Raw genomic sequence first — 54737 nt, forward strand, 5'->3', positions numbered from 1 at the left:
CCAGCCGTGGCCAGTCCCGCCATTCCAAATTTCAGAAAATCACGTCTTCCGGATGTGTCGTTCACGGCGACCTCCTTTCGTGTTGTGTTCCCCTATGCACAGGAAATTCACGCATCGTCGATTTTCACAGCGATTGTCTCTTACAAGAGACGTATGTATCCTGTACAAGACAGATACTAGCATCAGGAATCGACAATGCAAGACGGCAATGCCCCAGCAGTTTCAGCCGACGAGAAGATTTCGGGCTCCCGCGAAAAAGGCCTCAACCGGGTGCTCGAGATCCTGGAATTTCTGCACACGACGCAGCGCGCGATCGGCATTGGCGATCTTGCCAAGGGGGTGAACGCACCCCGCTCGACGACCTACACGCTTGTGCGGTCGCTGGTGGATGCCGGCCTGCTGGAAATGGCCGGCGACGGCAATCGCTTCTATTTCGGCAAGAAGCTCTATCTCTACGGAATGGATTATGTGCGGGGCAACGACCTCTTGAGGCGCGGGCGCCAGGAGGTCGACAATCTGTCGCGCGAAACGGGCGAGACCTCGGAACTGTGTATGCTGCAGAGTGGCCGCTATACGATCGTCCATTCAAGCCCGGGCACCAGGCCGTTCCGCATCAGCTCCGCCACCGGCCTGCAGATACCGCTGCCCTGGACCGCTTCGGGACGGCTGCTGCTGGCGGGCTTCCAACAGGCCCAGATCGAAGACATGGTGTCCGAAGACGATCTCGTCCTGCCGGACGGCCGCAGACTGCTTCTCAACGACTTCATCGCCGACATAGCGAAGGCCGAAGCCACAGGCTATTGCGTCACCTCGGGCCTTGTCGATGCCTATACGAAATGCCTCGCCGCGCCCGTCTTTTCAGGACCTGGCAAGGTCGAGGCGACGATGTGCCTGGTGGTTCCCATCGACACGTCCGAGGAGCGGACCGGCAGTCTCATCGGTCTGCTGCGCGACCGCGCCGCCAGGCTTTCGATCGCCGGATAGGCGCAAGCGATCGGGATCGACCCCGGCTCGCCGTCTCACGCAATGATGTCGGGGATGATCTTGTCTTCCAGCGCCATCAGCCGGTCCTTGAGGAACAGCTTCTTCTTTTTCATGCGCTGGATCTGCAGCGGGTCGCAGTTCGTGGCGATCATTGCGTTGATCGCCGCATCGAAATCGGCGTGTTCCTGCTTCAGCCGGGAAAATTCGAGGCGAATATCGGCCTGTTCCTGATCGGACATTCTCTACCGTCTGCACGTCTGCGGCGCCCAAAAACTGGGCCTGATTGGGCGGGACCGGCAACTTCTGCCGCTGGCGCGCAGCCCATATCACATTTCACATTGTCGTGGAATGCTACCACGGATCATTCGACATCGCGGCCGGATGGTGGCACAGTGTCATTGTGCCGTCACAGAAGCGAACCTGCGGTGGACGCGCCGTGACGGTTGCAATCGAGGAAAACCATGAAAGGGAGAACCAATCATGTCTCTTGCTTCCCATCTTGATGAGTTGCAGCGGAAACACGGCGACATCGAACGCGAGATCGATGACGCGATGAACCATCCGTCGGTGGACGACCTCGAAATCGTGAATCTGAAGCGACGCAAGCTGGCACTCAAGGACGAGATTGAAAAACTGAGAGCACAACCGACCACGCATTGATGCCCTCCTGATATAGACGATCACGATCCACGGCCTTTTTGCCGGCGGCAGCTGTCGCCGGTGTGGTGGATTTTGATTTCCAGCGCGGCGATCGCCCAGGCTGGACTTCCGTTCAGGTCAATTGTCGCTTCGGCCGTCGCCGGATCACCGATTGTTTTTGATCCCGGCGGCGAGCCAAATGCGGCCCAGTGGCGACCTGTCGCCATTGACAAGCCATCTTTGCTCCTCCACCTCATGCCCGGACTTTAGCGCATCGGCCCGGGGCGTTTGTGCGTCCTAGCGGACGCATGGCGCTCCAGAGACAAAAGGCTGCCGGGCATGACCGGATATTTTTCCTCTCCCTTCCCCCGCCGCACCTCGGTCGGCGTCTATGTCGGCGGCGTGGTCGTCGGCGGCGGCGCGCCGGTTGTCGTGCAGTCGATGACCAACACCGATACGGCCGATGTCGACCAGACGGTTGCGCAAGTTGCGGCGCTGCACCGCGCCGGCTCCGAGATCGTGCGCATCACCGTCGATCGCGACGAGAGCGCTGCGGCCGTGCCGCGCATCCACGAAAGGCTGGCGCGGCTCGGCGTCGACGTTCCGCTGGTCGGCGATTTCCACTATATCGGCCACAAGCTTTTGGCCGACCATCCGGCCTGCGCCGAGGTGCTGGCCAAATACCGCATCAACCCGGGCAATGTCGGCTTCAAGGACAAGAAGGATCGGCAGTTCGCTGCCATCGTCGAGATGGCGATCAAATATGACAAGCCGGTGCGCATCGGCGTCAACTGGGGTTCGCTCGACCAGGAGCTTTTGACCCGGCTGATGGACGATAACCAGGCCAAGGGCTTTCCGCTGACGGCGCAGGAAGTGACGCGCGAGGCGATCGTGCAGTCGGCGATCCTGTCGGCCGAAATGGCGGAAGAGATCGGCCTTGGCCGTGAAAAAATCATCCTGTCGGCCAAGGTCAGCGGCGTGCAGGACCTGATCGCCGTCTATACCGAACTCGCTACCCGCTCCAACCACGCGCTGCATCTTGGCCTGACCGAGGCCGGTATGGGCTCGAAAGGTATCGTGGCCTCGTCCGCCGCCATGGGCATCCTTCTCCAGCAAGGCATCGGCGACACCATCCGCATCTCGCTGACGCCGGAGCCGAACGGCGACCGTACACGTGAGGTGCAGGTGTCGCAGGAACTGCTGCAGACGATGGGGTTCAGGCAGTTCGTGCCGATCGTCGCCGCTTGCCCCGGCTGCGGACGCACCACCTCCACGGTTTTCCAGGAACTTGCCCAGAACATCCAGGCGGATCTCAGGAAGAACATGCCGGTGTGGCGCGAAAAATATCCCGGCGTCGAGAACCTCAAGGTCGCGGTGATGGGTTGCATCGTCAACGGCCCGGGTGAGTCCAAGCATGCCGATATCGGCATTTCGCTGCCCGGCACCGGCGAGACGCCGACGGCGCCTGTCTTCGTCGACGGCAAGAAGGCAGCGACGCTGCGCGGGCCATCGATCGCGGCGGATTTCGAGAAAATGGTCGCAGACTATATCGAGCAACGGTTTGGTCGCGGCAAGGCTGCGGCCGAGTAGGCGCCATGCAGCGTTTCCTGTGGGTGGCGCTGATCTTGCTGTGCGGAGTGGGCTGGTCGACGCTGGTTCAGGCAGACCCACCGCAATCCGCCAAACAGCGGCTCATCGACAAGGTCTGCACCCTGATCCAGGCCCATGCCGACCAGAACGGCTTGCCCAGGGATTTCTTCGCCCGGCTGATCTGGAAGGAAAGCCGCTTCGATCCCAACGCCGTCAGTCCGGTCGGCGCCGAAGGCATCGCCCAGTTCATGCCGGGCACCGCCAAGATGCGCGGCCTTGCCAACTCCTTCGACATCAACCAGGCGATCCCTGCCTCGGCGAGATATCTCGCCGAGATGAAGGGTGCCTACGGCAATCTCGGCCTGGCGGCTGCCGCCTACAATGCCGGCGAAAGCCGGGTGTCGCGCTGGCTCGGTTCCGGCGGCTTCCTGCCGATGGAGACCGAGAGCTACGTATTCGACATCATGGGCGAGCCGGTCGATAAGTTCACCGATCCGGCCTATGCCGGAAAGGTCGAGCCGCTCGATCAGAAGGCGGATTTTGCAGTCGCTTGCCGCAGGCTGCCGGTGATCATGTCGCAGACCGTGGCGATGGCCTCGATCAACATAAAACCATGGGGCATCCAGGTGGCCGGCAACTTCCGCCGCAGCGCCGCGATCAGTCAGTGGCTGCGGGTGAGGGGCCGCTTCCCGGCCTTGCTCAGCGGCCATGATCCGGTGGTCAGCCGGGTGCGCACGCCAATCGGCCGGCGCGGCATCTACGCGGTCAGGATCGGTGTCGACGACCGCGCCGCCGCCAATGTCATCTGCCAGAAATTGCAAAGCGTCGGCGGAGCGTGCGTGGTGGTGCGCAACCGGTAGTCTGACCCGTGGCGGGCAAGATGTTCTGGCCGAAAAGGGGGCGATGACGTGAAAGCCAGCATCATCCCGCTCAATGGCGTCGGCAGTGCCGGCAAGAGCTCCATCGCAAGGGCGTTGCAACAGATCACTACCGCGCCCTTCCTGCATGTCCAGATGGACACTTTCATCGAGATGCTGCCCGACGCCTTGCAGGACCATGCGGATGGCTTTTCCTATGAGACCATCCGGCAGGACGGCAAGCCTGCGGTCGTGATCAGGACCGGACCGGTGGGAGCGCGGACCCTGCGCGGCATGCGCCACGCCATCGCCGCCATGGCTGGGCAAGGCAACAACCTCATCGTCGACGAGGTGCTTTGCAACGGCGAAATGTCCGAATATCTCGAACTGCTGTCGGCCTTCGACCTCCATGTGGTTGCTGTCCTGGCGCCGCTGGAGGTGCTGGAGGCGCGCGAAGCCCAGCGTGCCGATCGGCTGCCGGGCCTGGCGCGCTGGCAATATGGGCGCGTGCACGAGAACATTCGCTACGACCTCGAAGTCGACACAAGCGTGCTTACTCCGCTGGAGTGCGCCCGTCGCATCCAGCAAAGATTTCAGCTATAGCGCGACCATTCCTTGCCAGGGGCGACAGCCTTGCCACCGACGAACCGCGAGAGCCGTGACATGTTTGACGGATACATCATCTGCGGCACGCCGAGGACCGGAAGCACCTTGCTGTGCAAGCTTCTGGCGTCCACGAAGACGGCTGGCAATCCTCACTCATTTTATCGGCGGCAGGATTTGTCGGAGTGGGCCGAAGAGTGGGGCCTGCCCGGTCGCGACACGATGAGCGAGCTCGACTTCAATGCCGCCTATCTCAAGGCGGCGATCGTCAATGGCAGGGGTGGGACAGGCATTTTCGGTCTTCGTCTGATGCGGGAAAACCTAGATGAGCTTTCAGCGATCCTCGACCAGGTTTTCCCAAGACTTCCATCGGACAGAGCGCGGTTCGAGAAAGCATTCGGCCGTGTTCTCTACATGCATCTCTCGCGTGAGAACAAGCTTGCGCAGGCTGTCTCCCTGGTCAAGGCAGAGCAAACCGGTCTCTGGCATATTGCTCCCGACGGAACCGAGATCGAAAGGGTCGCACCCGCGAAAGAACCGCAATATGATTTCGAGCGGCTCAAACGTGAGGTCACGGAGCTCGAGGCCTATGATGCCGCCTGGAACATCTGGTTCGTAGAACAAGGCATAATCCCGCGGCGGCTTGGCTACGAGCGTCTTGCCGCCAACCCGGCCGCGACATTGCTAGACATCTGCGGAGCCTTGGGCGTTCAAGCGCCGATCGCCGATGACATAAAGCCAGGTGTTGCAAAGCTCGCTGACGAGACGAGCCTTGACTGGATGCGCCGCTATCATCTGGACGCCGCCGCCTGATATGCCGATGGTTGCGGGCTAGGCCGTTTTCGCCACCACCGTCTCGCTGAGCCAGGTGCCGATCTTGGTGCCGAGGCGGTCGGGTGAAACCGGCTTGGGCAGATAGTCGTCCATGCCGGCCTCAATGCACTTGTCGCGATCGCCCTTCAGCGCGTGCGCGGTGACGCCGATGATCGGGATGTGAGTGCCCGACGAGGTCTCCATCGCACGGATGGCGCGGGTCGCTTCGTAGCCGTTCATCTCCGGCATCGAGACGTCCATCAGGATCAGCCTGGGGCGCAGCGCCCGGTACATCTCGACCGCCGTCCGGCCGTTGCCGGCGATGCGATAGCTGAGGCCAAGGCCGTTCAGGATCTGGCCGAAAACCAACTGGTTCACGTCGTTGTCCTCGGCAATGAGGATGTCGATCGGACCGTTCAGCGTAGCCGTCGATTCTGGTGCCGCGGCAACGGGTATCGCCGGGCCGCGGATAACGGTGAAAGCGGGTGGCGCAGCAGGGGGAGCCGGCACGATCGGTTCGCGGACGAACTGGGCCTTGCCGACCTGCGAGCGGGCCCTCTGGATGACCGAGATGACGGTGCCGAGCAGGACAGCGGAACGCGCCGGCTTGGTCAGGTGCGCGGCGATGCCGAAGTCGATGATCATCTTGCCGAAATCGACCTGGTCGACCGAGGTCAGCAGCACCACCGGAATGGAAGCCAGCCGGCTGTCGGACGCAATGGCCCTGGCAACATCGGCGCCGTTCATGCCCGGCATCTGGTAGTCGAGGATGATGCAGTCGACGGCGGCGCCCAGCTGGAAGGCGCGATCGAGGAAGGCCAGGCCCACGGCGCCGCTTTCGGCGGCGGCACAGTCGAAGCTCCAGCTTCTCAGCTGCTCGAGCAGGATCTCGCGGTTGACCGGATTGTCGTCGATGACAAGTACGCGCGCGCCGGTGACGTCGACCGGCACGATTTCGTCGCGCGCCACGGCATGGTGCGCCGGCAGCGGCACCGCGAACCAGAACACCGAGCCGCGCCCGATCTCGCTCTCGACGCCGATCTTGCCCGCCATCAGATCGACGAGGCGCGCGGCGATGGCTAGGCCAAGGCCAGTGCCCTCGTGGCGGCGGGTCGACGACCCGTCGACCTGGGCGAATTTCTCGAAAACGTTCTGCAGTTTTTCGGCCGGTATGCCGATGCCGGTGTCCTCGACGCGGACCTTGAGCTGGACCACGTCGTTGACGATCTCGCCGCCGACATCGATCAGCACGTGACCCTTTTCGGTGAACTTCACCGCATTGCCGAGCAGGTTGGTGACGATCTGCCGGAACCGTCCGGCATCGCCGACGACATAGGCCGGCAGCCGCGGGTCGACACGCACGATCAGTTCGAGGTTCTTCTCGGCGACGCGCGCCGAAACCAGCGTTGCCACGTCCTCGACCGCCTCGGAGAGACGGAAGGGAGCCGGATCGAGGGTCAGCTGGCCGGCATTGATCTTGGAGAAATCGAGGATGTCGTTGATGATGGTGAGCAACGCATTGCCGGATTTGACGATGACGTCGGTGAAGGTTTTTTGGCGCGCGGTCAGGTCGGTCTTGGCCAGCAGCTCGGCCATGCCGAGCACGCCGTTCATCGGCGTGCGGATTTCGTGGCTCATATTGGCCAGGAATTCAGACTTGGCGCGGTCGGCGGCCTCGGCCTTGAACAGGGATTCGGCGGATTCGGCAAAGGCGCGGCGGATGGCCACTTCCATCGGGCGGAAGATCCAGAAGGCGACGATGGCAAGGGCGGCGAACAGGATGCCGCTCGCCCACAGCAGCAGCCTGTCGCTGGAGACATCGGCCAGATGGCGCTCGTCGTCCATCGCGGTGCGGACGCGGACCAGCATGGGTTGGGCGAACAGGTCATTCTGGTTGCGGATTTCGCGATAGCTCCATTCATCGACCTTCTGCGCCATCGACATCAGGTTGAAGTTGCGCACCATATCGCGTGGCGACCAGAACAGGTCGCCGTTGACGGAAGCGGTTTCGAGCTCGTTGATTGTCTTCACCGACAGGCGCGGCTTGATCGCGGCAAGCTGCGCGGTCAGCGTTTCGATCTCGCCGGTCAGGCGCTCCGAATGACCGCGCGCCGATGAGGTGAGGGCATCGCGCGTCTCCGCCCGCCAGGCGGTACCGGTCGTCTCGGCAAAGCTGGTCGCGTTGCGCAGGTCGCGGGTGAAAACGACGAGGTTGCTGCTTAGCGCATCGATGTCATGACGAAAGGAATTGACCCGATCGAGCGCGATCACGATGGCGGCGGAAGCCAGCGCAAAGATCAGCAACCCTGAAATATAGCGGGCCCGGACCGAACGGATGAAGGACGAATATTCCGGCATGCGCAACCCCAACACATACGCATCATTTTAATGACCGGGATTACGCTTCATTTACATTAAAATTTCGTTCGTCGGGCGAACCATGCGCCGGCGCGAAGCTCGAACGGTTGACGGAAACGCTGTCGGCAAGTCGGCTTGATTGTATCCGGCCTGAAACAGACCACCAGCGACCCGGCTTAAGGCTGAAACGAAAGGATCATATCGATGGCCACCAACAACTAAGCGCCAAGAACTCAAGCACCCGGGAAGCGTTCACCACAGCTAGTTTCGCCATCGCGGCCTCGTGCATACCTTGATCGCCAGGGTGCTGCCTGACGCGCAAGACGCTTCATCAACCGGCTGGAGGACGCCAAGACCGAGACACTGCTGATGGACGTCAACCGCAGTAACGAAGTGTAACCGGGTTTCCGCTACCACTACGCTCAAACCGCGTAAGACCGTTGATCGATCGGACCAGGACTTCAACGGCCTTGCCCAATGGAAGTCGCCGCCATGGACATCGCTCCGAACAATCATACGAACAGTCATCTGATGATGACACGGCGCTTTGCGCCTCTCTTCTGGACGCAGTTCCTGTCTGCCTTCAACGACAATTTCCTGAAGAACACGCTGGTGTTCCTTATTCTGTTCACGCTGGCGGCGGACAAGGCGGCATCACTGGTCACCCTGGCCGGTGCCGTCTTCATGGCTCCCTTCCTGCTCTTGTCAGCCCTTGGCGGCGAGATCGCCGACCGCTTCGACAAGGCCCTCATCGCCCGTCGGCTGAAATTCACTGAGATCGCCGCTGCTGGCGTCGCGGTCGTCGGCATCGCGCTGTCGTCGATACCGGTGCTGATGGTGGCGTTGTTGATGTTCGGCATCATCTCGGCGCTGTTCGGACCGATCAAGTACGGCATCTTGCCGGATCACCTCGAGCGCAGGGAATTGCCCGGCGCCAACGCATGGATCGAATCGGCGACCTTCGCCGCCATCCTCGGTGGCACTATCGCCGGCGGCATCGTCTCGGCCGATGGCATAGGCGTCTCGGTCTTCGGGGCGATCATGATGATCCTCGCCGTGAGTTGCTGGATCGTCAGCCGCTACATCCCGTCCACCGGTTCTGCCGCCCCCGACCTCGTCATCGACAAAAACGTCTTTCGCTCGACCTGGCGGCAGGTCAACGGATTGCGTGGCGACAAGCGGATCTGGCGCGCCGGGCTGATGACGTCCTGGTTCTGGCTGATCGGCGCCATCGTTCTTTCGATCCTGCCGACCTTGATCAAGGATTCGCTCGGCGGCAACGAGATCGCCGTGACTGCCTATCTCGCGGTGTTCGCCGTTTCGATCGCCATTGGCTCGGCCATTGCCGCGTGGATGTCGCAGGGACGCATCGTGCTGTTGCCTGCACCGGTCGGCACGGCGCTGCTGGCGCTGTTTGGATTGGACCTGGCCTGGACCATCTGGAGCATGCAGCCTTCGCCCAGGGCGGAGACCCTTGCCCTGTTCTTCGCCGGGCCAAACACGATCCATGTTGCGATCGACCTCGCCGGCATGGCGATTGCCAGCGCCTTCCTCGTGGTGCCGACCTTTGCTGCCGTACAGGCATGGTCGCCCGAAGCGAGTCGTGCCCGCGTCGTCGCCGCCGTGAGCATCGTCAACGCAGGCTTCATGACAGTAGGAGGCATACTCGTCGCCGCGATCCAGTCAGCCGGCGTCTCCACCGGAGCCATCCTGTTCGGCCTTGCTGCGGCCAACGCCATCGCCGCCTGGCTGATGTTGAAATACCTGCCGACCAACGCTTTCCGCGATTTCGTCTCCATCCTGTTCCGTGCCTTCCATCGGCTGGAAGTCGAGGGCATGGAAAACCTCAAGGCCGCCGGCCCGGCACCTATCCTGGCGCTCAACCATGTCAGCTTCCTCGACGGTCCCCTGGCCTTGACCCTGACCGATGAGGAGCCGGTCTTCGCCATCGACCACACCATCGCCCAGGCCTGGTGGATGAAGCCGTTCATGAAGCTCGCCCGCGCGCTGCCGCTCAACCCATCCAAGCCGATGTCGACCCGCACGCTGATCAAGATCGTTCAGGGCGGCGACCCGCTTGTCATCTTCCCGGAAGGCCGCATCACCGTCACCGGCGGCCTTATGAAGGTTTATGACGGCGCCGCCATGGTCGCCGACAAGACCGGTTCGATGGTCGTACCGGTGCGCATCGACGGGCTGGAGAAAAGCTACTTTTCACGGCTGACCTCGCAGCATGTTCGCCGCCGGCTGTTCCCAAAGGTCAAGGTGACCATCCTTGAGCCGGTAAGGCTGGAAGTGCTGCAAGACCTAAAGGGCCGCAAGCGCCGCGCCGCGGCGGGCGCTGCCCTCTATCAGGTAATGTCGGACCTCGTCTTCCGTACCCAGGACATCGACAAGACGGTGCTGGAAAAGATCATACAGACGGCGAACGAACGCGGCATGAGAGAGCTCGCCGTGCAGGATCCGGTCACCGGTTCGCTGAGCTACGGAAAACTGCTCACGGCCGCTGCGGTGCTCGGTGAGAAATTCCAGAACCTCTATGCCGGCCAGCAGACGCTCGGCATCATGCTGCCGAACGCCAACGGCTCCTGCGCGACGCTGCTCGGCGTCATGTCGGCCGGCAAGGTTCCGGCGATGATGAACTTCACCGCCGGTGCGGCCAACATCCTGTCCGCCTGCAAGGCCGCCGAAGTGCGCACCGTGCTCACTTCTCGCGCCTTTGTCGAACAGGCAAAGCTCGGTGCGGTGGTCGAGGAAATCGGCAGCTCGGTCGACATCGTCTGGCTCGACGATTTGCGCGGGTCCGTCGGCCTCAGGGACAAGCTGCTCGGCTTGCTGCGCAAGAGCACGCCACGCGCGCCGCGCAAGCCCGACGATGCCGCGGTGATCCTGTTCACCTCGGGTTCGGAAGGCACGCCGAAGGGCGTCGTGCTCACCCACCGCAACATCCTGGCCAATGCCGCCCAGGCCGCCTCGCGCATCGACTTCCATTCGGGCGACAAGGTGTTCAACGTGTTGCCGATCTTCCATTCGTTCGGCATGACGGCGGGCACGGTGCTGCCGCTGATCTCCGGCGTGCCGGTCTATTTCTACCCCTCGCCGCTGCACTACCGCATCGTGCCGGAACTGATCTACGCCTCGAACGCGACGATCATCTTCGGCACCGACACGTTCCTCGCCGGCTATGCGCGCACCGCGCACCCCTATGACTTCCGCTCGATACGTTATTGCTTTGCTGGCGCGGAGCCGGTCAAGGCAGCGACGCGCATGACCTACATGGAGAAGTTCGGCGTGCGCATCCTCGAGGGTTACGGCGTCACCGAAACAGCACCTGTGATCTCGATCAACACGCCGATGTACAACCGCTCCGGAACCGTCGGCAAAATCATGCCCGGCATGGAATATCGCCTCGATCCGGTACCCGGTGTCGACGATGGCGGACGGCTTTTCGTGCGTGGGCCCAATGTCATGGCCGGCTATCTCAGGGCCGAGAAGCCCGGTGTGCTCGAACCACTCGAAGACGGCTGGCATGACACCGGAGACGTCGTCGCCGTCGACGACGTCGGCTTCATCACCATTCGCGGCCGGGCCAAGCGCTTTGCCAAGATCGGCGGCGAGATGATATCGCTGGCTGCTATCGAGGCGCTGGCTGGCGAATTGTGGAAAGGCTCGCTCTCAGCGGTCGCCACTGTGCCGGATGCGCGCAAGGGCGAAAAGCTGATCCTGATCACCGAGGCCGCCAACGCCACGCGCGCCGAATTCCTGACCTTCGCCAAGGCGAACGGCGCCATCGACCTGATGGTGCCGGCCGAAGTCCGCGCCGTTGCGAAAGTGCCGGTCCTCGGTTCCGGCAAGCTCGACTTCGCCGCTGTGACCAAGATGGTGCGCGGCGAAGAAGAGATGAAGATCAAGGTGGCTGGAAGCGCTTGAACATCGATTGATCTCTCAGACCGCCAGCGAGTAGCCCAGATCGCGCAAGGGCAGTCGGCGCACGCGCTCTCCGGTGGCGGCGAAGATGGCGTTGCCCAGCGCGGGCGCCAGCGCCGGGAAAGCAGGTTCGCCCATGCCGGTCGGTGGATTGTCCGACTGGATGAAGTAGGCATCGATCGTCATTGGTGCGAAAGGCATGCGCAGGATCGGATAAGCATTGTAATTCTGCTCCTGCACGCGGCCGTTTTCGATGTTGATCTTGAGACCCATGGCCGTTGAGAGTGCGTCGGTCGACGCTCCCTGCGCCTGGGCTTCGGAACCTGCCATGTCAATGATGGGGCCGACATCGAGCACCACCACGATGCGCGCGATCTTGATCCGCCTGTCGGCGTCCACACTGATCTCAATCGACTGTGCGACATGGCCGGCGTGGGAATAGCACCAGGCCAGGCCCAAACCGCTCCCATTCGCCAACTTCTTGCCCCACCCGGCCTTCTCGGAGCACATCCTGATCACGTCGGTGGCCCGCTTGGGGCTGAAGTTGACGCTTTTGTCCTTGGGCGCCAGATCAGGCACGTCGCGGTTCACGGCGTCGATAAGGAAATCGACATGATCGCGGCCGGAAGCGAGCGACAGTTCGTGCATGAAGCTCTGGGCAGCGAAGACCTGGGCATTGTCGCCCGGCGCGCGCCACGCTCCGGTGGGAATCTTCAAGGGGAACATTGTCTTGGCGCGGCGCAGATTGGGCGCCTTGATCGAATATCTCAGATTGTCGGTGAGGTTGGCGCCCGTGGCTTCCTTCTTGCCGTCGGCGGTGAAGGTGATGAAATGTTCCTGCCAGGCGTCGAGCCTGCCGCCTCTGTCGATCGCGCCCTTGAACTGATGGTAGCCGGCGGGCCGGTAGAAATCGTGGGCGAAATCGTCTTCGCGGGTCCATTGCAGCTTGACCGGGGCACTGACCTTCTTGGCGATAGCCGCCGCCTCGCAGGCATAGTCATTGACCAGCCGCCGTCCGAAGCCGCCGCCGACGCGGGTCTGGTGCATCACGACTTTCTCCGGCGGAATGTCTGCAGCCTTTGCAATCAGCGGCAAGCCACGATCGGGCTGTTGGGTAGGCACCCACATCTCCATCACCCCGTCATGGTAGTGCGCCGTGGTGTTCATCGGTTCAAGCGGCACATGGGCGGCGAAAGGATACTCGTAATAGGCCTCCACGGTCTTGGCGGCATTGCCCAAGGCCCTGTCCACGTCGCCGACATTGTCGTCGGGCTTTTCCGGGAAATTTGTCGCCAGCTTCCTGGCCTGGGCCGAGAATTGCGACGTGGAGTCTTTCGAGGCCATGCTCAGGTCCCAATCCACCTGAAGCTTGTTCTTGGCCTGGAAAGCGCTCCAGGTGTCCCTGGCGACGATAGCCACGCCCGGCATCACTTCGACCGCCATGCCCGTGCCGTCCACGGCGAAGGCGTCGAGCACGCCGCGTTGCGCCTTGATCTCGTCGATGTTGAAGGATTTGACCTTGCCGCCCGCCGCCGGACATTTGGTGTAGGTCGCATAGACCATGCCGGGGAGTTGAACATCGATGCCGAACAGCGGCTGGCCACTGACGACCTTGGGATCGTCAACACCGCGATAGCGCTTGCCTATCAAGCGATACTCGGCGCGAACCTTCAGCGTCAAGCTCTTGGGATCGGGCACTGGCATTTTCGACGCCGCGGCGGCAAGTGACCCATAGGTTGCGGACCGACCGCTGGCGGCATGGGTCAAGATCGAGTCCCTGGCGGTGATCTGCGACGGGTCCACCTTCCATTGCCCGGCCGCTGCGGCGATGAGCATCGCCTTGGCGCCGGCACCGGCCTGACGCAGCTGGTCCCAGGCATGCGGGATGGATGTCGAACCGCCCGCGCCTTGACTGCCATAGACCTTGGGATTGATGTCCGCCTGCTCCATCACGACGTGGTTCCAATCGGCGTCGAGTTCATCGGCAATGATGACGCCGAAGGAGGTCTTGATGCCCTGGCCGATCTCCGGGCATTTGGAATAAATTGTGATCGTGTTGTCCGGGGCGATACGGATGAAAGCGTTCATCGCCTGGTCCTTGGTGCTTGCCGTATCGACGTTCGCACCATCCGCCGCGAACGCTGCGTCTCCAAGGTGAAAGCCCAGCACCAGCCCCGCTACGCCCGCGCCGGCCAACTTGAAGAAGGTGCGTCGTCCCACTGTCACCGACGCACTGGTCGGCGGGACCGAACGGACCTCGCGTATCAGCGCCGAGAGATAGGCATCGGACTGGGCAAAGTTGGACTGAATGTCAGCCATTGGGTGCTTCCTTAAATTGCTGGGCCGCCTGCTTTCGCAGACCGGCCACATCCTTGCCTGCCAAGTGCGAGCCTTCGGCACCAAACCGGGCGGTGACATAGTTGGCCACGGCCGCGATGTCGTCGTCCGAATAGCCTTCACCAAAGGCTGGCATGAAGATCGTGCCTTCGCCGGTCTGGCGGTTGACGCCATTGATGATCGTCTGCGCCACATTGGTGGCACTAGGGTCGTTTACCGCGCGCACGCCGGTCAGAGTGGCATAGCCGGTGACCGGGCTCACGCCGGTCCAGTCGTGGCAGCTGGCGCAGGCGCCGGCGAAGATCTTTTCACCACGCGAATTGACATCCGCCGCCACACCCTCCTTGTACGACGCCGGCGCCGCGGTCGTGACAGTGCGGGGCAGATCACTCGCATGGGCGGGTATGCTGCGCAGGTACGCCATTAAGGCATGGGTGTCGTCGGGCAACAGATAGCTCAGGCTGTCATCGGTGGCCTCACCCATCGGCCCAGCAGCGCCGCCATGACCGTTGGCATGACCGGTGGAAAGATAGGAATAGAGATCCTGGTCGCTCCAGTCGCCGATGCCTGAAGCCTTGTCGTCGGTGATGTTGTAGGCGCGCCAGCCCGCGGTGAGCGCGCCGGCGAATTTGCCGTGATTGTCCAGCCCATAGGCCAGGTTGCGCGGTGTATGGCATTCGCCGCAATGGCCCAATGCCTCGGCAAGATAGGCGCCTCTGTTCCATTGCGGGCTCTGGCCGGCGTTGGGGCGGAAACGATTGTCGGGATTGAACATGACATCCCAGAGCACCAGCAGGCTGCGCTGGCTGAAGGGCCAGGAAAGCTGGTCTTGCCTTGTTGGGGCCTGTACCGGCGCCAGCGAGAAGAGGTACGCCTTGATGGCCAGCGCGTCGGCGTCGGTCATGTAGGTGTAGGAGCTGTAGGGCATGGCGGGATAGAGCTTTTCGCCATCGGCGCGAATGCCCTTGTGCACAGCGGCCAGGAACTGCGCGTCAGTGTAGTTGCCAATGCCGGTTTGCTTGTCCGGTGTGATGTTGGTGGAATAGATCGTGCCGAACGGCATGTTGAAGGCGAAACCGCCCGAGAAAGGCGCGCCGCCCGGCGCGGTATGGCAGGCCTGGCAGTCCGCGGCATGCGTAAGGTATTCGCCGCGCTTGATCATATCGGCACCGGCGAGCTGGGCCGGTACACCGGTGATATCGGCGCCATGGTAATCCGCCAGCGCCACGGTCGAGCCGCCGGCAAAGGACATCGGATCGCGGCCGAGAAACAGCCAGCCGGTGAAACCAAGCGCTGCGATGACAATGACAGCAAAGACAATGCCGATGATTTTCTGCATGGTCAGGCCGGTTTGGCGGCGGCGTTCTTGATCGCTCGGCGGATGCGGATATAGGTCCCGCAGCGGCAGAGATTGCCCGCCATGGCCGCGTCAATGTCGGAATCGTCGGGTTGCGGGTTGCTGTCCAGCAGCGCCGTGGCCGACATGATCTGGCCGGCCTGGCAATAGCCGCATTGCGGCACTTCGGCTTCCATCCAGGCCTGCTGGACCTTGGCGCCGTTGGGCGAGTTGCCGATCCCTTCAATGGTGACGACGGCGCGGGTGCCGACATCGCCAATGGTCAGTTGGCAGGAACGCACAGGCTTGCCTGCCACATGCACCGTGCAAACCCCGCATTGGGCGATGCCGCAACCATATTTGGTGCCGACCAGATTGAGATGGTCGCGCAGCACCCACAGAAGCGGCATGTCCTCCGGTGTGCGCAATTGTCCGTTGACCGTAAGGGTAACCATATGTCCATACCTGCCTGACCATGAAGCCGTCGCATAAGCGCCTCTTCAAATTGTAGGGGGCCGGAGCTCCGCAGGTAGGATCGGTTGGATCACATTTAAGGGATCGCCGCTGGGCGGCCCGTGCAATCGGCAAACCGAGCGGTTGTTTGCAAAGTTGAAAGCAGTGCCGAGGGTGCCGCCTCCTTGTGCGTCGCGGGTCCCCATTGTCTGGAGGCGGTGGCGACGGATTTCGCAATCCGATCGCGCCGACGTCCTGGCTGGCCAGCGTCAGTTGTTACGGGTCGCCACGAATGTCGCCGCTTCTTTCAGCAGCGCCGCCTGCTCCCCGTAAGGCGCGAGCAATTCATGCGCCTGGTCGACGAGGCCGTGAAGCTGGCTGCGCGCCCAGTCCGCGCCGTGCAGCGCCACCAGCGTCGCCTTGCCGGCGGCTGCATCCTTGCCGGTTGCCTTGCCCATCTGGCTGGCATCGGCGGTCAGGTCGAGCAGGTCGTCGGCAAGCTGGAAAGCAAGGCCGATCGCCGAGCCGAATTCGGCCAGCCGCTCGCGGTCCTCGGCCGGAGCGCCGGCGACCAGTGCCCCCGCCTCGCAGGCGAAGCGGATCAGCGCGCCGGTCTTCATCGCCTGCAGCCGGATGATGCCGGCCTCGTCCGGCGGCGCCTGTTCGGCCTCGAGGTCAAGCTTCTGGCCGCCGACCATGCCGCCTGCTCCGGCCGCGCGGGCCAGCGCCAGCACCAGGGCTGCCCGCCGCTCCGCCGGCAGCATGGTCGCCTCATCGGCAATGATGTCGAAGGCCAGCGTCAGCAGGGCGTCGCCGGCCAGGATGGCTGTCGCCTCGTCGAAGGCCTTGTGCACCGTCGGCTGGCCGCGCCGTAGGTCATCGTCGTCCATGGCGGGCAGATCATCGTGGATCAGCGAATAGCAATGCACGCATTCAAGAGCGGCCGCGACGCGCAGTGCTGCCTCGCCATCGGCGGAAAAAAGGGCGGCGCTTTCCATGACCAGGAAAGGGCGCAGGCGCTTGCCGCCGTTGAGCACGCCGTGGCGCATCGCCGCCATCAGGCGGTCGGGTCGCGTGATCTCGCCCGAAAGCGCGCGGTTGTCGAGCAACCGCCGCAGCAGCACCTCGACGGCGGCTGCCCGTCGGATGAGCGCCATTTCGAACGCCATTTCGTCCTCATTCGTCATGGTCGGGACCGGTAGCCGACACTCAGACGTTGCGCAAGAAGCCAAGCGCCATTATGCCGGAGCAGGGAGAAGTACGGGTTGGGCGGCTTGGCGGAACCGATCGTCGATCATGAAACCGAAAAGCTGGACATGGCGACCAGATCGCGGAGCGTGAACCGCCGCGGTCTCAAGCGCTGGGTCCGGCGCGGGATTGTCGTGGCCGCGGTACTGGCGCTCATACCAACGGTGCTGACGTTCCTCTATCTGCCGTCCTTCGTGCATCCGGTCTCGACGCTGATGCTGAAGGACCTGGCGACATTCTCGGGTTATGACCGCCGCTGGGTGTCGATCGACGACGTCGCGCCTGTGCTGGCCAATTCGGTCATCATGTCGGAGGACGGGCAGTTCTGCTTTCATCGCGGCGTCGATCTCGGCGAACTGAGGGGCGTCGTCGACGATGCGCTGGCCGGCGAAGCAACGCGCGGCGCCTCGACCATCACCATGCAGACGGTAAAGAACCTCTTTCTCTGGTCACGACCGCTGGGCTCGGTGCGCAAGGTGGTCGAATTGCCGCTGGCAGTCTATTTCGACGCGGTGATGTCGAAACGGCGCATCATGGAGATCTATCTCAACATCGCCGAGTGGGGGCCGGGCATCTATGGCATCGAAGCCGCCGCACAGCACCATTTCGGCGTTTCGGCAAAACAATTGTCGCGACGGCAGGCCGCCCTGCTCGCCGTCTCCCTGCCAAATCCGATCGCCCGCAATCCGGCAAAGCCCGGGCCGGGCCTGAGACGGCTTGCCAACCTGATCGAGCGGCGGGCCGGCCGCTCCGGCGCGTATGTCGGCTGTCTGCAGTAGCCAGCTCAAAAAAATTCGCGGCAGTGCTGGCCAAAACGGCGTAGGGCGTGTATAGGCACCCGACTTTCTCAGATTCCGGCCCCGACACGGCCCTTTCACGAGGGCGGGCGGGGCTTTTTGACCATGTAATGGAGCATATCCATGGCCGTTCCGAAACGAAAAACCTCTCCGTCCAAGCGCGGCATGCGCCGCTCGGCCGACGCCCTCAAGGCCCCGACCTATGTCGAGGACAAGAATTCCGGCGAAATGCGCCGTCCGCACCACATCGACCTGAAGACCGGCATGTATCGCGGCCGCCAGGTGTTGACGCCCAAGGAAAGCTGAGACCAGCTTTTCGACGTATTGAGCTTTCGAAAGACCGGCCGGTGGCCGGTCTTTTGCGTTGGGTGGGCCGATAACCGGGCGGCCTGCGTTGGCGCTTGGCCTCTTACCCTATGCCAAACGCGAAATGCCTGGCGTGGGCGATATTCATCAGGATCGTTGCGCCGGGGGCTGACATGGTTGTTGCATCCGGTCTTCGACCGTGTTCGTGGCATTTTACGAAAATTCTTGACGGCGTGCCTGTGGCGCATTCTACAGAGATTGCCCCCATATGGAGACGCCAGATGTTCGGTGCCGTCCCGCTTTTGATCGTGCCATTCGTGCTCTACAATCTCGGCCTGCTCGGAATATTCGGCGGCGGCGACGATCCGTGGGCGAGCGAAATCTTCTCCTTCCGCATGATGTCGGGCGGGGTGTTCGCGATGACTCTCGGCGACCTGATAGTGCTGATCGGGCTGATTTCCCTTTTCGCCGAAATGGTGAAGTCGGCGCGCACGACCAGCGCCTCTATCATGGACCATCTGTTGTCGACGCTGGTCTTCGTCGCGTTCCTGGTCGAGTTCCTGCTGGTGAAGGGCGCGGCACATTCCATCTTCTTCACGCTGATGGTCATCGCGCTGTTCGACGTGCTGGCGGGCTTTGCGGTGTCGATGCGGTCGGCGAGCCGAGACATCAATCTGAATTAAGGCCGCATTGATCTTCAGGTGATGCCGGCCTGCAAACGGCGGTGCCCTGCGCTTCCGGTGCTCACGTACCCAAAAGTACGCTCCGCTACGGTTCTTGGATGCCACCATTTTCGACTCGGCCTGACCTGAATCTCAACGCAGCCTTGGCCGTAATATTTGCTAAAGCTCAGCCCGGATCGGCAGCGAAGCCGGCCGCTTCGATGCCGGCGATGGCGGCCGCTTCGTCATTGTCCGACGTATCGCCGGAAATGCCGACGGCGCCGATGATGGCGCCGGCCTTGTCGCGGATCAGCACGCCGCCGACGACCGGCAGCACGCGGCCGCCGGACACGTCCGAGATGCCGGCGACGAGATGCGGGCGCTCCTTGGCGAAGGCCTCGACGCGACGCGAGCCCATGCCGATGGCGAGCGCGCCATAGGCCTTGCCGGCCGACATTTGCGGGCGCAGGAACGAGGCGCCGTCCTGGCGCTGGAAGGCGACCAGATGTCCGCCGGCGTCAAGCACCGAGAYGCCCAGCGGCTTGAGCTTGAGTTCGGCGCCCCTGGCAAAGGCGGCATCGATGATTTGCCTGGCTTTTTCGAGCGGCAGCGCGGTCATGGCAGTCTCCTGTTTGAAAACGCGCCGATCATCGACCGTCGACGGGCACGGCAAAATCCCGGTTTCGGTTGAAATTGCTTCGCGTTAAGAGGTGGAATGGAACGATCCGGATATGGCGTTGCCATTTTGCAGCTTCCAGACCGGCAGTCGATCGTGCCGGCCGGCAGCGCTATTTTTTTTTGGCGCGGGCAGGCTTCTTGGCGGGTGCCACCGGTGCGTTGGCAAGGTCTTCCGCTTCCTTGGCGAGACGCAGCGCCCGCAGCTTGTTGGTCTTGGCCTGGCGGGCGTCGCTCTCGGCGACGTATTCGGCCATCGCCTTCTGGCGGACGGTTGCCGCCTCTTCCTGCTTCTTGAAACGCAGGTCAGCACGCGCGCGGGCAGCATCCCGAGAGTTCTCAACCAAGACCCTATCCAATCCCGTGAATTGTGGTTTTCCGCCCCTTCTAGCAGAGCCGGGCCTCAAACGGGAAAATATGTTGGTCAAGCGGCCGGGCTGGCGCCGGGGGCCTTGCTGGCGACCACGGCTTCATAGGCGGCCTGCAAGGTCGCACGGACAGAAGGGCCTGCCGATGTATCGAGCGGCATGCCGAGATGCTCGTGGCGCAACTCGTCCATGAACTTGTCCCACATCGGCGGCCCGCCCTTCTCCAGAAGCTCGGCGCGGATCGAGAGTTCCGCGCTGACCGGCAACCAGACGCGGCCCCAGGCGCCGAGGTGGGCCAGGATCGGCACGAGGGTGATCGCCATCTCGGTCAGGCTGTAGATCGCCTTCTGCTTGTGGCTGGGATCGTCGGCCTTGGTCAGCATGCCCAGTCCCATCAGCCGCTTCAGCCGGTCGGCGAGGATGTTGGAGGCAATGCCCTCCATCGATCCGTTGAGCAGCTCGCGAAAGTGGCGCCTGCCGCCAAAAACCATGTCGCGAAGGATGATCAGGCTCCAGCGGTCGCCGAACACTTCGAGCGACAGGTTGATCGGGCATCCGGACCGGCGATCCATGCTCATGAGATTTTCTCCGCCAAACCGGTTGCATTATCGTATCAGTTTTATTATCGTGCAACCGATTGCAAAACGCAATCAGTATTGCTGAGGAGAGACCGAGCCATGACAACCATCGAGCGCCCCGAGATCGTATCCGAGGCCTTTGGCGATCCGGCAAACCCGCCGCTGTTGCTGATCATGGGATCGATGGCCTCAATGCTCTGGTGGCCGGACGCGCTGTGCCGGAAACTGGCCGATGGCGGCCTGTTTGTCATCCGCTATGACAATCGCGATACCGGCCGTTCGACCAAATATCCGCCGGGCGAGCCACCCTACACATTCGACGACATGGCTGACGACGCGATGCGCGTTCTCGACGACCACGGCGTCGGCAAGGCGCATGTCGTCGGCATGTCCATGGGCGGCATGATCGCCCGGCTCGTGGCGCTCAAGCACCCGTCCCGTGTCGCTTCGCTGACCGTGATCAGCAGCTCGCCCCTGGGGATCGACACATCGCATCTGCCACAAACGAGCGATGCCTATATCAAGCATTCGGCCGACGGCGCGAAAGTCGATTGGTCGGACCGTGGCCAGGTGGTCGATTTCATGGTCAAGGATACGCGGGCGATCGCAAGCACCGTACATCCATTCGATGAGACCGGGATGCGGGCCTTCATCGAACAGGATTACGATCGATCCGGCGGTTTGCTGAGCGCGACCAACCACTTCATGGTCAAGGGCGGCGAGGCATGGAAGGGTCGCCTGCGCGAGATGACGGCGCCGCTGCTGGTCATCCATGGCACCACCGATCCGATTTTCCCGGTCGAGCACGGCGAAGCACTGACCGAGACCGTCGCCGGTGCGAAAATCCTTCGGATCGAAGGTGGTGGCCACGAGTTGCACCCAGACGACTGGACGGTGATGGTCGCCGCCATCGTCGACCAAGCCCAAGCCCAAGCCCAAGCCCAAGCCCAAGCCCATTGAGCCATCCTGTGCGGGCCTTGACGAGCAAGGCTCGCCGCAATAGTTAAGTAAATGCTTCAGTGTTAATCCTGCAAGCAGCATGGCACCGACCACCGGCGCATCTCGAAACAGACGAGCAAAATATGTCCCTGACGCTTCATTTCCATCCACTGGCCTCCTTCTGCTGGAAACCGCTGATCGCGCTGTATGAGAACGGCATACCGTTCGCGCCGGTTGTCGTCGATCTCGGCGACACCGAGTCGCGCGCGGCCTTCCTGAAGATTTCGCCGACCGGCAAGATGCCGGCCCTGCGCGACGATGCGCGCGACCGCACGGTGCTGGAATCGACCATCGTCGTCGAGTACCTGGCCGCCCACTATCCGGGGCCGGTCGACCTCGTTCCGGCCGACATCGACCTGGCGCTGGCGGTCCGGCAGTCCGATCGTTTCTATGATTTCTACGTGCAGGAACCGATGCAGAAGATCGTCGGCGACCGGTTGCGGCCGCAGGACAAGACCGATCCGTTCGGCGTCGAGCAGGCCCGCGCCCAGCTGCGCAATTCCTACGCCATCGTCGAAGAGGACATGCAGACGAAGACCTGGGCGGTGGGCGACGCCTTCAGCATGGCCGATTGCTCGGCGTCTCCCGCACTCTTCTACGCCAACAAGGTCGAGCCGTTCGGCGACAAATACCCGGCCGTCAAGCGATACCATGACCGCCTGGTGCAGCGCTCCGCTTTCGCCCGCGTGATCGAGGAGGCGCAGCCCTACTTCAAGTTCTTTCCCTACAACAACGGCTGATCGCAATGCTGCACGATCCTGCCCAGCTCGATCTGATGTTCCAGGCGCTCGCCGATCCGGCGCGGCGGCAGATGGTCGACCGGCTGTCGCGTGGCCCGGCTTCGGTCAGCCAGTTGGCCGAGCCGCTGGCGATGTCGCTGTCGGCCGTCGTCCAGCATCTGAACCTTTTGGAGGCAAGCGGCCTCGTGCGCACGCAGAAGGTCGGTCGGGTGCGCACCTGCCAGATCGAACCCAAGGCACTGAGAGCAGCCGAACACTGGATCAATGAACGGCGTCTCGTCTGGGAGCGCCGGCTGGACCGGCTCGGCGATTTTCTGGCTGAGACCGGCGATGACTTCGAAGGAAACTGAAGGAACCCATCATGACCGAACGTTCCGTCGTCCATTCCACCTTCGTCATCGAGCGCAGCTACCCAGCGTCGCCCGCAAAAGTCTACTTTGCGCTGAGCAATCCGGCGGCCAAGCGGCGCTGGTTCGCCGATCCGCACGATCCGATGCCCAGCAGGCATGAAATGGATTTCCGTATCGGCGGCAAGGAGGTCAATGCCGGCTGTCCGAGCGATGGCCAGATGCATTTTTTCAACGCTGTCTATCAAGACATCGTGCCGGACCAGCGCATCGTCTACAGCTATGAGTTGTTGTTCGGCGAAACCCGTGTCTCGGTATCGCTGGCCACGATCGAGCTGCTTGCCGAGGGCTATGGCACGCGGCTTGTGATGACGGAACAGGGCGCCTTCCTCGACGGCCATGATACGTCGGCCACACGCGAGCATGGCACAGGCGAACTGCTCGATGCGCTCGGCGCATTCTTGCGCGAGGAAGCGTGAACTGCGCGGTAAGTGTTGCCGATACCGTCAGGCTTCCCAGAACTGATCGAGCCAGATGTTGAGTTTGAGGAAGCCGGGATTGCTCACCGTATAGACGCGTCTGGTGCCTTCGGCCTTGGCGTTGACCAGCCCGGCATCGAGCAGCACTTTCAAATGTTGCGAAACGGCCGGGCGCGATACAGGCAAACCCGCGGCCAACTCGTTGACGGTTTTCGGGCCGCGGCGAAGTTCTTCCAGAAGATGGCGCCGGTTGGGATCGGCAATCGCCATGAAGGCGTCGGAAAACATCATGCCTTTATTAGTGAGGCAAAGCCTTTCGAATCTCAACTGTCTGCTTCTGCTTTTCTTCTGGGATCAAGCCGCAATGCTTCCGGCGTGACCGACCGGTCGGCCGGTTGCGTCTTGAAGGCGTCACGATCTTCGATCGGCACCGGAGCACGGCGGCTGATGCGCAGCAACGTATAGCCCGCCAGGCAGACATGCGCGAAAGCGGTCGCCAGGAACAGGCCTTCCGGGCGCGTCCAGCCCATCAAGGCGGCTGCCAGCAGAGGTCCGATCATCGTGCCGAAGCCGTAGAGCAGAAGCAGGCCGCCCGACACCTTGACGAAATCCTCGGCGCGGGCGTGGTCGTTGGCATGCGCCACCGCGATCGAATAGAGCGTGTAGGCGAAGCCGCCATAGGCGGCGGTGAAGACGATGACGAAGACGCTGGAGCGTGGCTCGAACAGGAAGATGGCAAGCGCAACCAAGGCCGCGCCGAAGGCAGCACCTGCCAGCACGAAACGCCGGTCGGTCTTGTCCGAGAGGCGCCCGGCAGGAAGCTGCAAGGCGGCACCGGCAACGACCACCAGGCTCATCATCAGGGCGATCTCGGCCGTGGGAATGCGGATGCGGGCGCCATAGACGGCGCCAAGCGTGCCCCAGGCGCCGTTGGCGATGCCGATCAGGACGCAAGCGACAGCCGACACCGGCGAATTGGCATAAAGGCCTTTGACGTCGAGCGAGACATCCTGCAGCGGCTTGGGGTGAGAAGCGGTCGAAACCGCGGTCGGGAGCAGTGACAGGCAAAACAGAATGCCGGTGATCATGAACAGGGAGGCCGACTTCACGTCGCCGCCAGCGACGATCATCTGTCCGCCCATGATCGAGGCATAGGTGACCATCATATAGAGGCCGAAGATAGTGCCGCGGTTCTCGTTGGTGGCCTTTTCGTTCAGCCAGCTTTCGATGACCATGAAGGCACCGGCCATGGTGAAGCCGGTGAAGGCGCGCAGCAGGATCCAGACATACTCGTCGATGATCAATCCGGTGAGCAGCGCCACGATGGCGCCCGATGCGGCAAAGGCGCCGAAGGCGCGCACATGCCCGGCACGGCGCACGATGCGCGGTGCAAAGAAACAGCCGGTGACGAAACCGCCGGCCCAGGCCGTGCCCATCAGGCCGAGCGATGCGGTCGAGAAGCCTTCCAACTGACCGCGGAGCGGCAACAGCAGCCCGTGCAATCCAGACGCCGCGAGCAGGAAGGCGGTGCCGCGAAGCAGCGAGAGGATCGGTCGGTAGGTTGCGAACATTGTTTGATCCGGCTCGGGTTGGCGGGGACGCTGGGTCTGAAGACAGTCGCATTCGGGCTTTTCGGCGGCGGGCCCTGCGCCAGCCTCTATCCGCGGCGGAACAGTGCTTCGGCAGCCGATTTGGTGCTGTCCTTGGCCTGGAGTTCGTTTTCCAGGCGGGTGATCTCATCGTGCAGGATACCGATCCGCTCGGTCAATTCACCGACCGAAAGCAGCGACAGGTCCTGCCCGATCTCGTGCGGGCGCGCCTTCTTCTTGGGTTCGTCGTCGAAGATCGCCATCGTCGCTCCTCCCACATTGGCCATTTGCCTGATTTGGCAATCAGCATACATAGGGCAGGGGCGTCGATGCAAACAGCCGGTCGGATAGCGGCGAGGAAAGACGGGAAATCACATGGCGAGCGGACAGAAAATTCCGGCAAGAATGACGGCCATCGCGATCTCGGTGCCGGGCGGCCCCCGGGTGCTGAAACCCGAAACGCGCGACGTGCCGCAGCCGGGCCCCGGCGAGATCCTGATCAAGGTGCACGCCGCCGGCGTGAACCGGCCCGACATCCAGCAGCGCAAGGGCGCCTACCCGCCGCCGGCCGGCGCGTCCGACCTGCCCGGCCTCGAGGTGTCTGGCGAAGTGGCGGCCCTTGGCGATGACATTTCGCGCTGGCGCATCGGCGACCGCGTCTGCGCGCTCACACCCGGCGGAGGCTATGCCGAATATGTCAAGGTTCACGCCGGCAGTGTGCTGCCGCTGCCGGCCGGCTTTACCCACACCGAAGCCGCAGCGGTGCCGGAGAACTACTTCACCGTCTGGCACAACGTGTTCGAGCGCGGCGGCCTGAAGAGCGGCGAGACACTGCTCGTCCATGGCGGCTCGTCCGGCATCGGCACCACAGCGATCCAGCTTGGCTCGGCTTTCGGCGCTAATGTCATCACCACCGCCGGCAGCAAGGAGAAGTGCGACGCCTGCCTGAAGCTCGGCGCCGACCGGGCGATCAACTATCGCGAGGAGGATTTCGTCGCTGCGGTCAAGGAGGCGACCGCTGGCAAAGGCGCCAATGTCATCCTCGACATGGTCGGCGGTGACTATGTGGCGCGCAACTACGAGGCCGCGGCGATTGAGGGTCGCATTGTGCAGATTGCCGTGCAGGGCGGCGCCGTGGCGAGCGCCGACTTCTCGAAGATCATGGTCAAGCGGCTGACCCATACGGGGTCGACGCTGAGGCCGCGCACCGTCGAATTCAAGGCGGCGATCGCGGCAGCGCTGGAGGCGCAGGTGTGGCCGTTGCTCGGCACGCGCAAGGTCGCTCCCGTGATGGACATGATCTTCCCGCTCAGCGAGGCCTGGCGGGCGCATGAGCGGATGGAGGAGGGCGAGCACATCGGCAAGATCGTGCTCGACGTCGGCTAGGCCGCATCGAGTTCAGCTGCTGCGGGACTGACCTGAACCTCGACACATCCTGATCGTGCGCCTCGCTGCCTACAAGATGAACAGAGGCTTAATGGTGCAATGCAGCATTTGCATCATTGCTATGCAAAAACGGCCGTTCAAGTCCTGATCGATGATGACTATTTGAGCATCACCGAAACGAACAACCCATTTGGAGGACTACCATGAACCCGATCCGCGCTTTCCGTAACTGGCGTAGGTACACCGAGACTGTGCGCGAACTGAACAGTCTCAACGCACGTCAGCTCAACGATCTCGGCATCAACCGCGCCGACATCGAAAAGATCGCCCGCAAGGCCATCTAAAGCCGAGCACGGTCCGCGCAGGCGGACGGTGCCGTAGAAGCCAGAGCCGCATCAGACGGATCCCGTCGCGGTTCCGAGCCCGCTGGACCCAGTCCGGCGGGTTTTGTCGTTCTGGGGGTCGGCCGACGAGGCCGGTCGACCGCGGCCTCCGTCGGCAAAGCCAGTTTGTCGCTGCTCAAGAGCGCGAAGCCGTTCCAGTGGTCGCGGGCCACGGTTTCTGGCCGATGACATCCAAAAACATTGCGAAGCGGCGACGGAGCGGCTATACAGGCCGCGAATTTCCCATTTTGGTGGCTCTAAACCACCGCCCGCGCGGGAACGCGGGCGAACGAGAAGGATTTTTAGAATGGCCAATACGCTGCTGATGCCCAAGGCGACTGCCGTCTGGCTGGTCGACAACACCGCGCTTTCTTTCGAGCAGATCGCGCAGTTCTGCGGGCTGCATCCGCTCGAGGTCAAGGCGATCGCCGACGGCGAATCGGCGCAAGGCATCAAGGGCATGGATCCGATCATGACCGGCCAGTTGACCCGCGACGAGATCGCGCGCGCCGAAAAGGATCCGAACCAGCGCCTGAAGCTTTCGGACCCCAAGGTGCGGGTGCCGGAATCCAAGCGCAAGGGTCCGCGCTACACGCCTCTGTCTAAGCGCCAGGACCGGCCGAATGCCATTTTGTGGCTGGTGCGCAACCATCCCGAACTGAAAGATGCGCAGATCTCCCGCCTCGTCGGCACCACCAAGTCGACGATCGAGCAGATCCGCGAGCGCAAGCACTGGAACTCGGCCAATCTGCAGCCGATGGACCCGGTGACGCTGGGTCTCGCCTCGCAGATCGACCTCGACATGGAAGTCAACCGCGCTTCGCGTGGCCGCGAACAGGCGCAGCCGGTCGGCGACACGCTTTTGCCAGCGGCCTTGACCGAGCGGCTGGTGCCGGCTCCGGAGAAGCCGAAGGACGAGGACGCCGAGCTCGACGCCAACGCCGTTTTCGCCAAGCTCTCGGCCCTGAAGTCGAAGAACACGGACAACGACGACGAGTGATATTTCCGACACCAACAAAAAGCCCGCTTCGAGCGGGCTTTTTTTGTGCGGTCCGGCAATCCCTTTTTACTTTGACGCAATTCCCCAAGGGAAACCGCTACGCGCTTTCCCGGGAAAACCGTTCACCCATTTCCTGGAGTTGCTCTAGGTCCGCGCCGCGCGGTCCGGCGCCATGCCGTAATCCTCGCTGCGCTCCACTGCCCGATAGAAGTCGGCAAGCTGCTTGCCGCGTTCCGGCTTGAAGATGCGGCCGGCGATGACCACCGAAGCGATGCGATCGATGCGGAAGGCGCGAAAGTCGTCACGCATCTCGCACCAGGCGACCAGCGTCCACACCTTGCCCCAGAACCACAGGCCGAGCGGACGGATATCGCGGGCAGTGCCGCGGCCGGCCTCGTCGCTATAGTCGATGGTCAGCACCTGGCGCTTTTCGACCGCGCGCTCGATCAAGTCGATCGCTTCGCGGGCGGCGTCGCTGACCACCCACATCGGCGTGTGGATCTCGGTGCGGGCGATCCGGTCCTTCTCGGCATCCGGCAGCACCGCACCGATCTTGACCAGCGCCTCATCGGCAGCGCGCGCCATGGCGGCGCCGCCAAAGGCGCGCACCATGCGGGCGCCGGCAACCAGCGCGACGATCTCGTCACGCGTGAACATCAGCGGCGGAAGGTCGAAACCCTCCCTCATCATGTAGCCAACCCCAGCCTCGCCGTCGATCGGCACTCCGGTCGACTGCAGGTCGGCGATATCGCGGTAGATGGTTCGCTCGGAAACCTCGAGCCATGTGCCGAGCTTCTGGGCGGTGACCAGACGGCCACCGCGCAGATGCTGCACGATCTGGAAGAGCCTGTCGGCGCGGCGCATCGTTTGGTCCCTCGGCGTTGTTTCTATGCATGTCGCCCAAAACCGCAGAACAGTTTTGGGGCGGCATGCATCATGGTTTCAGCCCTTCGCGCTTGCGCTGCGCGGCGACGAATGCCGCGCCGAAGGACAGTTTTCTCGTGGTCGGCGTGTTCGAGTCGAGCACGCGCCAGAACGGCGCAATATCGCTCAGTGTCATGCCGCGCTCGAGATCCTCGTTGGCGGCCTCGGCAACAGTGCGCAGATGATAGCCGATGGTGACCGGGCATGTCACTTCGGCGCCGTGCTCGATGGCAAGCGCCGTGCGCAGGGCGCGGACATCCATCTCGACGCCTTCCGGGATCGAGCGGATGAAATCATCGACCTGGCGTGCAGTCGGCACCAGCATGGGCTGGCCCTCGATGACATCGGCCATCTTGCGCGGCGTCGGCTTCACGCCGTTGATACCGGGCGTATTCAGCCTGTCGTTCCAGCTCTTCACCATTCCGCGAGGCCCTTCCCGTAGAAGGCTCCCGTCCTGTCCATGTCAGTGACGGGAATCTGGAACCAGGCCGAGGCTTTTGCAGCAATGGAAGCCATGCGTTTCTCCCGAAGTGAGTTTGCTCGCGACACCTATTGCACGTCTATCCTGACAGCATACTGTCAGGAGGCTTCAGCATACTCCTTGGCGAACAGCGTCCGCATCTGCGCGAGATCGCTGCTTCTTTCCGGATAGAGCGTCTTCAGAAAGGCGAGCGCGAATGTGCCCGGCGCCGAGCCCGGCGCGGAAACCACAGCGCCGTCGGCAACGGCATGCGGCACGTCCTGATAGTTGCCGTCGCCGGGATAGCCGGCTTCATGACTGTTGATCCAATCGCGGCCATTGCTGGTGTGCCTGGCCTTCTCGAACAGGCCAGCTCGGGCCAGCGCCAACGTGCCGGCGCAGACACCGCCAACGACGCCGCCGCGCGACGCAACAGCGGTGAGCAGTTCTGCCGCATCCGGTGGCGCCTTGCCTGTCCACTGGTCGGAGCCGATGACGACGATGGCGTCGAGATCGGCATTCTCCCCAGCTTCAGCAGAGCGATCTGGCGTCAACCGAAAACCGCTGATCCCGGTCACTGGCTTGCCACCAGGCGTCAGCGACACGGCGCGCGCACCGAACCATTCGACCGCCGAGGCCGCCAGCAGCCCATATTCCCAGTCGGCAAAGCCGTCGATGAAAAGAAAGCCGATCTGCTTCTGTTTGGGCATGAGCTCGCTCCTCCCTTGCGCGCCGGACTTATTATCTGGGCCTTGGGGCGCCCACATCCAACCGCTGTGTCGAAAAATTCGTCTCAATTGCCGCGGTAGCGACGTTCGGCATACATGTCCGGCCAGCCGATATCCTTGCGAATGTCCGCCGGCAGCGAGTTCATGAACCGCTGGGTGCGGATCTCGTTGCGCATCGTCCGTATCTTGCCGACATAGTGCTGCACGCCGCGCAGAAGGGTGGAACCGTTCATAGCTAGTCTCCTCTCTTTAACTGGAGGCAGTATCGCATACCCCTCCTGACAGCAGTCTGTCAGGAGGGTGGCAGGGCGCGGACGATAGTTGTGATCGCAGTGTACCCCGAGAGAAGACATCGTTTTTTCTGCATCAAGTCGAGGCACCGCAGCCCGCTTGCCGGCCAGGATTGTTCACCGAGCGGATATCGATCTAGGGTCCATTGTTCAATCCTGAGCGACGGACTGTCAGGATACGCGGTCTTCAGCGACGTGGCCGAAGTTCTGATATGGAGGGAGAAAATTATTCTCCAAAAACAGGGAGACGACCATGAGCCTGCAACTGACAGGAATCCACCATCTGACGGCAATCACCGCCAATGCGCCTGGAAATCTTCATTTCTACACAAAGGTGCTGGGCTTGCGGCTGGTCAAGAAGACGGTGAACCAGGACGACACCTCGGCTTACCACCTCTTCTATGCCGACGGCGAAGCGACAYCGGGCACCGATCTTACCTTCTTCGACTGGCCGGTTGGCCAGGAGCGGCGCGGCACCCATAGCATCGTGCGGACCAGCCTCAGGGTCGGCAGCCAGGAAAGCCTTGCCTGGTGGAAGCAGCACCTGACCAGCGAAAACATCGCGACGAGCGAGATCGTCGATATCGGCGGCTACCGCAGTCTGGATTTCGAAGATCCTGAGGGCCAGCGTCTGCGCCTCATCAGCGATGACAGCAAGGGCGACAGCCACCCCTGGGCGCACAGCCTGGTGCCGGCCGAGCATCAGATTCGCGGGCTCGGGCCGATCATCATCAGCGTTCCCGACATCACCAACACCGAGGCGGTGGTGACGCAAGTGATGAACATGCGCAAGGCCCGCGACTATGCCTCGCCCGAAGGCCAGGTTCACGTCTTCGAAATGGGCGAGGGCGGACCGGCGGCGGAGCTTCATGTCCTGGTGCAGCCTGGACTGGCGCCGGCAAGGCAAGGCGCCGGTGCGGTCCATCACGTCGCCTTCAGGGCGCCGGACCAGGAGACGCTGCATCAATGGACGGCGCGGCTGGCCGAATTCCGGCTGCCATCGAGCGGCGAAGTCGAGCGCTATTACTTCCGTTCGCTCTATTTCCGCGAGCCGAACGGCATCCTGTTCGAGATCGCCACCGATGGGCCGGGATTCACCGCCGACGAGCCGCTGGAGACGCTGGGTGAAAAGCTGGCCTTGCCGCCATTCCTCGAACCGAAGCGCGCTTCGATCGAGGCCGGCCTCAAGCCGCTGAAGTAGATCGTTCCTCAGTCAAGGCGGGCGCCGCGTTCCGGCTCGGGATCGCGGCGCCCATTCTTCGCGGGCAACGACGACGTGCTTTGACAGCCGGTCGCGTTGCTGGTCAAAGGCGGCATGTCGAAACTCCTCGCGCTCGTCATTGTTGGCATGATGGTCATCCAGCTGATCAAGCCGCTCGGCTGGCCGGGGCTGAAGCGGCGCAGCGACTTCTGGAAGCTGGCGCTGTTGGCGATGGCGGCGATTTCGATAACAGCCGTGCTCGGACACTGGACATAGAGCGGTTCATCGTTTCACGGGAACGCGGAACCGCTCTATCTCTTTGTTCTGACGCAATTCCGGACGGAAAACCGTTTCACACTTTTCCTGGAATTGCTTTAGGCCCGCGTCAAGCAAGCCCGACCTCGGTTCAGCTGGCCAGCACCAGGCCAACGAGATGCTCAGCCCAGGCCCGGTAGCCGGCTTCCGAGGCATGAAATCCGTCGGAGGCAAAACCCTCTTCAGGATTTGTGATCGGCAGGCGCGGCGCCGGCATCGCGCCGCGTTCCAGGCAAAGGCGTTCGCCCATCCGGTTCATCTCGGTGGCGCGGATCTCCAGGATCTTGCCGAGCATCGACGGCATGGCCGGAGCCCGCGTGAACTCCAGAACCGGCGACCACACCACACGCGCTTCCGGCCATTTGGCGCGCAGCGCATAGAGCAAGCCGCCGAACTCCTTCTTGAAGCGCGGCACCGAGTGAAAATTCTTGGTGTCGTTGGTGCCGATGGCGAGCACGATATGCGTCCACGGATCAGCCGACAGATTGGGCAGGACATGGTCGCGGATCTGGCCCGACGTTGCCGAATTGAAGCCGGCCGCCCGCCAGCGCACGGCGCGGCCGGTGTTCTGCGCAATCAGCACGGCGAGTTGCGCGGCAAGCCCGTTCTCCGAATTGCCGATGCCAACCGAAGCGGCCGAGGAATCCCCCAGCACCAGAAGCGAGATTGGCGGCGCCTTGCCCTGGATATCGTGCATGACAGGACCCTGCGCCGGCAGCATGCGCGTGGTACGGCGGCGCACGCCGAGGCCTTGCCAGACATAGACCGGGTAGGCGAGCCAGGTGAGAAGGGCGAGAGGGCGCTGCATGCGCACCCTTTAGCGCATGTTGCGCCCGAGGTGAACGACCGGCTCGCCGACACGCTGATCGCAACAGGTCTCCTGCTCTCCAGACCGGTCGCCATATTCATCGTGCAGCCGCACCCAGTCCATCAGGCCATGATAGGGGCCGGTCTCGTTGCGGCCCTTCGGCGTCATGTCGAGATAATCATATGTGCCGATCAGCGCCTCGCCGCCGCGGGCGCGCGACATGAAGGTGAGAAAGATGTCGCCGTTCTCGTCTCGGTAGAAAACGCTGGTGCCGGGAAGCTCCTTCGACGTCCGGGGAATGGTCTCGAAATTGTAAGTGGTGTCGCCAGCCGCGATCTGCTTGTCGGTGAAGGAGACCTGCATGTCGAAGTTGAAATCCGAGGCGTAGGACGACACCCAGTCGAACTTCCAGCCCATGCGCTGCTTGTAGGGCAGCAATTCGGCCAGCGGCGCCCGCGAGATCACGACCAGCGACACGTCGTGATGCCTGAGATGCTGGTTGGCGCCGTCGATATGGTCGGCAAGGAACGAGCAACCCTCGCAATGATGGTTGCACCCCGGCCCGAACATGAAGTGGTAGACGATCAACTGGCTGTTGCCGGCAAACAGGTCCGCCAAATTCCTCGGCCCTTGCCCGGTCTCGAAGACATAATCCTTCCGGATCTTCAGCCAGGGCAGTTCACGCCGTTCGGCGGCAATGCGCTCGCGAAGCTTGGTGAGTTGTTTCTCGCGCGCCAGATGCGCCTTGTGCGCCTGGAACCAGTCTTCGCGCGAAACGACCTTGTTGCGGTTCATGAACCTCTCCCTGTCTGTCATCCCAAGGACGTTCGGGACGGGCGAAAACCGACATCGCCGGTTGTTTGTTTTTGAGCATGATCTTGCGAAACTGGATTCCAGTTTCGGGATCACGCTCCAGCGCCGGAGAGGAAGTAGGGATGCAGGCGCGCCGTCCCAAGCCCAGGCAAGCCACAAACAAAAAACCCGGGCGCAGCCGCCCGGGTTCGAAGGAAGACGGAAAAAGGCCCCGATCAGGCGGCCTGTTCCAGGCTCGCCTTCCATTTCCCAAGCGCGGCCAGATGGTTCATGTGAGCACGGTGGGTGAAGGCGGCCTGGCCGGCGGCGACGTTCGAGGCCTTGCCGCTCCAGGCTTTCTGCGGCGCGGCCTGCAGGGCGCGGCCATAGGAGAAGGTCAGCTTCCACGGGTGCGGCCCGATGGCGTTGATGGCGTTGAGGTTGGCGGTCGCTTCCTCGTCCTCCTGGCCGCCGGAGAGGAAGGCGATGCCAGGCACCGCGGCCGGCACGGTCTCGCGGAACAGCTTTATGGTCATTTCGGCGACTTCTTCAGGGCTGCTCACCTTGCCCGATTTCCTACCGGCCAGCACCATGTTGGGCTTCAGGATGGTGCCCTCCAACACGACGCGTGCCGCATGAAGCTCGTCATAGAGCTTGATCAGCGTCGCCTTCGAAATCGCATAGCAGGTGTCGATGTCGTGGGCGCCGTCCATCAGCACTTCCGGCTCCACGATCGGCACGATGCCGGCTTCCTGGCAAAGTGCTGCATAGCGGGCGAGCGCATGGGCGTTCGAGCTGATCGAATTGGCCGAAGGCACGCCCTTGCCGGTGTCGATGTCGATCACCGCGCGCCATTTGGCGAAGCGGGCGCCGAGCTTGTAGTAGTCGGCAAGGCGCTCACGCAGCCCATCGAGGCCCTCAGTGACGGTGTCGCCGGGGAAACCAGCCAGAGGCTTGGCGCCGGCATCGACCTTGATGCCGGGGATGGCGCCGGCCGCCTTGATGATATCGACCAGCGGCGTGCCGTCGGCGGCCTTCTGGCGGATCGTCTCGTCGTAGAGGATGACGCCGGAAATATACCGGGTCATCGCCTCCCTGGCGCGGAACATCATCTCGCGGTAGTCGCGACGGCTGTCGGCGGTCGATTCGACGCCGATGACGTCGAAACGCTTCTTGATGGTGCCGGAACTTTCGTCGGCGGCCAGCAAGCCCTTGCCATCGGCCACGATCGCGGCGGCAATGTCTTCGAGACGTTCGCTCATTCTGCTTCTCCTGAAACGGTTGTCTTCCGCGCTTAACGGAAGTCTACCGCCAAAGGAATGGCATCGGAAAGCTCGAATCGATTGAAAGTCTTGAGAGCCCTTGCCCGCTCTCTTTGTGTTGATCGAGGCGTTCGGTTTAGCCGCATTTCCGCGGCGCCAGGCGTTTCCGCCTGGCTGAAGAATGCATTAGTGCTTCAGCACGTCGACGCCGGGCAGCGGCTTGCCCTCCATCCATTCCAGGAAAGCGCCGCCGGCGGTCGAGACATAGGTGAAGTCGTCGGCGACGCCGGCATGGTTGAGCGCCGCCACCGTGTCGCCGCCGCCGGCGACCGAGACCAGCTTGCCGGCCTTGGTGCGCGCCGCCGCGTGCTTCGCCGCCGCCACCGTCGCATGGTCGAAGGGCGCGATCTCGAAAGCGCCGAGCGGGCCATTCCAGACCAGCGTTGCGGCGCGGTCGATCCATTCGCCAATGGTCGTTACGGTTTTGGCGCCGACATCGAGGATCATGCCGTCGGCCGGCACCTCCGAGATGGCGACGGTCTCGCAGGCCGCCCCGGCCTTGAATTCCTTCGCGACGACGCCGTCGACCGGCAGGATGATGGCGCAGCCGGCCTCGGCCGCTTCGATCATGATCTGCTTGGCGGTGTTGGCGAGATCATGCTCGCACAGCGATTTGCCGACATCGGTGCCGCGCGCGGCAAGGAAGGTGTTGGCCATGCCGCCACCGATGACCAGCGCGTCGACCTTCTTCACCAGATTCATCAACAGGTCGATCTTGGTCGAGACCTTGGCGCCGCCGACAATGGCAACCACCGGGCGGACCGGATTTCCCAGACCCCTCTCCAGCGCCTCAAGCTCGGCCTGCATGGTGCGGCCGGCGAAGGCCGGCAACAGACGCGCCAGCCCCTCCGTTGAGGCGTGGGCGCGGTGCGCCGCGGAAAAGGCGTCGTTGACGAAGATGTCGCCGCTGGCGGCGAGCCTTTCGGTGAAGGCCGGGTCGTTTTTCTCCTCGGCCTTGTAGAAGCGGGTGTTTTCGAGCAGCAGCACGTCGCCCTTGTCCATGGCGGCGATGGCGCTTCCCGCCGTGTCGCCGACGCAATCGCTGGCGAAGCCGACGGGGCGGCCAAGCACATCGGCCGTCGCCCTGGCGATCGGCTCAAGCGAGAATTCGGGCGAGGGGCCATCCTTGGGCCGGCCGAAATGGGCGAGCAGGATCACCTTGGCGCCCTTGGCGGACAGCTCGGCGATGGTCGGCGCGATGCGTTCGATGCGGGTGGCGTCGGTGACCTTGCCGTCGGCGACAGGCACGTTGAGGTCGACGCGCACCAGCACGCGCTTGCCGCTGATGTTGCCGATGTCGTCGAGGGTCTTGAAGGCGGCCATGCAGGTTCCTTTCGCAAAAAATCGGGGGACCATACCCCGCGCCAACGATGATGCAAGGCTTAGGCTGGGTTCGATACGAAATTTTGAAGGCGGTACCAGGGCCGTGCCGGCAGCGGGTGAGGGGCAGCGCAGCGATCGCCGTGTCAGCTCTCGGTCGCAGCCTTCTCCGCTGCCGGTTCCGGCGCCGGCTTCTCGCCCGCCCGCGCCTCGGCCAATTGCGTCTCGGTCGGTTTGCGCCAGTTGCGGATAAAGGCAGAGAGCCGGTCGCCGATTTCGCCGGCGCTCAGGAAAACCGGCACCCGCGCCACCGGTGCGGTCGGCTCGAAGGAAAGGCCGAGGCCCATGATCTTGCCCTTATCGTCGACGTCGCGGACGATCAGCTCGATCGGACCGAGCAGTACACGGTCGGCATATTCGGCATGGCCGCCGAGCCGCCCAGTGACCAGCGCGCCGACGGTGAGCTTTTGCTCCGCTTCAGTCAGACCGGGCGCATAGGCGGCCTCCAGTTCGGCGGCGGAGCGCGCGGGGTCCACGGCGAAGGCGCCGAAGAAATCCGCATCCTCGGGATCGACCACCGCGCGGCTGGCGAACAGCTTGTCGAGCAGGCGAGGATAGCGATCCGGCACGAAAATATAGACCTGGTCGCCGGCGGCGAGCCTGCCCATGTCCTGGAAGCGCATCGAGCGCCCGTCGCGCAGCACCAGCGAGGGCCGCGCCCAGCGCGGAATGCGCTCACCGCGCGCCACGGGACTGCCGTGTGCAACGCGATAGGCAAGAAGCTCATGATGGGCCGAGCCCGGCAATTCCAGCTCAACCTTGTCCAGCGGGCCGAGCCGCGCCGGCACGATCAAGCCCAGGCGGCGCGCCAGTGGCCCGACCGTCCAACCCTGGATGACCAGCGACACCAGCACGATGATGAAGGCGGTGTTGAAGATGATACGGCCGTTTTCCAACCCGCCGAGCAGCGGGGTGATGGCGAGCAGGATCGACACCGCGCCACGCAGGCCGACCCAGGAGACGAAGGCGACTTCGGGACGCGGCAATCGGAACGGGATCAGGCAGAGCCAGACCGCGATCGGGCGGGCGACAAACATCAGGAACAGGCCGAGCGCTATCGCCGGCACCATGATCGCGGGAAATTGCGATGGCGTCGCGAACAGGCCGAGGATCAGGAACATGATGATCTGCGCCAGCCACGACATACCGTCCTGGAAGCGTTTCAGAATGGTGACGGCGCGGATGTCGGAATTACCGGCGATCAGGCCGGCAATATAGACCGCCAGGAAGCCCGAGCCGCCGATGGCGCCGGCGGCGGCAAAGATCATCAGCGACAGGGTCAGCACGAAGATCGGCAGCAAGCCGTGATCGAGATTGAGCCGGTCGACGAGGCGCACGATGGCAAGGCCGCCAAGCGCGCCGACGACGGCGCCGAGGCCCATGTTGAGCAGGAAGCCTAAGACCAGGCTGGTGACCAGCACATTGGCCTCGGGGTTGGCGTGGGCGGCGATGATTTCGACCAGCGTGATGGTGAGGAAGATGGCGATCGGGTCGTTGGTGCCGGATTCCACCTCGAGCGTGGAACGCACGCGCTCGCGCAGATTGATCTCGCCGGCGCGCAGCAGGAAGAACACCGCCGCGGCATCGGTGGAGGCGACGGCGGCGCCGAGCAGGAAAGATTCGAGCCAGGTGAGGTCGAGCAGGTAGTGGGCGGCGGCGCCAAACAGGCCGGTGGTGAGAAGCACGCCGAAGGTCGCCAGAGACAGCGCCGGTCCCGCCGCCTGCCGTAAGGCGTTGAGCGGGGTGCCGAAACCGGAATCGAACAGGATGACGGCCAGCGCCAGTGAGCCGGCAAAATAGGCGATGCGGGCGTTGTCGAACTCGATGCCGAGCCCGTCGGTGCCGGTGGCCAACCCGATGCAGAGAAAGAGAAGCAGAAGCGGGGCGCCGAAGCGGAAGGCGATCAGGCTCGAAAACGCGGCGGCGACGACAAGTGCTGTGCCGACCAGCGTGACGAGATAGATCGCATGCTCCATCCTGAAATCAGCCCCTCAAATTCGTCTGTCTCCTGGTTTACGGCAGAGTGGGGCGAAGACGTGACCAGTGCAAGGCGGCGGGGTGGTTTTTTGCCCTATGCCGCTGATTTTCGAGCGCTTTGGCGCTCAGGGCACGATTTGAGAAGGCGCACGGCGCTCGCATGAAAAACGCCCGGACAAGCCGGGCGTTTCAGGTCTCGAAAGAAGGCGTTGCGATCAGGCGATGGTCTTGCTGAAGGCGACCGCCGTGTCGGCCATGCGGTTGGAGAAGCCCCATTCATTGTCGTACCAGGACAGCACCGAAACGAAGTTGCCGTCCATGACCTTGGTCTGGTCGAGCGCCATGATCGAGGAGCGCGGATCGTGGTTGAAGTCGATCGAGACGTTCGGGTGATGGGTGACGCCGAGAATGCCCTTCAGCTTGCCGTTGGACGCAGCGATGACCGCATCGTTGATCTCCTGGACGGTGGTCGGCCGCTTGGCGATGAACTTGAAATCGACGACCGAGACGTTCGGGGTCGGCACGCGGATCGAGATGCCGTCGAGCTTGCCCTTGAGGTCGGGCAAGACGAGGCCGATCGCCTTGGCGGCACCGGTCGAGGTCGGGATCTGCGACAGAGCGGCGGCGCGGGCGCGGTAGAGATCCTTGTGCATGGTGTCCAGCGTCGGCTGGTCGCCGGTGTAGGAATGGATCGTCGTCATCATGCCCTTTTCGATGCCGACCGTCTCGTGCAGCACGGCGGCCAGCGGCGCCAGGCAGTTGGTGGTGCACGACGCGTTCGAGATGACGATGTGGTCCTTGGTCAGCTTGTCGTGGTTGATGCCGTAGACGACGGTGAGGTCGGCGCCTTCGGCCGGCGCCGAGACCAGCACGCGCTTGGCGCCGGCGGTCAGGTGCGCTGCGGCCTTGTCACGAGCGGTGAAGATGCCGGTGCATTCGAGCGCGATGTCGACGCCCAGTTCCTTCCACGGCAGTTGCGTCGGATCCTTGATCGCGGTGACCTTGAACTTTTCCTTGCCGACGGTGATCTGGTCGCCGGAGACCGAAACCTCGTGCGGGAAGCGGCCATGCACGCTGTCGAAGCGCAGGAGATGGGCATTGGTCTCGACCGGGCCGAGATCGTTGACGGCGACGACGTCGATGTCCTTGCGGCCTGATTCATGGATGGCGCGCAGGATGTTGCGGCCGATGCGGCCGAATCCGTTGATGGCAACTCTGACGGTCATTTTTCTCTCCCGGGGAGCTGGAGGGCAGACGATGGGTCCGCAGCTTCATAGCGGCGGAAGCGGAAAGAATCCAGCCGCAGCGACATGGATTTAAATCGATTAGGTTGGGCCAGTCCGGCGAAATCGCTTTGTGCGTTTCGCCGGAGCACTTTTTGCTTCAGTCTGTCGTTGTCCAAAACCGCGATACGCTTTTGGGCGACATGCAAGACACTTACTTGCCGTGCAAGCGGGCTTCCGCTGCCTTGGCGGCGGCATCGGCGGTGATGCCGAAATGCGGATAAAGCTGTTCGATTGTGCCGCTGGCGCCGAAGCCGGTCATGCCGATGAAGATGCCGTCGGAGCCGATGAGATGATCCCAGCCCTGGCGGATGCCGGCTTCGATCGCCATCTTGATGGGCGCGCTGCCGATCGTCTTCTTGCGGTAGTCGTCGCTCTGCTTGTCGAACAATTCGAAGCAAGGCATCGACACGACGCGGGTCGGATGACCATGCTTTTCCAGCAACTCGCGGGCGGCGAGCGCAATCTCGACCTCGGAGCCGGTGGCGAAGATCGTCACCGCGGCCTCCCCGCTGGCTGCGGCCAGTTCGTAGCCGCCCTGGCTGCTCAGGTTCTTGGCCGAGAATTCGGTGCGCACCGTCGGCAGGTTCTGGCGGGTCAGCGCCAAAGTCGAAGGCGTCTTTTCCGACTCGAGAGCGATCTGCCAGCATTCGGCGGTTTCCACCGCATCGGCCGGACGGAAGACATTGTGGTTGGGAATGGCGCGCAGTGCCGCCAGATGCTCGACCGGCTGATGGGTCGGGCCGTCTTCGCCCAGACCGATGGAATCATGGGTCATGACGAAGATCGAACGGATGCCCATCAGCGAGGCCAGCCGCATCGACGGACGGGCATAATCGGAGAAGCACATGAAGGTGCCGCCATAGGCGATCAGGCCGCCATGCAGCGTCAAGCCGTTGAGTGCGGCGGCCATGCCATGCTCGCGGATGCCGTAATGGACATAGCGCTGGCCATAGTCGTCCGGCGTGATGTTCTTGGTCTGGCTGGTCTTGGTGTTGTTGGAGCCGGTCAGGTCGGCGGAGCCGCCGATGGTCTCAGGCACGGCGCCGTTGATGACTTCCAACGCCATCTCGGACGATTTGCGGGTGGCGACCTTCGGCTTGTCGGCCGAGAGCTTCTTCTTGTAGTCGGCAATGACGGCGTCGAAGTTGGACGGCAGCTTGCCGGCGATACGACGCTCGAACTCAGCCTTCAACTGCGCTTCGGCCTTGGCAAGGCGGCCTTCCCAGTCGGTGCGTGCCTTGACGCCGGCCTTGCCGGCGGTGCGCCAGGCATCGAGGATATCGGCCGGAATCTCGAAGGGCGGCGAATCCCAGTTGAAGAACTTACGCGCGCCGGCAATCTCGTCGGCGCCGAGCGGCGAGCCGTGTGCCTTGTTGGTGCCGGCCTTGGTCGGCGCACCGAAGCCGATGGTCGTCTTGCAGGCGATCATCGTCGGCTTGTCGGAATGGCGGGCGGCTTCGATGGCATAGGCGATCGCTTCCGGATCCGTGCCGTCGATGTGGCTGGCGTTCCAGCCGGACGCCTGGAAGCGGGCGACCTGGTCGGTGTTGTCGGCGAGCGACACCGGGCCATCGATCGAGATGTTGTTGTTGTCCCAGAAGACGATCAGCTTGTTGAGCTTGAGGTGCCCGGCAAGTGCGATGGCCTCCTGGCTGACGCCTTCCATCAGGCAGCCGTCGCCGGCCAGCACGTAGGTGTAGTGATTAACGAGGTCGCTGCCGAAGGCCGCGTTCATGATGCGCTCGCCGAGCGCGAAGCCGAGCGAATTGGCGAGGCCCTGGCCGAGCGGGCCGGTCGTCGTCTCGATGCCGGTGGCGTGACCATATTCAGGGTGGCCGGCGGTCTTCGAGCCCAACTGGCGGAAATGCTTGATCTGGTCGATGGTCATGTCTTCATAGCCGGTCAGATGCAGCAGCGAATAGAGCAGCATCGAGCCGTGACCGGCCGAGAGGATGAAGCGGTCGCGATCGGGCCAGTGCGGGGCCTTGGGATCATATTTCAGGAAGCGTGTGAACAGCACCGTGGCGATGTCGGCGCAGCCCATGGGCAGACCGGGATGGCCGGACTGAGCCTTCTCGACGGCGTCCATGGAGAGAAAGCGGATCGCATTGGCCATCCGGTCATGTTGTTCACGCGACGTCATGGTTCCTCCAAAAATGGGGGTTTGGGGGCTGGGGAGAGCCCTGGAAAAGGGTGCGCGACACATAGCAGGCGCGGGCTTTTAGTCAACAAATCGGTGCGTATTTGCCGGTCTTATGATGCCGACGGCGAGCCTACATTAGCGTTAGCAGGGGACAGTCGCGAGAGCTTTGTTGACGTTGCCTTCACCCGGTGCCTAATGTTTCGCGGATAACGCGTTCTGAACGCGAACGATTCGGTGATGGGCAGGGCACAGGACGAAGGCCATGACCGGGGAAACTACGCTCAAGGAAGTCATCTCCAGGCTGGGTAAGGCCATCGAGGGGCTGGAAAATGCCGTCGCGGCCAAGCTCGAGCATGAACGCGATTACTCGGAAGCCGAGGCCGAGGTGCAGCGGATGAATGCCGACAGATCCCGGCTGGCGCAAGAACTCGACAATTCCGAAGCGCGCGCCGAAAGGCTGGAAGACGCCAACAAGGAAGTGTCGCGACGGCTGGTGACCGCCATGGAAACCATCCGCGCTGTGTTGGACAGATAGGGCTGGACAGGTAGGCTCATGGCACAGGTCACGGTTTCCATCGACGGCAAGCAGTATCGGATGGCCTGCGACGAAGGCCAGGAAGAGCACCTGATCGATCTTGCGGAACGCTTCGACCGCTATGTCTTGCATCTGAAGGACTCATTTGGCGAGATCGGCGACCAGCGGCTGACCGTCATGGCCGGCATCATGGTGATGGACGAGCTCTCGGAGTTGCAGAAGCGCGTCAAGGGCATGGAAAGCGAAGTGCTGACCTTGCGCAAGACGCGCGACGATGCGCTGACCAAGGCCGACAAGAACGACAGCGTGCTGACCAACGCGCTTGGTGCACTGGCGCAGCGCATGGAAGATCTGACGGAGACGCTGGCGGTCAACAAGGCCTGAGGCGCACGGAGCATTCCTGCCCACACGTGGCTCGCATGCGCTGGCTTGCCGCCGGCTGCACAAAAATGCTCGTTCTGCCGCCGACAAGAGTTTCATATTATCTCGCGGCCGCGATTTTTGCGTTAAGATGCAGCAATGCCGGAGCGTGGGGACGCCTTGATGGCGGCATGGTTTGCCGCCCGTAGCCCTCTCTGCTGGCAGAATTTGTTTCAGGGGAGATGTGCCATGAGCCTTCGTATCAACGACATCGCGCCGGACTTCACCGCCGAGACCACGCAAGGGACGATCAAGTTCCATGAATGGATCGGTGACGGCTGGGCGATCCTGTTCAGCCACCCGAAGAATTTCACCCCGGTCTGCACGACCGAGCTTGGCACGATGGCCGGGCTGGAGGGCGAGTTCAAGAAACGCAATGTCAAGATCATCGGCATTTCGGTCGATCCGGTCGAAAGCCACGGCAAATGGCAGGACGACATCAAGACCGCGACCGGCCATTCGGTGAACTATCCGCTGATCGGCGACAGGGACCTCAAGGTCGCCAAGCTCTACGACATGTTGCCAGGCGGCGCCGGCGAGACGTCGGAGGGCCGCACGCCCGCCGACAACGCCACGGTGCGCTCGGTCTATGTCATCGGGCCGGACAAGAAGATCAAGCTGGTGCTCACCTACCCAATGACGACGGGCCGTAACTTCGACGAGATCCTGCGCGCGGTCGATTCCATGCAGCTGACCGCCAAACACCAGGTGGCGACGCCGGCGAACTGGAAGCAGGGGGAGGATGTCATCATCACCGCGGCCGTCTCCAACGAGGATGCAATCAAGCGTTTCGGCGCCTACGAGACCATCCTGCCCTATCTCAGGAAGACCAAGCAGCCATCCGCCTGACCACTTCGGAACAGTTTTTGGCTTTCTCGCCGCAGCGAGCGAAATGATACTTGACTGGGTCACGCGAGGGGGCAACCATGCTCTCCTTGGGTGCCGGTAGAGAAAATCATTCCTGCCGACCAAAGCGCGTCGTTTCTGAATGGATTGAGACGGCGCGCCGAGGTCTGAGTTGTTATGCATGTCGTTCTCCCAAAGCCGGGGCCACTTTTGGGCGACATGCATCAAGGGTTGGGGGAGCTGAAATTGGACCTAGCTTTGGCCAGGCCGCAGGTCAGCGGCTTCTATGATAAGTCGACCGGGGCCATCCAGTATGTCGTCGCCGACCCGGCGACGAAACGATGCGCCATCATCGATCCGATCCTCGACTTCGACGAGAGGTCCGGCGCCACGGCGACGAAGAGCGCCGATGCCCTGCTCGACTTCGTCAGCGAGCAGGGGCTCGGCGTCGAGTGGATTCTCGATACCCATCCGCATGCCGACCATTTCTCGTCGGCGCACTATCTGAAGCAGAAGACCGGCGCGCCCACGGCGATCGGCGAGAGGATCGTCGACGTCCAGAAACTGTGGAAGGCGATCTACAACTGGCCGGATTTTCCCGCCGACGGTTCGCAATGGGACAGGCTGTTCGGGGAAGGCGAGACCTTCCGGATCGGCACCCTTCCGGTCACCGTGCTGTTCTCCCCCGGGCACACGCTGGCCTCGATCACCTATGTGATCGGCGATGCCGCCTTCGTCCATGATACGCTGTTCGTGCCCGACAGCGGCACCGCGAGGGCGGACTTTCCCGGCGGCAGTGCAGCGCGGCTGTGGCACTCGATCCAGGACATCCTGGCGTTGCCGGACGAGACGCGCGTTTTCGTCGGCCATGACTATCAGCCCGGCGGACGAGAGCCGTTGTGGGAAAGCACGGTCGCGATGCAGAAGGTCAGCAATACCCACCTCGTTGCCGCGCGCACCGAGGCTGATTTCGTAGCCCTGCGCGAAACCCGCGACAGGACACTGCCGATGCCGAGGCTGATCCTGCATGCGCTGCAGGTCAACATGAATGGCGGACGGCTGCCGGACCCGGAAGCCAATGGCCGGCGGTATCTGAAATTTCCGCTGGACTCGCTTTGACCTGACGGCGCTAGAGCGGTTCACCGTTTCACGGAAACGCCGAACCGCTCTATCTCTTTGTTTTGACGCAATTCCCAAAGGGAAAGCGCTATGCGCTTTTCCCGGGAAAACCGTTTCACACTTTTCCTGGAATTGCTCTAGACAGCGCTACAAAAAAAGGCGGCGTCAGTTTCCTGACGCCGCCTTTGTATTTTTGTTGCCGAGCTGGCCTTAAGCCGCCGGCTGCGCCTCGATGGTGCGCAGCGCCTGGGTCTGGCGCTTGGCGGCGGCCTTGACCGCGTCCTGCACCTTCTCGAAGGCGCGCACCTCGATCTGGCGCACGCGCTCGCGGCTGATGTCGAACTCGGCCGACAGCTCTTCCAGGGTCAGCGGCTCCTCGGCGAGGCGACGAGCCTCGAAGATGCGCCGCTCGCGCTCGTTGAGCACGGCAAGAGCGCCCGACAGCATGCCGCGCCGGTTTTCCAGCTCGTCCTGCTCGATCAGCATCTCTTCCTGGCTTTCATGGTCGTCGACCAGCCAGTCCTGCCATTCGCCGGATTCGCCTTCGCTCGCCCGGATCGGGGCGTTGAGCGAGGCGTCGCCCGACAAGCGGCGGTTCATCGACACCACTTCGGCTTCGGAAACGTTCAGCCTTGTGGCGATCTCGGCGATCTGGTCGGGCTTGAGGTCGCCGTCATCCAGCGCCTGGATCTTGCCCTTCACCTTGCGCAGGTTGAAGAACAGGCGCTTCTGGTTGGCGGTCGTGCCCATCTTGACCAGGCTCCACGAGCGCAGGATGTATTCCTGGATCGAGGCCTTGATCCACCACATGGCGTAGGTCGCGAGGCGGAAGCCGCGCTCCGGTTCGAATTTCTTGACGGCCTGCATCAGGCCGACATTGCCTTCCGAGATCACCTCGCCGATCGGCAGGCCGTAGCCGCGATAGCCCATGGCGATCTTGGCGACGAGCCGGAGGTGGCTGGTGACGAGTTTGTGCGCAGCCGTGGTGTCCTCATGCTCGGCATAACGCTTGGCGAGCATATACTCTTCCTGCGGCTGCAGCATGGGAAAGCGGCGGATTTCTTCCAGGTAGCGGCTGAGGCCGCCTTCGCCGGAAACAATGCTGGGTAGTGACTGGGCCATGATAGCGCCCCCTCTCTATTGGAGTGATGCCCCCGAAACGCGGCGGGCATGTGACGCGAGCACCAAAAGGCTCGCCCGCGACATCAGATGTATACAGGAACAAAACCAGAAAAGACAGGCGTTTGTTCAACACGAAACAGTGTGTCACGCTGAAGTGAACAATGCCAGTCAGGTTTTTTGATGGCTAGCTTGAAGCTTGTTGGTGACCGGTTCAGAGCTTGCGGAAACCGCCGACGAGTTCCTCCATGTCCCTCGGTATCGGCGCCTCGAACCTCATCATTAGATGGGTAGTCGGGTGGCGAAATGCAAGCAGCCAGGCATGCAAAGCTTGCCGGGAAAATGCCTTGACCTGGCTTTTCAGCGGTTCGGGCAGCCGGTTGGCCTTGGTGCGGAAGGCCTGGCCATAGTCGGGGTCGCCGATCACCGGATGGCCGATATGCGCCATGTGGACGCGGATCTGGTGGGTGCGGCCGGTCTCGAGCCGGCATTCGACCAGGCTGGCTGTGGCGAACTCCTGCTGATCGACGCCGAAGCGCTCCCGCACGGAAAAGTGGGTAACGGCATGGCGGGCGTCGTCGCGTCCTTCCGGCACCACGGCGCGGCGCACGCGGTCGGCGGCGCGGCCGAGCGGCGCGTCGACCGTGCCCGTCGGCCGCTGCGGTATGCCCCAGACCAAAGCCAGATAGGCGCGTTCGAGATCGCCGGTCAGGCCGTGATCGGCGAAGGCTTCGGACAGCGACTTGTGGGCGCGGTCGGTCTTGGCGACCACCATGACGCCGCTGGTCTCCTTGTCGAGGCGGTGGACGATGCCCGGCCGGCGCACGCCGCCAATGCCGGAAAGACTGTCGCCACAATGATGGATCAGCGCGTTGACCAGCGTGCCGGTCCAATTGCCGGCGCCGGGATGCACGACAAGGCCAGCCGGCTTGTTGATGACGATCAGTTCGTCGTCCTCATAGAGCACATCGAGCGCGATGTTCTCGCCCTGCGGCTCCGCCGGTTCCGGCTCCGGCATGGCGACCGAGACGCTTTCGCCCGGCGTCATCTTGCGTTTGGTCTCGTCGACCGGCTTGCCGTCGATCGAGACCGCGCCCTGCCTGATCAGCATCTGCACGCGGCTGCGCGACATGTCCGGGCCGAGGCTAGCAGCCAGCCATTGGTCGAGGCGCTGACCGGCCGCATCCGCGCCCGCCACCAGCACGGTGGGCGCCGTCGCAATGAATTGGTCCTCTATCAATTCAGGGGCCTCTTCGCTATGAGCGCTCATTGAAAAACCGTTCCGGACTATTTGCCATGGCCAGCCCAATTGCCGAGGAAGATCAGGAGAAACCGCTCGACCCCGAGGTCGAAAAGGTGCGCAGGAAACTCGTCCGCTTCGTCGGGATCAATCTCGGCCTGCTCTTCCTTGCCCTTATGGTGGTGATCGGCGCCCTTGTCTACAAAGCGCGCAACGCGCCGCCGGCGAACCCGCCGCTGGCCGGCGACATCCAGATGCCGGCCGGCGAGCCGGTCAGCGGCGACATCGTGCTGCCGGCCGGGGCCAAGGTGGTCGGCCAGTCGCTGTCCGGCAACCGCGTGTCCATAGACACCGAACTTGCCGACGGCAGCCGCACGATCTTCGTCTACGACATGACAGAGCGCCGGGTGATCGGCCGCTTTGCAATCCGCAACAAATGACCGGGTTCGCCGAACATCGTCGCGTCGCGACCGTCGCCCTGGTCGTCGCCAACTATGACGAGGCGATTGCCTGGTATGTCGAGCGGCTGGGCTTCCTCCTCGTCGAGGATGTCGATCTCGGCGGCGGCAAGCGCTGGGTCACGGTCGCGTCGGCCGACGGGCACGGCGCGAAGCTGTTGCTGGCCGAGGCTTCCGACGAGGCACAAAAGAAAAGCATCGGTAACCAGGCCGGCGGGCGTGTGTTCCTGTTCCTCGAAACCGACGACTTTGTGCGCGACCATGCGGCGATGCTGGAGAAGGGCGTCGAATTTCGCGAGACACCGCGCTTCGAGCCCTATGGCACGGTGGCGGTTTTCGCCGATCTGCATGGCAATCTCTGGGATCTGATCGAGCCGAAACGGTAGGCCTTGCGGCCGGTTTTTCCGCGATGCGGTAAAGCGGCCGAACCCCAGTTGCTTTTTCCCTGCCGTCAGCCTATATCGCCGGTTCTTGCACGCGCCCATCGTCTAGCGGTCAGGACACCGCCCTCTCACGGCGGGAACAGGGGTTCGATTCCCCTTGGGCGTACCATTCTCTCCATCAATCATCCGATCTCTCTGCTCTCGTCGCTTCTGGCGCAGCGGGGCCGATTGCATTAGCATTGCGGCGTGGATCCTGAGGCACGGCTTAAGCGGCGCGTAGAACGCCGGGTGCGGGGCAGGTCCAGACTGGCAGTTGATGCCACGCGGGGAGGAAGGCCAATGCAGAAACTGCAATCGCAGGGCGTGCATCACATCACGCTGGTCGGCGCCGGGCGCCAGACCTCGATCGATTTTTGGGAAGGCGTGCTCGGCATGCCGTTCATTTTCGAGCAGCCCAACCTCGACAAGGCAAAAGAGAGCCACCTCTATTTCGATCCGGGCGACGGCCGGYTGATCACCATCTTCACCGATGAGAGCCGCACGCCTGAGAAGCGGCGCACGCCGACCGATCCGGGTTGCGTCCACCACATCGCCTTTTCGGTGTCGCGCGTCACCTTCCTGCAGGCGGTTGGCCGGCTCGACGAGCGCGGCATCAAGCACAGCGGCGTCAAGGATCGCGGCTTCATGGATTCGATCTATTTCGAGGATCCGCTCGGCCTGCTGATCGAGCTTGCCTCCTACCGCTTCGAACCGCCGGCGGGGTTCACCCATGCCGACGTGCTGATGGAAGCGCACAGGCTGCGTGTCGCGCGCGGCGACTACAACATYGCGGAAGTGCATCTCGCCGATGCGATCCAGGCGCTCGTCGAGCGTTCCCGCGCAACCTTGTCGGACGACCGGGCACCGAAGAACCCATACTGAACAAACCAGAGGGAGGAACAAATGGCCAAGACAATAACGAAGAGCGCGAAAAAACCGGCGGCCAAGGTAGCCGCAAAACCGGCGGCCAAAGCGGCGGCAAAACCAGCGGTGAAGGCTGCTGCCAAGCCCGCCGCGAAGGCCAAGGCGAAGCCGGCTAAGAAACCTGCCGTGAAGCTGAGCATGCTGAAGCCCAGCGTCAACAACATGACCGTTCGGGTGTTCGCGCGCGCGGCCGGGCTGGGCGCCGACGAGACCGATGCCTGGGGCCACACCCGCTCGCCCGAATTCACGGCGCGAAACCCCTCGCATTTGACGCCAATGATCGAGGACAAGGGCCTTCCCAGGGGCGTGTTGTGGGAAAGCTGCGCCATCATGCAGTATCTGGCGAACAAGCACGGGCTGGAGAAATTCTATCCCAAGGCGCCGGCCAAGCGGGCTATGATCGACAGTGCCATGTTCTATCTGGTCGGTACGCTCTACCCCTATGTGGCGCGCGCCACCTATCCGTTCCTTGGCTTCCCGCAATATGCCGGCGAGGTCGGCCATAGCGACGCGCACCCCGACAAGAAGTCCGAAGCCCAGAAGGCCGCGATGGCCGCGATTGCCGAGCCGCTGGAGGTCTTCCACAGTTTCTTCAGGGACGGCAAGCCGTTCATCGGCGGCAAGAACCCGTCGATCGCCGACATCCGCCTGGCGGCGACGCTCGAGTTCCTGGCGGTCGTCGATTATCCTCTGCCCAAATGGGCGAAGGAGTATATGGCGGCGATCGAGAAGAAGCTCGGCAAGGCGTACGCCGAGCCTGCCGGCGACGTGCGCGGCTACATCGCCTATGTGAGATCGCAAGCCAAGGCCTGAGGTTAAAGGGGGCCCCAGGTTAAGGATTCGTTAACCAAAGCCCTGTCTACTGCCGATAATTCACCCCGCGACCACGGATGTACTGGCGCCGAGGTGGAAGGAAAGGTCGGCGCAATGCCGGCCTTTTTGCTTTCGCTCACTGTCGACGTGACGTCCTATCTTCTTGTTTTAACGCAATTCCAGACGGAAAACTCGTTTCACACCTTTCCTGGAATTGCTCCGGTGTCGCATTTTCGGCGTCAACTTTTTGCCCAGAGATATTGTCATTGCCGGCATTGGCCTTACCATCCATTTCGGCAGTCGGCATGGACTGCCGGTCAGGAGTGAGACGAGGGCTGGCGATGAAAAGCGTTGCGAGGCAGGCTGTGGTTGCGGGGATGATGCTGGCAGGCGCCGCTCATCCTTCAAATGCCGCTGAACTCAACACCATGAGCGATGTCGGGGCTGCGATCCAGGCATGCTGGACGCCGCCGGCGGATGCCGGAACTGCCAGCGTTACCTTGAGCTTCAGCTTCAAGCGGGACGGCACGCTGATCGGCCCCCCGAGGCCGACAGCCATCCATGTGAACGGCGACGCCAAGGCGAAAAAATCATTTGTCGACGCGGCGACGACGGCCTTGCAGAATTGCCTACCCCTGACCTTCTCGTCGAAGCTGGCGCAAGGGGTCGCCGGCAACGTGTTCACGTTGCAATTCACGTCTCCCAAGTAAGGCGACAGGGAAGCCGGAACCGCCTTGCCACGGCGGTGCGCTCAGCTCTTGCGAATGCTGGTTCAGTGGTGACTGCGCCTCGCCTCGGCATGCCGGGCAAGGTCAGGCGTCTCGAAGACATAATCGTTCCAGGCCGATTCCGGAACCTGGCCGGCCAGATAACATTCCAGCAACAGGCTTTGCTCGGCATTGAGAGGCCTTGGTGCACGCTCGTGATCCAGCCCCAGCGAGTGAAACAGGTTCCTTGTCAGGTCCGAAACCGTGAAATGGATCGACATCTGCGTTCTCCTCTCTCCTGGCCATTCAACGCTGAAGCCCAGGCAAAGGTTTCAAGCTCAAACACAAATAAAGGATGGTCTGGGACACAAGGACAGTTGGAACAGAGGGACGCTCACGGCGTTGTGATCGACATCAGCCAGGAGAAACGCCATGGCAACGTTCAGGGAAATGAGGGTGCTGGAGATCGTCGAAGACGGCTCCCTGACCACCGAACAGAAAATCGCTGAACTGCGCGAGATCGAATCCGAGGCTCGTGGGCTGCAGCGGGCTGCCTCGGAGAGCCCGATGGGCGACGATGACGGCTGGCAGGACGATTTGCGTCAGGTACGTCTCGCACTCGACAAGCTCGGTGCGAAAGAACCCAAAAAAGGCGCTGCCTCGCTCTGAACGCAGAGCTTGCTAACAGGCAGTTGCCAATCGATCGCTATTCGCAGACCATGCGAGCTCTCTTGCCGGGCTCGGTGACGTTTCTGCACGTCAGCAGCTTCGCCGGTTCAGACGCGGAGGCTGGTGCGGTCGAGACCCTCGTCCCGTGCCGTCTTGGCGGGGCATGGGTCACGACCCTGCGCTCGGAAAGTCGCTGCGGCGGCTGCGGCGCCACCGGAAAGGCGCCGTCTTCAACCTGCTCGTATTCGACACGCGGTGGCGGCCGATCCCAGAAACGCCTGACATCGAGCGGCCTCGGGATGACCACGGTGCCATCATAGGTGCGCGAGCAGCCGCTGCCAAAAAGCAGCATCAGCCCCATGAAGCAAGGCGAAATCCGTCCAACCATCCGCAATATCCCTTGAAGCTTATATAGCGGCTTCAATCCTGCCGGCAAGCCGGCGGAATAACGCAGGCCGTGTCGACCGAAATATCTAACCGCCCGTTAAGGTTAGCGGATCGTTAATGCTTGTCGGGCACATTCCGGCGACGAACCGCGGGGGAGGGTTCGGCCTTGGTTTTCGGGTGGGACGGCATGGCGGAAGCGGACGACACAATCGGCGCGCGCGGCAAGCGCGAGCCTCGCAAAACGGCAGCGCATGGCGACGATGCATTACCGTCCCCTGCGGGCAGGGATTCGACCGACACGCTTCGCCAGCTGGTCGAAGCCGGTTCGGACTGGGTCTGGGAGACCGACGCCGAACTGCGCTTCTCCTGGCTCTCGCAAAACTACCAGGCAGCCACCGGCATCGATCCGGCTGATGTGCTTGGCCGGTTCCGCTTCGACTTCCTCGACCAGGTCCTGAACGACGACCGCAGCGGTGCCGCGCATCTGGCGGATCTGCAGGCGCATCGGCCGTTTCGCGACTTCGTGCATGAGCTGAAAGGCGGCCGCTCCGATTGCCGCTGGATCTTGACGTCGGGCTTTCCAAGGTTCGATAGCGAGGGAGGCTTTGCCGGCTATCGCGGCATTGGCCGCAACGTCACAGCGCTGGCCGGCGCCTTCGGGGCTCTGGAGCAGAAGCCTGCGGCTGATAGCGAACCCGTCCAGCATCTTGCCGATCTCGAGCGGACGATGGACGCCATGCACATGGGTGTCGTGCTTCTGGACGCGAGGCTCGATACGCTGATCGTCAACAAGGCCTATCGCGACCTCTCCAGGATCCCGGACGGTGCCGTGACCGTCGGCGCCCCGTTCAGCCTGTTGATGGAACTCAACCGCCGCAACGGCATCTATGGCGATATCGACGAACAGCAATGGCAGCGTTACCTCGCCACCCGCATCGAGGAGATCCGCGCCGGCTCCGTTGCGCCACGCGAGTTCCCCCATGCCGACGGCAGGACCATGATGTTCTCGGTCACCGCCCTGTCCGGCGGCAAGCGCCTGCTGACCTACTACGACATCACCGATCTGAAGCTTCGCGACGCCGAAGTCGAGAACGCCAATGCCAGGACCGCGGAGACCTTCGGCAACCTTCGCGCCATGGTCGACCAGATGCCGATCGGTGTCCTCGTCCTCGACGCCGATTTGCGCGCCGAAGTCATCAACCGTGCCTTCTATGATTTCTGGCAGATCGACGCCCGGCGCGCCGAGATCGGCTGCAGCTTCCGCGAGCTGATGGACGCCAGCCGCGACGTCGACCCGTATGGTACCGACGAGGCGACATGGCAGCGGCACATCGCCGATCGCGAGGCGGAAATCAGGGCCGGCACGGCCGGATCGCGACAGTTCCCGCGCAATGATGGCCGCACGCTGATCTCGTCGATGGCGCCGCTGGCCGGCGGCAAGCGGCTGATCTCCTATGTCGACGTCACCGACATGAAGGATCGCGAGGCCGAACTTGCCGATGCGCTGGAGAAAGCGCGGCTGGCGGAAGCGGTGATCAACGCCGTCAAGGATCCGATCTTCGTCAAGGACGACCAGTTGCGGTTTGTGTTCGTCAACGAGGCGTTCGCCGCCTTGTTTGGCCAGACGCCGCAAGCCATGCTTGGCAAGCCCGGCGGCGATTTCGTCTCAGGCAGCAATGTCGCGCTTTTCGAACAGAGCGAACGGGACGTGCTTGCCAGCGGACGTGCCTACGAAGTCGAAGAAAATTTCGAGGCCGATGGCGCCAGCCGCTCGCGGATCGTCAGGAAGAGCCGCGTCGGCATGGCCAGCGGCCGCAACTACGTCGCCGGCTTCCTGTTCGACATTTCCGACATGAAGCGCCGCGAGACCGAGGCCGAAGATGCGCGCAAGCATCTCGCCAGCGTGCTGGAATCCCTGCCGGCGGCCGTCATCATTTACGACCGCGACGACAAGTTCGTTTTCGCCAACCGCAAGATCCAGGACACGCTGCCGGCTTTGAGGCCGGCATGGCAGCCCGGCTGTACACTTCGCGAAGCGCTCGTCCTCGGTCATTCGAACGGATATTTCCGCAACAGCGGAGACCCGCAAGTCGACACGCTCTACGACGGCGACCCCGATCGCTGGCTGGATGCGATCCTTGCCCGCTACCGCCTGTCCAGTTCCTCGTTCGAACGTCACAACCCCGATGGCCGCTGGTATCAGGTCTACGACATGCGGACCGACGATGGCACGTTCATCGGCGTTCGCGTTGACATCTCCGAGATCAAGAGCCGCGAGAAGGCGTTGCGCGACTCGATGCGCCAGATCGATCTGTTCCGCCACGTGCTGGACGAGCTGCCGGTGGCTGCCTTCATCAAGGCGCAGGACCTGAGCATCGAGTTCGTCAACAAAGCCTGGTGCGCGATAACAGGTCTCGCCAAGGAAGAGGTCATCGGCCGCACCGACCGTCAGCTGTTCGGTGGTCAGGATGGCGATAGCTACAGCCATGACGACACCGAGGTCGCCGTGACCGGCGCCGTCAAGGAGGTCGAGGAACCCGTCACCCATCGCGACGGCACGGTTCGGCAATTGATGACGCGCAAGAGCCGCCTGGTGGCGCTGGACGGGTCGGTGCATCTGGTCGGTTCGAGTACCGACATTACCGAGGTCAAGGCGCGCGAGCGCGCGCTGAAAGAAAGCATGCGCGAGAACGAGGTGTTCCGCAGCCTGATCGACAACGTACCGGTGTCGATCTACGCCAAGCGCTCTGATCTCAGGCAGTTCTACGTCAACAAGGGCTGGTGCGACCTGACCGGCTTCGCCAAGGATGAGGCGATCGGCAAGACAGACATCGAGATCTTCGGGCCGGACGGCGAAGCCTTTGTCGGCAGCGACCTTGCGGTGCTGCGCACCGGTGAAACCCAGGAGGTCGAAGAGACGGTGACGTTGGCCGACGGCAGCGTCAGGCATCAGTTCGCCCGCAAGGGCGCGATGATCGCCTCCGACGGTTCGCTCTACCTGATCGGATCGACCACCGACATCACCGAATTGAAGACGCGCGAGGCCGAACTGCGCGAGGCACGGCAGCGCGCCGTGCTCGCCGACCGCGCCAAGTCGGAATTCCTCGCCAATATGAGCCACGAGATCCGCACGCCGATGAACGGCGTGCTCGGCATGGCCGAACTGCTGGCCAAATCGGACCTCAACTCGAAACAGAAGACATTCACCGACATCATCGTCAAATCGGGCAACGCGCTGCTCACCATCATCAACGACATCCTGGATTTCTCCAAGATCGACGCCGGCCAGCTGGTGCTCGATCCGGCGCCCTTCAACCTTGCCGAGGCGATCGAGGATGTAGCGACACTGGTGTCGACACGCGCCAAGGAGAAGGATCTCGAGCTCATCGTGCGCATCGAGCCTCGTCTCGAGAGCCTGTTCGTGGGCGATGTCGGCCGCATCAGGCAGATCGTCACCAACCTGCTCGGCAACGCGGTGAAGTTCACCGATGAAGGCCATGTGCTGGTCGATGTCACCGGCGAAAGAGTTCCGACCGGGACGAAACTGACGATCTCGGTCACCGATACCGGCATAGGTATCCCCGAGGAAAAGCTGAAACTCGTGTTCGAGAAATTCAGCCAGGTCGACACCTCGTCGACGAGGCGGCACGAGGGAACCGGCCTTGGTCTTGCCATCACCTCGCGGCTCGTCGAGCTGATGGGCGGCGACATCGGTGTCGAGAGCGCCGAGGGCAAGGGCTCGACCTTCTGGTTCACCGTCACACTGCCGAGGGCAGGACAGCAAAACGGGCAACGCATCACGCCTGTCGACGTGACCGGCGCGCGCGTGCTGATCGTCGACGACAATGCCGTCAACCGGGCCATCCTGACTGAGCAGATGACATCGTGGACGTTCGATTCCTGCGCGGCCGAAAGCGGCGCCGAGGGCCTCAAGGTGCTGATCGCGGCCGCCGCCTATGGCGTGCCGGTCGACTGCGTCGTGCTCGACTACCAGATGC

The 54737-nt window shown here is 62.8% G+C and carries 59 protein-coding genes and 1 tRNA gene (2 of these 60 cut by a window edge); 31 read left to right on the plus strand and 29 right to left on the minus strand.

The features are described from left to right. On the minus strand, positions 1-65 hold the 5' end (the start) of the coding sequence (locus AC1D2G_RS24585; protein WP_095089400.1) for a transporter substrate-binding domain-containing protein. It extends 808 nt beyond the left edge of the window; 65 of the gene's 873 nt are visible here — the first part of the coding sequence; its start codon is at positions 63-65; its stop codon lies off the left edge, out of view. A gap of 130 nt (positions 66-195) precedes the next feature. Between AC1D2G_RS24585 and AC1D2G_RS24590 the strand changes: the two genes are divergently transcribed. Then, positions 196-984 carry an IclR family transcriptional regulator gene (locus AC1D2G_RS24590; protein ID WP_477417230.1) on the plus strand — a complete coding sequence of 263 codons (789 nt, stop codon included), beginning with the start codon at positions 196-198 and terminating at the stop codon, positions 982-984. Positions 985-1019: 35 nt separating this feature from the next. Here the strand turns inward: AC1D2G_RS24590 and AC1D2G_RS24595 are convergent, their stop codons facing one another. After that, positions 1020-1223: a YdcH family protein gene (locus tag AC1D2G_RS24595; RefSeq protein WP_095089397.1), complete on the minus strand. Its 204-nt coding sequence runs from the start codon at positions 1221-1223 to the stop codon at positions 1020-1022. A 241-nt stretch (positions 1224-1464) separates the two neighbouring features. Here AC1D2G_RS24595 and AC1D2G_RS24600 point away from each other — a divergent pair, with 241 nt between their 5' ends. Beyond that, positions 1465-1644 (plus strand): YdcH family protein, encoded by a 180-nt coding sequence (locus AC1D2G_RS24600; protein ID WP_027023510.1) that lies wholly within the window; start codon positions 1465-1467, stop codon positions 1642-1644. Between the two features lie 20 nt (positions 1645-1664). Here AC1D2G_RS24600 and AC1D2G_RS24605 read toward each other — a convergent pair whose 3' ends face one another. Continuing rightward, entirely contained in the window at positions 1665-1856 is a 192-nt protein-coding gene (locus tag AC1D2G_RS24605) for a hypothetical protein (RefSeq protein ID WP_477417232.1), read from the minus strand. A gap of 106 nt (positions 1857-1962) precedes the next feature. Between AC1D2G_RS24605 and ispG the strand changes: the two genes are divergently transcribed. Genes ispG through AC1D2G_RS24625 form a run of 4 tightly spaced genes read left to right on the plus strand, consistent with a single transcriptional unit; the run spans position 1963 to position 5486 of the window. Next, positions 1963-3213: a flavodoxin-dependent (E)-4-hydroxy-3-methylbut-2-enyl-diphosphate synthase gene (gene ispG, locus AC1D2G_RS24610; RefSeq protein WP_477299959.1), complete on the plus strand. Its 1251-nt coding sequence runs from the start codon at positions 1963-1965 to the stop codon at positions 3211-3213. Positions 3214-3218: 5 nt separating this feature from the next. Next, positions 3219-4073 carry a transglycosylase SLT domain-containing protein gene (locus AC1D2G_RS24615; RefSeq protein ID WP_477299958.1) on the plus strand — a complete coding sequence of 285 codons (855 nt, stop codon included), beginning with the start codon at positions 3219-3221 and terminating at the stop codon, positions 4071-4073. A gap of 48 nt (positions 4074-4121) precedes the next feature. Further along, positions 4122-4673: a phosphotransferase-like protein gene (locus AC1D2G_RS24620; RefSeq protein WP_477417234.1), complete on the plus strand. Its 552-nt coding sequence runs from the start codon at positions 4122-4124 to the stop codon at positions 4671-4673. Between the two features lie 60 nt (positions 4674-4733). Next, a complete protein-coding gene (locus tag AC1D2G_RS24625) occupies positions 4734-5486 on the plus strand; it encodes a Stf0 family sulfotransferase (protein WP_477417236.1) in 753 nt (250 codons plus the stop codon). Between the two features lie 18 nt (positions 5487-5504). Here AC1D2G_RS24625 and AC1D2G_RS24630 read toward each other — a convergent pair whose 3' ends face one another. Next, positions 5505-7844 (minus strand): response regulator, encoded by a 2340-nt coding sequence (locus tag AC1D2G_RS24630; RefSeq protein ID WP_477299955.1) that lies wholly within the window; start codon positions 7842-7844, stop codon positions 5505-5507. Positions 7845-8336: 492 nt separating this feature from the next. Between AC1D2G_RS24630 and AC1D2G_RS24635 the strand changes: the two genes are divergently transcribed. Beyond that, positions 8337-11774 (plus strand): acyl-[ACP]--phospholipid O-acyltransferase, encoded by a 3438-nt coding sequence (locus AC1D2G_RS24635; protein ID WP_477417238.1) that lies wholly within the window; start codon positions 8337-8339, stop codon positions 11772-11774. A gap of 15 nt (positions 11775-11789) precedes the next feature. Here the strand turns inward: AC1D2G_RS24635 and AC1D2G_RS24640 are convergent, their stop codons facing one another. From AC1D2G_RS24640 to AC1D2G_RS24655, 4 genes are all read right to left on the minus strand, one after another. Next, on the minus strand, positions 11790-14090 hold the full coding sequence (locus AC1D2G_RS24640) for a xanthine dehydrogenase family protein molybdopterin-binding subunit (protein ID WP_477417240.1): 2301 nt from the start codon (positions 14088-14090) through the stop codon (positions 11790-11792). Beyond that, a complete protein-coding gene (locus tag AC1D2G_RS24645) occupies positions 14083-15447 on the minus strand; it encodes a c-type cytochrome (RefSeq protein ID WP_457150451.1) in 1365 nt (454 codons plus the stop codon). Before AC1D2G_RS24645 ends, AC1D2G_RS24640 begins: the two co-directional genes overlap by 8 nt. Before the next feature lie 2 nt (positions 15448-15449). Next, positions 15450-15899 (minus strand): (2Fe-2S)-binding protein, encoded by a 450-nt coding sequence (locus AC1D2G_RS24650; protein WP_477417242.1) that lies wholly within the window; start codon positions 15897-15899, stop codon positions 15450-15452. 267 nt (positions 15900-16166) lie between these two features. Then, the gene (locus AC1D2G_RS24655) at positions 16167-17084 is read right to left on the minus strand and encodes a polyprenyl synthetase family protein (RefSeq protein ID WP_477417244.1); all 918 of its coding nucleotides are present in this window, start codon (positions 17082-17084) and stop codon (positions 16167-16169) included. Between the two features lie 78 nt (positions 17085-17162). Here AC1D2G_RS24655 and AC1D2G_RS24660 point away from each other — a divergent pair, with 78 nt between their 5' ends. The 3 genes from AC1D2G_RS24660 to AC1D2G_RS24670 all read left to right on the plus strand — a co-directional run bounded on the left by AC1D2G_RS24660 (position 17163) and on the right by AC1D2G_RS24670 (position 18931). Next, entirely contained in the window at positions 17163-17924 is a 762-nt protein-coding gene (locus AC1D2G_RS24660) for a biosynthetic peptidoglycan transglycosylase (RefSeq protein WP_095089384.1), read from the plus strand. A gap of 141 nt (positions 17925-18065) precedes the next feature. Continuing rightward, entirely contained in the window at positions 18066-18248 is a 183-nt protein-coding gene (rpmF, locus tag AC1D2G_RS24665) for a 50S ribosomal protein L32 (protein ID WP_008834724.1), read from the plus strand. Positions 18249-18529: 281 nt separating this feature from the next. Next, positions 18530-18931 carry a hypothetical protein gene (locus tag AC1D2G_RS24670; RefSeq protein ID WP_477299950.1) on the plus strand — a complete coding sequence of 134 codons (402 nt, stop codon included), beginning with the start codon at positions 18530-18532 and terminating at the stop codon, positions 18929-18931. Between the two features lie 166 nt (positions 18932-19097). Here AC1D2G_RS24670 and AC1D2G_RS24675 read toward each other — a convergent pair whose 3' ends face one another. The 3 genes from AC1D2G_RS24675 to AC1D2G_RS24685 form a co-directional block, all read right to left on the minus strand. After that, positions 19098-19529 (minus strand): GlcG/HbpS family heme-binding protein, encoded by a 432-nt coding sequence (locus AC1D2G_RS24675; protein ID WP_477417246.1) that lies wholly within the window; start codon positions 19527-19529, stop codon positions 19098-19100. Positions 19530-19698: 169 nt separating this feature from the next. After that, a complete protein-coding gene (locus AC1D2G_RS24680) occupies positions 19699-19932 on the minus strand; it encodes a hypothetical protein (RefSeq protein ID WP_457150457.1) in 234 nt (77 codons plus the stop codon). Between the two features lie 77 nt (positions 19933-20009). Further along, positions 20010-20531 carry a winged helix-turn-helix transcriptional regulator gene (locus AC1D2G_RS24685; protein ID WP_477417248.1) on the minus strand — a complete coding sequence of 174 codons (522 nt, stop codon included), beginning with the start codon at positions 20529-20531 and terminating at the stop codon, positions 20010-20012. Between the two features lie 99 nt (positions 20532-20630). Between AC1D2G_RS24685 and AC1D2G_RS24690 the strand changes: the two genes are divergently transcribed. The 4 genes from AC1D2G_RS24690 to AC1D2G_RS24705 all read left to right on the plus strand — a co-directional run bounded on the left by AC1D2G_RS24690 (position 20631) and on the right by AC1D2G_RS24705 (position 23096). Next, the gene (locus tag AC1D2G_RS24690) at positions 20631-21491 is read left to right on the plus strand and encodes an alpha/beta fold hydrolase (RefSeq protein WP_477417250.1); all 861 of its coding nucleotides are present in this window, start codon (positions 20631-20633) and stop codon (positions 21489-21491) included. A gap of 122 nt (positions 21492-21613) precedes the next feature. Continuing rightward, positions 21614-22270 carry a glutathione S-transferase family protein gene (locus tag AC1D2G_RS24695; protein WP_477417252.1) on the plus strand — a complete coding sequence of 219 codons (657 nt, stop codon included), beginning with the start codon at positions 21614-21616 and terminating at the stop codon, positions 22268-22270. Positions 22271-22275: 5 nt separating this feature from the next. Then, on the plus strand, positions 22276-22620 hold the full coding sequence (locus AC1D2G_RS24700) for an ArsR/SmtB family transcription factor (protein ID WP_477417254.1): 345 nt from the start codon (positions 22276-22278) through the stop codon (positions 22618-22620). Between the two features lie 11 nt (positions 22621-22631). Beyond that, positions 22632-23096: an SRPBCC family protein gene (locus tag AC1D2G_RS24705; RefSeq protein ID WP_477417256.1), complete on the plus strand. Its 465-nt coding sequence runs from the start codon at positions 22632-22634 to the stop codon at positions 23094-23096. A gap of 27 nt (positions 23097-23123) precedes the next feature. Here AC1D2G_RS24705 and AC1D2G_RS24710 read toward each other — a convergent pair whose 3' ends face one another. From AC1D2G_RS24710 to AC1D2G_RS24720, 3 genes are all read right to left on the minus strand, one after another. Beyond that, positions 23124-23387 (minus strand): ArsR/SmtB family transcription factor, encoded by a 264-nt coding sequence (locus AC1D2G_RS24710; RefSeq protein WP_095089373.1) that lies wholly within the window; start codon positions 23385-23387, stop codon positions 23124-23126. Between the two features lie 32 nt (positions 23388-23419). After that, complete coding sequence (locus tag AC1D2G_RS24715) at positions 23420-24667, minus strand: MFS transporter (RefSeq protein WP_477417258.1); 1248 nt, start codon at positions 24665-24667, stop codon at positions 23420-23422. 86 nt (positions 24668-24753) lie between these two features. After that, a complete protein-coding gene (locus tag AC1D2G_RS24720; protein ID WP_477417260.1) occupies positions 24754-24948 on the minus strand; it encodes a DUF1192 domain-containing protein in 195 nt (64 codons plus the stop codon). Positions 24949-25060: 112 nt separating this feature from the next. On the opposite strand from AC1D2G_RS24720, the gene AC1D2G_RS24725 reads away from it, so the two are divergent. From AC1D2G_RS24725 to AC1D2G_RS24735, 3 genes are all read left to right on the plus strand, one after another. Continuing rightward, on the plus strand, positions 25061-26071 hold the full coding sequence (locus AC1D2G_RS24725; RefSeq protein WP_477299943.1) for an NAD(P)H-quinone oxidoreductase: 1011 nt from the start codon (positions 25061-25063) through the stop codon (positions 26069-26071). Positions 26072-26274: 203 nt separating this feature from the next. Continuing rightward, positions 26275-26415, plus strand: a complete 141-nt coding sequence (locus tag AC1D2G_RS24730; protein WP_095089369.1) for a DUF1127 domain-containing protein — start codon at positions 26275-26277, stop codon at positions 26413-26415. 346 nt (positions 26416-26761) lie between these two features. Further along, entirely contained in the window at positions 26762-27454 is a 693-nt protein-coding gene (locus AC1D2G_RS24735) for a DUF1013 domain-containing protein (RefSeq protein WP_095089368.1), read from the plus strand. A 144-nt stretch (positions 27455-27598) separates the two neighbouring features. On the opposite strand, the gene AC1D2G_RS24740 is transcribed toward AC1D2G_RS24735, so the two are convergent. From AC1D2G_RS24740 to AC1D2G_RS24755, 4 genes are all read right to left on the minus strand, one after another. Next, positions 27599-28318, minus strand: a complete 720-nt coding sequence (locus AC1D2G_RS24740) for a helix-turn-helix transcriptional regulator (RefSeq protein WP_091578656.1) — start codon at positions 28316-28318, stop codon at positions 27599-27601. A gap of 70 nt (positions 28319-28388) precedes the next feature. Next, positions 28389-28799: a hypothetical protein gene (locus AC1D2G_RS24745; RefSeq protein WP_477417262.1), complete on the minus strand. Its 411-nt coding sequence runs from the start codon at positions 28797-28799 to the stop codon at positions 28389-28391. Between the two features lie 158 nt (positions 28800-28957). Beyond that, positions 28958-29548, minus strand: coding sequence for a DJ-1/PfpI family protein (locus tag AC1D2G_RS24750; protein WP_477417264.1), 591 nt, complete (start codon positions 29546-29548; stop codon positions 28958-28960). An 83-nt stretch (positions 29549-29631) separates the two neighbouring features. After that, entirely contained in the window at positions 29632-29799 is a 168-nt protein-coding gene (locus AC1D2G_RS24755) for a hypothetical protein (RefSeq protein WP_457150466.1), read from the minus strand. A gap of 310 nt (positions 29800-30109) precedes the next feature. On the opposite strand from AC1D2G_RS24755, the gene AC1D2G_RS24760 reads away from it, so the two are divergent. Continuing rightward, positions 30110-31057 (plus strand): ring-cleaving dioxygenase, encoded by a 948-nt coding sequence (locus tag AC1D2G_RS24760; protein ID WP_477417266.1) that lies wholly within the window; start codon positions 30110-30112, stop codon positions 31055-31057. Positions 31058-31171: 114 nt separating this feature from the next. After that, positions 31172-31333, plus strand: a complete 162-nt coding sequence (locus AC1D2G_RS24765) for a hypothetical protein (RefSeq protein WP_477417268.1) — start codon at positions 31172-31174, stop codon at positions 31331-31333. A gap of 130 nt (positions 31334-31463) precedes the next feature. Here the strand turns inward: AC1D2G_RS24765 and AC1D2G_RS24770 are convergent, their stop codons facing one another. The 7 genes from AC1D2G_RS24770 to tkt all read right to left on the minus strand — a co-directional run bounded on the left by AC1D2G_RS24770 (position 31464) and on the right by tkt (position 41080). After that, on the minus strand, positions 31464-32180 hold the full coding sequence (locus AC1D2G_RS24770) for an SGNH/GDSL hydrolase family protein (protein WP_477417270.1): 717 nt from the start codon (positions 32178-32180) through the stop codon (positions 31464-31466). A gap of 9 nt (positions 32181-32189) precedes the next feature. Then, a complete protein-coding gene (locus tag AC1D2G_RS24775) occupies positions 32190-32975 on the minus strand; it encodes a DUF899 domain-containing protein (RefSeq protein WP_477417272.1) in 786 nt (261 codons plus the stop codon). A gap of 233 nt (positions 32976-33208) precedes the next feature. Beyond that, positions 33209-34234 (minus strand): class I fructose-bisphosphate aldolase, encoded by a 1026-nt coding sequence (locus tag AC1D2G_RS24780; protein ID WP_457150470.1) that lies wholly within the window; start codon positions 34232-34234, stop codon positions 33209-33211. Positions 34235-34420: 186 nt separating this feature from the next. Continuing rightward, positions 34421-35617: a phosphoglycerate kinase gene (locus AC1D2G_RS24785; RefSeq protein WP_477417274.1), complete on the minus strand. Its 1197-nt coding sequence runs from the start codon at positions 35615-35617 to the stop codon at positions 34421-34423. Between the two features lie 143 nt (positions 35618-35760). Next, complete coding sequence (locus tag AC1D2G_RS24790; RefSeq protein WP_477417276.1) at positions 35761-37650, minus strand: potassium/proton antiporter; 1890 nt, start codon at positions 37648-37650, stop codon at positions 35761-35763. A 216-nt stretch (positions 37651-37866) separates the two neighbouring features. Further along, positions 37867-38877 carry a type I glyceraldehyde-3-phosphate dehydrogenase gene (gene gap / locus AC1D2G_RS24795; protein ID WP_095089351.1) on the minus strand — a complete coding sequence of 337 codons (1011 nt, stop codon included), beginning with the start codon at positions 38875-38877 and terminating at the stop codon, positions 37867-37869. Positions 38878-39088: 211 nt separating this feature from the next. Next, positions 39089-41080, minus strand: coding sequence for a transketolase (gene tkt / locus AC1D2G_RS24800; RefSeq protein ID WP_477417278.1), 1992 nt, complete (start codon positions 41078-41080; stop codon positions 39089-39091). Between the two features lie 262 nt (positions 41081-41342). On the opposite strand from tkt, the gene AC1D2G_RS24805 reads away from it, so the two are divergent. From AC1D2G_RS24805 to AC1D2G_RS24820, 4 genes are all read left to right on the plus strand, one after another. Beyond that, complete coding sequence (locus AC1D2G_RS24805; RefSeq protein WP_095089347.1) at positions 41343-41615, plus strand: DUF4164 domain-containing protein; 273 nt, start codon at positions 41343-41345, stop codon at positions 41613-41615. A gap of 18 nt (positions 41616-41633) precedes the next feature. Then, positions 41634-41999 carry a cell division protein ZapA gene (locus tag AC1D2G_RS24810; RefSeq protein WP_095089345.1) on the plus strand — a complete coding sequence of 122 codons (366 nt, stop codon included), beginning with the start codon at positions 41634-41636 and terminating at the stop codon, positions 41997-41999. Between the two features lie 225 nt (positions 42000-42224). Beyond that, positions 42225-42884 (plus strand): peroxiredoxin, encoded by a 660-nt coding sequence (locus AC1D2G_RS24815; RefSeq protein ID WP_477227741.1) that lies wholly within the window; start codon positions 42225-42227, stop codon positions 42882-42884. Positions 42885-43100: 216 nt separating this feature from the next. After that, positions 43101-44000: an MBL fold metallo-hydrolase gene (locus tag AC1D2G_RS24820; RefSeq protein WP_477417425.1), complete on the plus strand. Its 900-nt coding sequence runs from the start codon at positions 43101-43103 to the stop codon at positions 43998-44000. A gap of 210 nt (positions 44001-44210) precedes the next feature. On the opposite strand, the gene rpoH is transcribed toward AC1D2G_RS24820, so the two are convergent. Both rpoH and AC1D2G_RS24830 read right to left on the minus strand, forming a co-directional pair. Beyond that, the gene (gene rpoH, locus AC1D2G_RS24825) at positions 44211-45122 is read right to left on the minus strand and encodes an RNA polymerase sigma factor RpoH (RefSeq protein ID WP_095089340.1); all 912 of its coding nucleotides are present in this window, start codon (positions 45120-45122) and stop codon (positions 44211-44213) included. 211 nt (positions 45123-45333) lie between these two features. Beyond that, positions 45334-46389, minus strand: coding sequence for an RluA family pseudouridine synthase (locus tag AC1D2G_RS24830; protein WP_477417280.1), 1056 nt, complete (start codon positions 46387-46389; stop codon positions 45334-45336). Between the two features lie 26 nt (positions 46390-46415). Between AC1D2G_RS24830 and AC1D2G_RS24835 the strand changes: the two genes are divergently transcribed. The 6 genes from AC1D2G_RS24835 to AC1D2G_RS24860 all read left to right on the plus strand — a co-directional run bounded on the left by AC1D2G_RS24835 (position 46416) and on the right by AC1D2G_RS24860 (position 49686). Continuing rightward, the gene (locus tag AC1D2G_RS24835) at positions 46416-46799 is read left to right on the plus strand and encodes a fimbrial protein (RefSeq protein ID WP_477417282.1); all 384 of its coding nucleotides are present in this window, start codon (positions 46416-46418) and stop codon (positions 46797-46799) included. Beyond that, positions 46796-47203, plus strand: a complete 408-nt coding sequence (locus AC1D2G_RS24840; protein WP_477417284.1) for a VOC family protein — start codon at positions 46796-46798, stop codon at positions 47201-47203. Before AC1D2G_RS24835 ends, AC1D2G_RS24840 begins: the two co-directional genes overlap by 4 nt. Before the next feature lie 91 nt (positions 47204-47294). After that, positions 47295-47369: transfer RNA gene (locus AC1D2G_RS24845), tRNA-Glu, on the plus strand. 170 nt (positions 47370-47539) lie between these two features. Then, positions 47540-48121, plus strand: a complete 582-nt coding sequence (locus AC1D2G_RS24850) for a VOC family protein (protein ID WP_095089334.1) — start codon at positions 47540-47542, stop codon at positions 48119-48121. A 21-nt stretch (positions 48122-48142) separates the two neighbouring features. Continuing rightward, positions 48143-48976, plus strand: a complete 834-nt coding sequence (locus AC1D2G_RS24855) for a glutathione S-transferase family protein (RefSeq protein ID WP_477396426.1) — start codon at positions 48143-48145, stop codon at positions 48974-48976. Positions 48977-49317: 341 nt separating this feature from the next. Continuing rightward, positions 49318-49686, plus strand: a complete 369-nt coding sequence (locus AC1D2G_RS24860) for a hypothetical protein (protein WP_477417286.1) — start codon at positions 49318-49320, stop codon at positions 49684-49686. Between the two features lie 62 nt (positions 49687-49748). Here the strand turns inward: AC1D2G_RS24860 and AC1D2G_RS24865 are convergent, their stop codons facing one another. Then, complete coding sequence (locus AC1D2G_RS24865; protein ID WP_477285082.1) at positions 49749-49964, minus strand: hypothetical protein; 216 nt, start codon at positions 49962-49964, stop codon at positions 49749-49751. Positions 49965-50115: 151 nt separating this feature from the next. Between AC1D2G_RS24865 and AC1D2G_RS24870 the strand changes: the two genes are divergently transcribed. Then, positions 50116-50352, plus strand: coding sequence for a hypothetical protein (locus tag AC1D2G_RS24870; protein WP_477285084.1), 237 nt, complete (start codon positions 50116-50118; stop codon positions 50350-50352). 37 nt (positions 50353-50389) lie between these two features. On the opposite strand, the gene AC1D2G_RS24875 is transcribed toward AC1D2G_RS24870, so the two are convergent. Then, positions 50390-50740, minus strand: coding sequence for a hypothetical protein (locus AC1D2G_RS24875; protein WP_477417288.1), 351 nt, complete (start codon positions 50738-50740; stop codon positions 50390-50392). A gap of 186 nt (positions 50741-50926) precedes the next feature. Between AC1D2G_RS24875 and AC1D2G_RS24880 the strand changes: the two genes are divergently transcribed. Then, positions 50927-54737 carry the 5' portion of a PAS domain-containing protein gene (locus AC1D2G_RS24880; RefSeq protein ID WP_477417290.1) on the plus strand. 746 nt of this gene lie beyond the right edge of the window, so only the first 3811 of its 4557 coding nucleotides appear in the window; it begins with the start codon at positions 50927-50929; its stop codon lies off the right edge, out of view.

The organism is Mesorhizobium sp. P2_C7 (genome assembly GCF_056404515.1).

Coding starts and splice junctions, on each gene's coding strand:
- AC1D2G_RS24725 (WP_477299943.1), top strand. CDS start 25,061: ATGGCGAGCGGACAGAAAATTCCGGCAAGAATGACGGCCATCGCGATC.
- AC1D2G_RS24685 (WP_477417248.1), bottom strand. CDS start 20,531: ATGAGCATGGATCGCCGGTCCGGATGCCCGATCAACCTGTCGCTCGAA.
- tkt (WP_477417278.1), bottom strand. CDS start 41,080: ATGACGTCGCGTGAACAACATGACCGGATGGCCAATGCGATCCGCTTT.
- AC1D2G_RS24865 (WP_477285082.1), bottom strand. CDS start 49,964: ATGTCGATCCATTTCACGGTTTCGGACCTGACAAGGAACCTGTTTCAC.
- AC1D2G_RS24820 (WP_477417425.1), top strand. CDS start 43,101: ATGCATCAAGGGTTGGGGGAGCTGAAATTGGACCTAGCTTTGGCCAGG.
- AC1D2G_RS24655 (WP_477417244.1), bottom strand. CDS start 17,084: ATGACGAATGAGGACGAAATGGCGTTCGAAATGGCGCTCATCCGACGG.
- AC1D2G_RS24615 (WP_477299958.1), top strand. CDS start 3,219: ATGCAGCGTTTCCTGTGGGTGGCGCTGATCTTGCTGTGCGGAGTGGGC.
- AC1D2G_RS24700 (WP_477417254.1), top strand. CDS start 22,276: ATGCTGCACGATCCTGCCCAGCTCGATCTGATGTTCCAGGCGCTCGCC.
- AC1D2G_RS24770 (WP_477417270.1), bottom strand. CDS start 32,180: ATGCAGCGCCCTCTCGCCCTTCTCACCTGGCTCGCCTACCCGGTCTAT.
- AC1D2G_RS24840 (WP_477417284.1), top strand. CDS start 46,796: ATGACCGGGTTCGCCGAACATCGTCGCGTCGCGACCGTCGCCCTGGTC.
- gap (WP_095089351.1), bottom strand. CDS start 38,877: ATGACCGTCAGAGTTGCCATCAACGGATTCGGCCGCATCGGCCGCAAC.
- AC1D2G_RS24835 (WP_477417282.1), top strand. CDS start 46,416: ATGGCCAGCCCAATTGCCGAGGAAGATCAGGAGAAACCGCTCGACCCC.
- AC1D2G_RS24755 (WP_457150466.1), bottom strand. CDS start 29,799: ATGAACGGTTCCACCCTTCTGCGCGGCGTGCAGCACTATGTCGGCAAG.
- AC1D2G_RS24595 (WP_095089397.1), bottom strand. CDS start 1,223: ATGTCCGATCAGGAACAGGCCGATATTCGCCTCGAATTTTCCCGGCTG.
- AC1D2G_RS24860 (WP_477417286.1), top strand. CDS start 49,318: ATGAAAAGCGTTGCGAGGCAGGCTGTGGTTGCGGGGATGATGCTGGCA.
- AC1D2G_RS24630 (WP_477299955.1), bottom strand. CDS start 7,844: ATGCCGGAATATTCGTCCTTCATCCGTTCGGTCCGGGCCCGCTATATT.
- AC1D2G_RS24625 (WP_477417236.1), top strand. CDS start 4,734: ATGTTTGACGGATACATCATCTGCGGCACGCCGAGGACCGGAAGCACC.
- AC1D2G_RS24710 (WP_095089373.1), bottom strand. CDS start 23,387: ATGATGTTTTCCGACGCCTTCATGGCGATTGCCGATCCCAACCGGCGC.
- AC1D2G_RS24695 (WP_477417252.1), top strand. CDS start 21,614: ATGTCCCTGACGCTTCATTTCCATCCACTGGCCTCCTTCTGCTGGAAA.
- AC1D2G_RS24790 (WP_477417276.1), bottom strand. CDS start 37,650: ATGGAGCATGCGATCTATCTCGTCACGCTGGTCGGCACAGCACTTGTC.
- AC1D2G_RS24730 (WP_095089369.1), top strand. CDS start 26,275: ATGAACCCGATCCGCGCTTTCCGTAACTGGCGTAGGTACACCGAGACT.
- AC1D2G_RS24690 (WP_477417250.1), top strand. CDS start 20,631: ATGACAACCATCGAGCGCCCCGAGATCGTATCCGAGGCCTTTGGCGAT.
- AC1D2G_RS24830 (WP_477417280.1), bottom strand. CDS start 46,389: ATGAGCGCTCATAGCGAAGAGGCCCCTGAATTGATAGAGGACCAATTC.
- AC1D2G_RS24590 (WP_477417230.1), top strand. CDS start 196: ATGCAAGACGGCAATGCCCCAGCAGTTTCAGCCGACGAGAAGATTTCG.
- AC1D2G_RS24645 (WP_457150451.1), bottom strand. CDS start 15,447: ATGCAGAAAATCATCGGCATTGTCTTTGCTGTCATTGTCATCGCAGCG.
- AC1D2G_RS24705 (WP_477417256.1), top strand. CDS start 22,632: ATGACCGAACGTTCCGTCGTCCATTCCACCTTCGTCATCGAGCGCAGC.
- AC1D2G_RS24810 (WP_095089345.1), top strand. CDS start 41,634: ATGGCACAGGTCACGGTTTCCATCGACGGCAAGCAGTATCGGATGGCC.
- AC1D2G_RS24600 (WP_027023510.1), top strand. CDS start 1,465: ATGTCTCTTGCTTCCCATCTTGATGAGTTGCAGCGGAAACACGGCGAC.
- ispG (WP_477299959.1), top strand. CDS start 1,963: ATGACCGGATATTTTTCCTCTCCCTTCCCCCGCCGCACCTCGGTCGGC.
- AC1D2G_RS24650 (WP_477417242.1), bottom strand. CDS start 15,899: ATGGTTACCCTTACGGTCAACGGACAATTGCGCACACCGGAGGACATG.
- AC1D2G_RS24855 (WP_477396426.1), top strand. CDS start 48,143: ATGGCCAAGACAATAACGAAGAGCGCGAAAAAACCGGCGGCCAAGGTA.
- rpoH (WP_095089340.1), bottom strand. CDS start 45,122: ATGGCCCAGTCACTACCCAGCATTGTTTCCGGCGAAGGCGGCCTCAGC.
- AC1D2G_RS24775 (WP_477417272.1), bottom strand. CDS start 32,975: ATGAACCGCAACAAGGTCGTTTCGCGCGAAGACTGGTTCCAGGCGCAC.
- AC1D2G_RS24715 (WP_477417258.1), bottom strand. CDS start 24,667: ATGTTCGCAACCTACCGACCGATCCTCTCGCTGCTTCGCGGCACCGCC.
- AC1D2G_RS24740 (WP_091578656.1), bottom strand. CDS start 28,318: ATGCGCCGCGCCGACAGGCTCTTCCAGATCGTGCAGCATCTGCGCGGT.
- AC1D2G_RS24815 (WP_477227741.1), top strand. CDS start 42,225: ATGAGCCTTCGTATCAACGACATCGCGCCGGACTTCACCGCCGAGACC.
- AC1D2G_RS24780 (WP_457150470.1), bottom strand. CDS start 34,234: ATGAGCGAACGTCTCGAAGACATTGCCGCCGCGATCGTGGCCGATGGC.
- rpmF (WP_008834724.1), top strand. CDS start 18,066: ATGGCCGTTCCGAAACGAAAAACCTCTCCGTCCAAGCGCGGCATGCGC.
- AC1D2G_RS24750 (WP_477417264.1), bottom strand. CDS start 29,548: ATGCCCAAACAGAAGCAGATCGGCTTTCTTTTCATCGACGGCTTTGCC.
- AC1D2G_RS24785 (WP_477417274.1), bottom strand. CDS start 35,617: ATGGCCGCCTTCAAGACCCTCGACGACATCGGCAACATCAGCGGCAAG.
- AC1D2G_RS24765 (WP_477417268.1), top strand. CDS start 31,172: ATGTCGAAACTCCTCGCGCTCGTCATTGTTGGCATGATGGTCATCCAG.
- AC1D2G_RS24745 (WP_477417262.1), bottom strand. CDS start 28,799: ATGGTGAAGAGCTGGAACGACAGGCTGAATACGCCCGGTATCAACGGC.
- AC1D2G_RS24720 (WP_477417260.1), bottom strand. CDS start 24,948: ATGGCGATCTTCGACGACGAACCCAAGAAGAAGGCGCGCCCGCACGAG.
- AC1D2G_RS24635 (WP_477417238.1), top strand. CDS start 8,337: ATGGACATCGCTCCGAACAATCATACGAACAGTCATCTGATGATGACA.
- AC1D2G_RS24870 (WP_477285084.1), top strand. CDS start 50,116: ATGGCAACGTTCAGGGAAATGAGGGTGCTGGAGATCGTCGAAGACGGC.
- AC1D2G_RS24805 (WP_095089347.1), top strand. CDS start 41,343: ATGACCGGGGAAACTACGCTCAAGGAAGTCATCTCCAGGCTGGGTAAG.
- AC1D2G_RS24735 (WP_095089368.1), top strand. CDS start 26,762: ATGGCCAATACGCTGCTGATGCCCAAGGCGACTGCCGTCTGGCTGGTC.
- AC1D2G_RS24640 (WP_477417240.1), bottom strand. CDS start 14,090: ATGGCTGACATTCAGTCCAACTTTGCCCAGTCCGATGCCTATCTCTCG.
- AC1D2G_RS24875 (WP_477417288.1), bottom strand. CDS start 50,740: ATGGTTGGACGGATTTCGCCTTGCTTCATGGGGCTGATGCTGCTTTTT.
- AC1D2G_RS24670 (WP_477299950.1), top strand. CDS start 18,530: ATGTTCGGTGCCGTCCCGCTTTTGATCGTGCCATTCGTGCTCTACAAT.